Origin of the sequence: Afipia sp. OHSU_II-C1, from assembly GCF_000497575.1 — a bacterium.
GTDB lineage: Bacteria > Pseudomonadota > Alphaproteobacteria > Rhizobiales > Xanthobacteraceae > Afipia.
Map to the genome: position 1 here is coordinate 113630 of NZ_APJI01000020.1, position 49140 is coordinate 162769.

Annotated in this window: 44 protein-coding genes and 1 pseudogene (1 of these 45 running past the window's edge); 24 read left to right on the forward strand and 21 right to left on the reverse strand. The window is 62.3% G+C overall.

The window, feature by feature from the left end; all coding sequences use genetic code 11:
* Nucleotides 1-82 carry the 5' portion of a DUF2470 domain-containing protein gene (locus tag I554_RS0121340; RefSeq protein WP_024574471.1) on the reverse strand. The gene continues 653 nt to the left of window position 1, outside the view, so the window shows 82 of its 735 coding nt (coding positions 1-82); it begins with the start codon at nt 80-82; its stop codon lies off the left edge, out of view.
* Between the two features lie 244 nt (nt 83-326).
* On the opposite strand from I554_RS0121340, the gene I554_RS0121345 reads away from it, so the two are divergent.
* The 5 genes from I554_RS0121345 (at nt 327) to I554_RS0121365 (ending at nt 4344) form a co-directional block, all read left to right on the forward strand.
* Entirely contained in the window at nt 327-1028 is a 702-nt protein-coding gene (locus I554_RS0121345) for a response regulator transcription factor (RefSeq protein WP_024574472.1), read from the forward strand.
* A 122-nt stretch (nt 1029-1150) separates the two neighbouring features.
* A complete protein-coding gene (locus I554_RS0121350; protein ID WP_024574473.1) occupies nt 1151-2980 on the forward strand; it encodes a sensor histidine kinase in 1830 nt (609 codons plus the stop codon).
* The gene (locus tag I554_RS0121355) at nt 2977-3423 is read left to right on the forward strand and encodes a serine kinase (RefSeq protein ID WP_024574474.1); all 447 of its coding nucleotides are present in this window, start codon (nt 2977-2979) and stop codon (nt 3421-3423) included. Before I554_RS0121350 ends, I554_RS0121355 begins: the two co-directional genes overlap by 4 nt.
* Nucleotides 3424-3631: 208 nt before the next feature.
* Nucleotides 3632-4033, forward strand: a complete 402-nt coding sequence (locus I554_RS0121360; RefSeq protein ID WP_002713595.1) for a PTS sugar transporter subunit IIA — start codon at nt 3632-3634, stop codon at nt 4031-4033.
* The gene (locus I554_RS0121365) at nt 4030-4344 is read left to right on the forward strand and encodes an HPr family phosphocarrier protein (protein ID WP_024574475.1); all 315 of its coding nucleotides are present in this window, start codon (nt 4030-4032) and stop codon (nt 4342-4344) included. The genes I554_RS0121360 and I554_RS0121365 overlap by 4 nt, the downstream gene beginning before the upstream one ends.
* 169 nt (nt 4345-4513) lie before the next feature.
* On the opposite strand, the gene I554_RS0121370 is transcribed toward I554_RS0121365, so the two are convergent.
* Complete coding sequence (locus I554_RS0121370; protein WP_024574476.1) at nt 4514-6229, reverse strand: glycosyltransferase family 39 protein; 1716 nt, start codon at nt 6227-6229, stop codon at nt 4514-4516.
* A gap of 152 nt (nt 6230-6381) precedes the next feature.
* On the opposite strand from I554_RS0121370, the gene lepA reads away from it, so the two are divergent.
* The 3 genes and pseudogenes from lepA to I554_RS0121385 all read left to right on the forward strand — a co-directional run.
* Complete coding sequence (gene lepA / locus I554_RS0121375; protein WP_024574477.1) at nt 6382-8187, forward strand: translation elongation factor 4; 1806 nt, start codon at nt 6382-6384, stop codon at nt 8185-8187.
* Between the two features lie 82 nt (nt 8188-8269).
* Nucleotides 8270-9658, forward strand: coding sequence for a DUF4041 domain-containing protein (locus I554_RS0121380; protein WP_024574478.1), 1389 nt, complete (start codon nt 8270-8272; stop codon nt 9656-9658).
* Between the two features lie 858 nt (nt 9659-10516).
* Nucleotides 10517-10711, forward strand: a pseudogene (locus I554_RS0121385) (DUF1508 domain-containing protein); the annotation flags it as partial.
* 130 nt (nt 10712-10841) lie between these two features.
* Here I554_RS0121385 and I554_RS0121390 read toward each other — a convergent pair.
* Nucleotides 10842-13052, reverse strand: coding sequence for an EAL domain-containing protein (locus I554_RS0121390; RefSeq protein WP_024574480.1), 2211 nt, complete (start codon nt 13050-13052; stop codon nt 10842-10844).
* A 359-nt stretch (nt 13053-13411) separates the two neighbouring features.
* Here I554_RS0121390 and mepA point away from each other — a divergent pair, with 359 nt between their 5' ends.
* The 4 genes from mepA to modC all read left to right on the forward strand — a co-directional run bounded on the left by mepA (nt 13412) and on the right by modC (nt 16782).
* Nucleotides 13412-14356 (forward strand): penicillin-insensitive murein endopeptidase, encoded by a 945-nt coding sequence (gene mepA, locus I554_RS0121395; protein WP_024574481.1) that lies wholly within the window; start codon nt 13412-13414, stop codon nt 14354-14356.
* Nucleotides 14357-14548: 192 nt separating this feature from the next.
* Complete coding sequence (gene modA / locus I554_RS0121400) at nt 14549-15367, forward strand: molybdate ABC transporter substrate-binding protein (RefSeq protein WP_024574482.1); 819 nt, start codon at nt 14549-14551, stop codon at nt 15365-15367.
* A 9-nt stretch (nt 15368-15376) separates the two neighbouring features.
* Nucleotides 15377-16072, forward strand: a complete 696-nt coding sequence (gene modB / locus I554_RS0121405; protein WP_024574483.1) for a molybdate ABC transporter permease subunit — start codon at nt 15377-15379, stop codon at nt 16070-16072.
* Between the two features lie 38 nt (nt 16073-16110).
* Nucleotides 16111-16782, forward strand: coding sequence for a molybdenum ABC transporter ATP-binding protein (modC, locus tag I554_RS0121410; RefSeq protein ID WP_024574484.1), 672 nt, complete (start codon nt 16111-16113; stop codon nt 16780-16782).
* 5 nt (nt 16783-16787) lie between these two features.
* Here the strand turns inward: modC and I554_RS0121415 are convergent, their stop codons facing one another.
* Nucleotides 16788-17660, reverse strand: coding sequence for an ABC transporter substrate-binding protein (locus I554_RS0121415; RefSeq protein ID WP_024574485.1), 873 nt, complete (start codon nt 17658-17660; stop codon nt 16788-16790).
* A gap of 72 nt (nt 17661-17732) precedes the next feature.
* Here I554_RS0121415 and I554_RS0121420 point away from each other — a divergent pair, with 72 nt between their 5' ends.
* Together I554_RS0121420 and I554_RS0121425 are read left to right on the forward strand one after the other, a co-directional pair.
* Nucleotides 17733-18755 carry an iron ABC transporter permease gene (locus tag I554_RS0121420; RefSeq protein WP_024574486.1) on the forward strand — a complete coding sequence of 341 codons (1023 nt, stop codon included), beginning with the start codon at nt 17733-17735 and terminating at the stop codon, nt 18753-18755.
* Nucleotides 18752-19537, forward strand: coding sequence for an ABC transporter ATP-binding protein (locus I554_RS0121425; RefSeq protein ID WP_024574487.1), 786 nt, complete (start codon nt 18752-18754; stop codon nt 19535-19537). The genes I554_RS0121420 and I554_RS0121425 overlap by 4 nt, the downstream gene beginning before the upstream one ends.
* A gap of 5 nt (nt 19538-19542) precedes the next feature.
* Here I554_RS0121425 and I554_RS0121430 read toward each other — a convergent pair whose 3' ends face one another.
* Complete coding sequence (locus tag I554_RS0121430; protein WP_024574488.1) at nt 19543-21339, reverse strand: potassium/proton antiporter; 1797 nt, start codon at nt 21337-21339, stop codon at nt 19543-19545.
* A gap of 261 nt (nt 21340-21600) precedes the next feature.
* Here I554_RS0121430 and I554_RS0121435 point away from each other — a divergent pair, with 261 nt between their 5' ends.
* The 7 genes from I554_RS0121435 (at nt 21601) to I554_RS0121465 (ending at nt 32702) form a co-directional block, all read left to right on the forward strand.
* Nucleotides 21601-22914, forward strand: a complete 1314-nt coding sequence (locus I554_RS0121435) for a mechanosensitive ion channel domain-containing protein (RefSeq protein ID WP_024574489.1) — start codon at nt 21601-21603, stop codon at nt 22912-22914.
* On the forward strand, nt 22914-23642 hold the full coding sequence (sfsA, locus tag I554_RS0121440; RefSeq protein ID WP_024574490.1) for a DNA/RNA nuclease SfsA: 729 nt from the start codon (nt 22914-22916) through the stop codon (nt 23640-23642). Before I554_RS0121435 ends, sfsA begins: the two co-directional genes overlap by 1 nt.
* Nucleotides 23643-23771: 129 nt before the next feature.
* Entirely contained in the window at nt 23772-24596 is an 825-nt protein-coding gene (map, locus tag I554_RS0121445) for a type I methionyl aminopeptidase (RefSeq protein ID WP_024574491.1), read from the forward strand.
* Nucleotides 24597-24721: 125 nt separating this feature from the next.
* The gene (gene radC / locus I554_RS0121450) at nt 24722-25333 is read left to right on the forward strand and encodes a DNA repair protein RadC (protein ID WP_029659446.1); all 612 of its coding nucleotides are present in this window, start codon (nt 24722-24724) and stop codon (nt 25331-25333) included.
* A gap of 134 nt (nt 25334-25467) precedes the next feature.
* A complete protein-coding gene (locus I554_RS0121455; RefSeq protein ID WP_024574492.1) occupies nt 25468-26709 on the forward strand; it encodes a site-specific integrase in 1242 nt (413 codons plus the stop codon).
* Nucleotides 26710-26778: 69 nt separating this feature from the next.
* Nucleotides 26779-29406, forward strand: coding sequence for a PD-(D/E)XK nuclease family protein (locus tag I554_RS0121460; RefSeq protein WP_244432814.1), 2628 nt, complete (start codon nt 26779-26781; stop codon nt 29404-29406).
* On the forward strand, nt 29403-32702 hold the full coding sequence (locus I554_RS0121465) for a UvrD-helicase domain-containing protein (RefSeq protein WP_024574494.1): 3300 nt from the start codon (nt 29403-29405) through the stop codon (nt 32700-32702). Before I554_RS0121460 ends, I554_RS0121465 begins: the two co-directional genes overlap by 4 nt.
* A gap of 76 nt (nt 32703-32778) precedes the next feature.
* Here I554_RS0121465 and I554_RS27790 read toward each other — a convergent pair whose 3' ends face one another.
* The 4 genes from I554_RS27790 to I554_RS0121480 form a co-directional block, all read right to left on the reverse strand.
* Complete coding sequence (locus I554_RS27790) at nt 32779-32958, reverse strand: DUF6527 family protein (protein WP_244432817.1); 180 nt, start codon at nt 32956-32958, stop codon at nt 32779-32781.
* A 158-nt stretch (nt 32959-33116) separates the two neighbouring features.
* Nucleotides 33117-34532, reverse strand: coding sequence for a ThiF family adenylyltransferase (locus I554_RS0121470; RefSeq protein WP_024574495.1), 1416 nt, complete (start codon nt 34530-34532; stop codon nt 33117-33119).
* Nucleotides 34529-34930 (reverse strand): E2/UBC family protein, encoded by a 402-nt coding sequence (locus I554_RS0121475; RefSeq protein ID WP_024574496.1) that lies wholly within the window; start codon nt 34928-34930, stop codon nt 34529-34531. The genes I554_RS0121470 and I554_RS0121475 overlap by 4 nt, the downstream gene beginning before the upstream one ends.
* A gap of 3 nt (nt 34931-34933) precedes the next feature.
* A complete protein-coding gene (locus I554_RS0121480; RefSeq protein ID WP_024578234.1) occupies nt 34934-35275 on the reverse strand; it encodes a multiubiquitin domain-containing protein in 342 nt (113 codons plus the stop codon).
* 163 nt (nt 35276-35438) lie between these two features.
* Here I554_RS0121480 and I554_RS0121485 point away from each other — a divergent pair, with 163 nt between their 5' ends.
* The 3 genes from I554_RS0121485 to I554_RS0121495 all read left to right on the forward strand — a co-directional run bounded on the left by I554_RS0121485 (nt 35439) and on the right by I554_RS0121495 (nt 37995).
* On the forward strand, nt 35439-35831 hold the full coding sequence (locus tag I554_RS0121485; RefSeq protein ID WP_024574498.1) for a helix-turn-helix transcriptional regulator: 393 nt from the start codon (nt 35439-35441) through the stop codon (nt 35829-35831).
* Nucleotides 35832-35997: 166 nt separating this feature from the next.
* On the forward strand, nt 35998-36759 hold the full coding sequence (locus I554_RS0121490) for a hypothetical protein (protein WP_244432818.1): 762 nt from the start codon (nt 35998-36000) through the stop codon (nt 36757-36759).
* A gap of 3 nt (nt 36760-36762) precedes the next feature.
* Nucleotides 36763-37995, forward strand: coding sequence for an RES domain-containing protein (locus I554_RS0121495; RefSeq protein WP_024574500.1), 1233 nt, complete (start codon nt 36763-36765; stop codon nt 37993-37995).
* An 88-nt stretch (nt 37996-38083) separates the two neighbouring features.
* Here the strand turns inward: I554_RS0121495 and I554_RS0121500 are convergent, their stop codons facing one another.
* The 12 genes from I554_RS0121500 to I554_RS0121555 form a co-directional block, all read right to left on the reverse strand.
* A complete protein-coding gene (locus tag I554_RS0121500) occupies nt 38084-38311 on the reverse strand; it encodes a DUF2274 domain-containing protein (protein WP_024574501.1) in 228 nt (75 codons plus the stop codon).
* Entirely contained in the window at nt 38308-39513 is a 1206-nt protein-coding gene (locus I554_RS0121505) for a TrbI/VirB10 family protein (RefSeq protein ID WP_024574502.1), read from the reverse strand. The genes I554_RS0121500 and I554_RS0121505 overlap by 4 nt, the downstream gene beginning before the upstream one ends.
* Nucleotides 39510-40532: a P-type conjugative transfer protein TrbG gene (gene trbG / locus I554_RS0121510; RefSeq protein ID WP_024574503.1), complete on the reverse strand. Its 1023-nt coding sequence runs from the start codon at nt 40530-40532 to the stop codon at nt 39510-39512. Before trbG ends, I554_RS0121505 begins: the two co-directional genes overlap by 4 nt.
* Entirely contained in the window at nt 40529-41218 is a 690-nt protein-coding gene (gene trbF, locus I554_RS0121515; RefSeq protein ID WP_024574504.1) for a conjugal transfer protein TrbF, read from the reverse strand. Before trbF ends, trbG begins: the two co-directional genes overlap by 4 nt.
* A gap of 6 nt (nt 41219-41224) precedes the next feature.
* Nucleotides 41225-42568, reverse strand: coding sequence for a P-type conjugative transfer protein TrbL (gene trbL, locus I554_RS0121520; protein WP_024578191.1), 1344 nt, complete (start codon nt 42566-42568; stop codon nt 41225-41227).
* Nucleotides 42568-42975, reverse strand: coding sequence for a putative entry exclusion protein TrbK-alt (trbK-alt, locus tag I554_RS0121525; protein WP_024578135.1), 408 nt, complete (start codon nt 42973-42975; stop codon nt 42568-42570). The genes trbL and trbK-alt overlap by 1 nt, the downstream gene beginning before the upstream one ends.
* On the reverse strand, nt 42972-43724 hold the full coding sequence (gene trbJ, locus I554_RS0121530) for a P-type conjugative transfer protein TrbJ (RefSeq protein WP_024578136.1): 753 nt from the start codon (nt 43722-43724) through the stop codon (nt 42972-42974). The genes trbK-alt and trbJ overlap by 4 nt, the downstream gene beginning before the upstream one ends.
* Nucleotides 43721-46207: a conjugal transfer protein TrbE gene (gene trbE / locus I554_RS0121535; RefSeq protein ID WP_024578137.1), complete on the reverse strand. Its 2487-nt coding sequence runs from the start codon at nt 46205-46207 to the stop codon at nt 43721-43723. The genes trbJ and trbE overlap by 4 nt, the downstream gene beginning before the upstream one ends.
* Before the next feature lie 10 nt (nt 46208-46217).
* Nucleotides 46218-46487 carry a VirB3 family type IV secretion system protein gene (locus I554_RS0121540; RefSeq protein ID WP_024578138.1) on the reverse strand — a complete coding sequence of 90 codons (270 nt, stop codon included), beginning with the start codon at nt 46485-46487 and terminating at the stop codon, nt 46218-46220.
* On the reverse strand, nt 46487-46750 hold the full coding sequence (locus tag I554_RS0121545) for a TrbC/VirB2 family protein (protein ID WP_244432819.1): 264 nt from the start codon (nt 46748-46750) through the stop codon (nt 46487-46489). Before I554_RS0121545 ends, I554_RS0121540 begins: the two co-directional genes overlap by 1 nt.
* 65 nt (nt 46751-46815) lie before the next feature.
* Entirely contained in the window at nt 46816-47811 is a 996-nt protein-coding gene (gene trbB, locus I554_RS0121550) for a P-type conjugative transfer ATPase TrbB (protein WP_024578140.1), read from the reverse strand.
* A gap of 145 nt (nt 47812-47956) precedes the next feature.
* A complete protein-coding gene (locus I554_RS0121555) occupies nt 47957-48859 on the reverse strand; it encodes a LysR family transcriptional regulator (RefSeq protein ID WP_081710838.1) in 903 nt (300 codons plus the stop codon).
* Nucleotides 48860-49140 lie beyond the last annotated feature (281 nt).

Genomic DNA, 49140 nt, shown 5'->3' on the forward strand with positions numbered 1-49140 from the left:
GCGTCGCCAGCGCCCCCTGACGACTGCGGCCAAGCAGCGAACGGGTCAGACGGGCCGGTTTGACGTGTACGGAGGGGTCCATGGATGGCCTGAATTCATTGGTTAACGGGGCTTTTTTCCGGCGATAAGGGGTTATTTCGGTGGGTTCCAAGTTTATATAGGGGCTCACGGTTCGCAATTCGTGCGCGCTGGGAACTCGGTCACATTTCAGCCCAGCTTGCATTGCTCGTTGGCACCCAAGCGAACGCCTTATTTCACGGCATCCGGTCTTGTCCGGTCAGTAAACAGTCGCCACGCCCGAAACTATCGATTTGGAAAGCAGGTCCATGCCCACAATCGCCCTGGTCGATGACGACCGCAACATTCTCACGTCGGTCTCGATCGCGCTGGAAGCCGAAGGCTACCGGATCATGACCTATACCGATGGCGCATCGGCGCTCGACGGCTTCAAGACAAGCCCGCCGGACCTTGCCATCCTCGACATCAAGATGCCGCGCATGGACGGCATGGAAACGCTGCGCCGGCTGCGCCAGAAGTCGGACCTGCCGGTGATCTTCCTCACCTCCAAGGACGAGGAAATCGATGAGCTGTTCGGCCTCAAGATGGGCGCCGACGATTTCATCCGCAAACCGTTCTCCCAGCGCCTGCTGGTCGAGCGCGTCAAGGCGGTGCTGCGCCGCGCGGTGCCGAAAGACGCCGCCGCCGCGCCGAAGGAAATGGACGCCAAGGCGCTCGAGCGCGGGCTGCTGCGCATGGACCCCGAACGCCACACCTGCACCTGGAAGAATGAACCGGTGACGCTCACCGTCACCGAATTCCTGATTCTTCAGGCGCTGGCGACGCGGCCCGGTGTGGTGAAGAGCCGCAACGCGCTCATGGATGCGGCCTATGACGATCAGGTCTATGTCGACGACCGCACCATCGACAGCCACATCAAGCGCCTGCGCAAGAAGTTCAAGGCCGCCGACGACGACTTCGAGATGATCGAAACCCTGTACGGCGTCGGCTATCGCTTCAAGGAAACCTGATCGTTCCGGCATGCGCCACGGACGGAACTGATCCGGCGACCGCGCCGTGTGACGGGTCGCTCGCATGCCGGTTGATTGCTATAATCGGCCGATCTCGAACCGAACAATCGGGCGTCTAGCCATTGCTTGATCGAACGCAGCATGACCGCGACGACGATGACGAAGCCAGTGCTCCGCCGCTTGCTCCGGTCGTCGACGCGCCTGCCGAATCGGCGGCCGAGACGACGAGCCGCGGCTGGCGCAGCCCGCTCGATCTGATCAAGCGCGCCGGGCGCTATTTCGCGGCGCTGACCTTCTCGAGCCTCACCCGCCGCATCGTCTCGCTCAACCTAATCGGCCTGTGCGCGATGCTGGCCGGCATCCTCTATCTGTCGCAATTCCGCGCCGGCCTGATCGACGCGCGCGCGCAAAGTCTCCTTGTGCAGGCCGAAATCATCTCGGGCGCGATCGCCGCCTCGGCCACGGTCGAGACCAACGCCATCACCGTCGACCCGGAACGTCTGCTGGATCTGAAGCCCGGTGAGACCTACGGCCCGAGCGACGAAACGCTGAGCAACATCGATTTCCCGATCAACCCCGAGCGTGTTGCGCCGGTGCTGCGGCGGCTGATTTCGCCGACCAAGACCCGCGCCCGCATTTACGATCGCGACGGCGTGCTGGTGCTCGACAGCCGCAACCTTTACGGCCGGGGCGACGTCATGCGCTTCGAACTGGCGCCGCCGAATGCCGAAAAGCCGGGCTTCGCCGAAAAGACCATGATCGCGATCCGCACCTGGCTCAACCGCGGCGACCTGCCGCTGTACCGCGAACTCGGACCGGAAAACGGCAACGGCTATCAGGAAGTCCAGCAGGCGCTCGACGGCCGCAAGGGCAGCATGGTGCGAATCAACGACCGCGGCGAAGTGATCGTCTCGGTGTCGGTGCCGGTGCAGCGTTTCCGCGCGGTCCACGGCGCGCTGATGCTCTCGACCCAGGGCGACGACATCGACCAGCTCGTGACCGCAGAGCGCCTCGCCATCCTCAAGGTGTTCGGCATCGCGGCAGGTGTGATGATCCTGCTGTCGCTGCTGCTCGCCTCGACCATTGCCGGTCCGATGCGCCGTCTCGCCGACAGCGCCGAGCGCGTCCGCCGCCGCATCAAGACCCGCGTCGAGATTCCGGACTTCACCTCGCGCGGCGACGAGATCGGCCATCTGTCGCGCGCACTGCGCGACATGACCGATGCGCTCTACAACCGCATCGAGGGCATCGAGCGCTTCGCCGCTGATGTCGCGCACGAACTGAAGAACCCGCTGACATCGATGCGCTCGGCAGTCGAGACGCTGCCGCTGGCGCGATCCGACGACAGCCGTTCGCGGCTCTTGGCTGTGATCGAACACGATGTGCGCAGGCTCGACCGCCTGATCTCCGACATTTCCGACGCCAGCCGTCTCGATGCCGAGTTGCAGCGGCAGGATGTCGAGCCGGTCGATATGCGCCGTCTGCTCAACACGCTGGTCTCGGTCGCCAATGAAACCCAGCACGGCACCGAGGTCACCGTCGAAGCGCGCTTCGAGGGCAAGCCCACCGACAGCTTCTCGGTGCCGGGACACGACTCGCGGCTCGGTCAGGTGATTTCGAATCTCCTGAGCAACGCGCAATCGTTCTCGCGTCCGGGCAGCAAGGTCCGCATCGTCTGCCGCCGCCTCAAATCCGAGATCGAGATCGTGATCGACGATGACGGCACCGGCATCCGGCCAGGCGCGCTCGAGAAAATCTTCGAGCGCTTCTACACCGACCGGCCGCATCAGGGCTTCGGCCAGAACTCCGGCCTCGGGCTCTCAATCTCCAAACAGATCGTGGAAGCCCATGGCGGACGCATCTGGGCGGAAAACCGCGCCGGTCCGCTCGATGCCGAAGGCGATGCCCGCATTGCCGGCGCCCGCTTCACGGTCCGGCTGCCCGCCATATGACGACGGGCGCCGATGCAAGCATCCATGCCTCCGCGGTGCTGGTCGGCGACCGCGCCGTCCTGATTCGCGGACCCTCAGGCTCCGGCAAGTCCCGGCTGGCGTTCGATCTGATCCTCGCCGGCCGCGCGGGACAGCTGCCCCTTACCACCCTGATCGGCGACGACCGGGTTCGCCTGACGGACCGCAGCGGCCGGCTGATCGTGCGGGGGGTGCCCGAACTGGCCGGAATGATCGAAATTCGCGGGCTCGGGATTCGGACCATCGATTTTGCCGCCGAGGCCGCCGTGGGGGTGGTGGTGGACCTCGATGCTACCGACGCCGAGCGCCTGCCGCCGCCAGAAGCCCTCAAAACCCTGGTTTCCGGGCTGGAAATCGCGCGAATCCCGGTGGCACGGGGGTATGGCGCTCTGCCCCTGGTTCTGGCATTCCTTACGACAGTTTAAGGTTTCAAAAGCGAACTCGCGACCTTCTGCTGATTGCTGGCGGCCCCTTGGTCGCCATATAAGCCATACCCTCGCCACTGAAGACGGCCAGCGCGGACACCTTTTTTAAGGGGGTACGCGGCAAGATCCCCCCTTGCGCCGGGGCTCTGGATGGTCAACATGTGGCCCTTTCGTGCGGTGCATCAAAAGCGCCCGCGAGGAGTTTTGGATGATTGGTCTAGTACTGGTGACCCACGGGCGTCTTGCCGACGAGTTCAAGGCCGCGCTTGAGCACGTGATGGGTCCGCAAAAACAAATCGAAGCGATCACGATTGGCGCCGAAGACGATGCCGATCTGTGTCGCAGCGATATTATCGAAGCCGTCAAGCGCGTGGACAGCGGCGATGGCGTTGCGATTCTTACCGACATGTTCGGCGGCACGCCGTCGAACCTCGCGATCTCCTGTATGAGCCGCCCGAAGGTCGAAGTGCTGGCCGGCATCAACCTGCCGATGCTGGTCAAGCTCGCCAAGGTGCGCGACGACAAGCCGCTGCCCGACGCGATCGCCGCCGCTCAGGAAGCCGGCCGCAAGTACGTGACGATCGCCAGCAGAGTGCTCGCCGGGAAATGAGCACCGCGCCGGAGCATACGTCTTCGTCTGCCGGCGTTATCGTCCGAGAACTTCCCATCATTAACAAGCGCGGCCTTCACGCGCGCGCTTCAGCGAAATTCGTCCAGACGGCGGAAAAGTTCGACGCCGAGCTGACCGTGACGCGCAACGGCGAAAGCGTCGGCGGCACCTCGATCATGGGCCTGATGATGCTCTCGGCCGGGATCGGCACCACGATCACCGTCGCCGCCAAGGGCCGCGAAGCCGAGGCCGCGATGAACGCCATCACCGAACTGCTCGCCAACAAGTTCGGCGAGGAAGAAGCAGGCTGATTCCACTTAAAGCTGCACCATCTCAGATGTCGTCCCCGCGAAGGCGGAGACCCATAACCACTCAGTCCACGGTTCGGAACAGGTAGCTGACATCTGTTCAGATCGAAGACGCAGGGAGTCTGGGTCCCCGCCTTCGCGGGGACGACCTGTGGAATAGATCGTGCGAAGCCTACTGATCGTCCTCTTCGTCCGGCCGTTCCGGAGCCACGATCCAGATCTTCCATTTCACCGCCGGGCCCGCCTTGCCGTGGAAATAGCGCCGTGAGGTAAGATCGACGCGCTCCGCGTTCGGCGCGTTCTCGGCCATCCATGCCTCGCACTTGTGAAGCTCGAGATCCTTGGTGTCGCAGATGCCGATGAAGCCGAGCCGCTTTGCCGCGTCGAGACTGGTGAGGCCCGAGCCCCAGACCTCGCGCGGCGTCAGCGGCGCCGGATGGTCGGGGCTGTAGAATGTCAGCGGCGCGCCGATTTCAGTGGTGCCCGCGACCACGGCCCAGCGTTTGTTGAAGCGCGCGCGCCACGCCTCGGTCAGTTGCAGCGCGAACTCGGATTTCGGCGCGAACGGAACGCCAGCATCGCCATCGCGCCGCACGGTCTGCGCCGCGATGATCGGCGAGATCAGCAGCATGACGAGGGTGAACGACAGCCACATCAGCATCAGCCGGATCAGCGCCATCTGCGTGACGCGCAGCGCAGGCAGCGCGACCAGCGCCAGCGGCACCAGGAAGAACAGCGAAATCCCCCAGTCGGTCTTCATGTAGATGCCGAACACTACGGCGGCGACCGGCGGCACCAGGGCGACGATGATCTGGATGATCCAGATGTTGCGCGCCTGCGTCAGGTACACGCCGGAATTGGGCCCGCGCATCCACGGGCGAACCGCTGAATCGGCGAACTCGCGAAAGACGCCCTTGGTGCGGATCGATTTCCACCATTGCAGCTTCCACGCCAGCGCGATGGCGGCGAACGCCACCGGCAGCAGCAGCAGGCCGAGATTGTGCACCAGATAGATCGACGCCAGCCGCAGCGTGGTGCCGAACGTCCGCCCGCTATAGACATCGTCGGCGTAGATCAGCGGCGCAAAATCCACCTGCTTCAGCCACCACAGATGCGGCAGCATGCCCACGAAGCACGCGGCGAATGCCACCCACGGCGCCGGCGAGCGCAAGAAGCGCATCCGATCCGGATGAATCAGCGCCGCCAGACCGGCGGCGCCGATCATGGTCAGCACCCAGTATTTGGTCATCAGCGCCAGCGCCGCGGCAAGCCCGAGCCAGACGCCGGACATCCATGTCCGCTTCTGGAACGCGTCGAGATAGGCCAGCACGAACAATGGCAGCGTCACGAGCTGCAACAGGTCCGGATTGTACTTGAAGCCCTTGAAGGTGAGGACCGGATAGAGCGCCAGCATCGCCACCGTGAACATCGCGCGGCGATGATCGACCACGCGCACCGCGATCAGCCAGCAGAGTACAAGACCGATGCCGGTCACCGTCATCGCCAGCGCATAGGTCGCCCAGTCGGTGACGGGGAAAATCCGGAACCAGACGCCCGCGATCCATCCCGCCAGCGGCGGATGCTTGCCGTAGCCGAGCAGGAATTTCTGGCCCCAGGCATAGGCCTCGGCGACATCCATGTGGACGTCCTGCGCGGCCTTCAGTGCGGTGAGGATGATGGTCCAGAGCAGCGCATGGGCCACCGCGAAGCCGATGACGAACTTGAGCGACGTCGCCGGATCGTGGGCGGCGGCCGCGATCCAGGCCGCCACGCGGCGCGTGACCGGCACATGGCGCAACCGTGCCTTCTGGCGGGATCGCAGTCCGGTGCGCGGGCCGGGATTTTTTCCGGTTCGGCGGCCTATCTCGGTCGAAGAAGCATCGGACATTCCAGTGACCCGTGTCGGCTGTGATTGCTGGTGTTTGCTAGCAGCGCCAAGCCCGCGACGGCAACAGCAAATCATTGCGATTTCTGCGGAAGTACGCCGCGGAACAGCCCAATTTTGTTGCCGCTTTGCAGCCCGGATGCTATCCCGCGCCCATGACAACGAGCCCTATCTCCAACGTCCGCAACTTCTCCATCGTCGCCCATATCGACCATGGCAAGTCCACCCTCGCCGACCGGCTGATCCAGACCACCGGCGGACTGGAGGCGCGCGAGATGAAGGAGCAGGTGCTCGATTCCATGGACATCGAGCGCGAGCGCGGCATCACCATCAAGGCGCAGACCGTCCGCCTCAACTACAAGGCCAAGGACGGCAAGACCTACATCTTCAACCTGATGGACACGCCCGGCCACGTCGACTTCGCCTATGAGGTCTCGCGCTCGCTGGCGGCATGCGAAGGCGCGCTGCTGGTGGTCGACGCCTCACAGGGCGTCGAAGCGCAGACGCTTGCCAACGTCTATCACGCGCTCGACGCCAATCTCGAAATCGTGCCGGTGCTGAACAAGGTCGACCTTCCCGCCGCCGAACCCGAACAGGTCAAGCAGCAGATCGAGGACGTGATCGGCATCGACGCTTCCGAAGCGGTGATGATCTCGGCGAAGACCGGCCTCGGCATTCCCGACGTGCTGGAAGCCATTGTCACCCGCCTGCCGCCGCCGAAGGGCGACCGCGACGCGACGCTGAAGGCGCTGCTGGTCGACTCTTGGTACGACGTCTATCTCGGCGTCGTGGTTCTGGTCCGCGTTGTCGACGGCGTCCTGAAGAAGGGCCAGCGCGTGCGCATGATGGGCACGGGCGCCGCCTACGACGTCGAGCGCGTCGGCTACTTCACACCGAAGATGGTCAATGTCGACGAACTCGGCCCCGGCGAGATCGGTTTCATCACCGCGGCGATCAAGGAAGTTGCCGATACCCGCGTCGGCGACACCATCACCGACGACCGCAAGCCGATCACCGAAATGCTGCCGGGCTTCAAGCCCGCCGTGCCGGTGGTGTTCTGCGGCCTCTTCCCGGTGGACGCCGACGATTTCGAGACGCTGCGCGCCGCCATGGGCAAGCTGCGGCTCAATGACGCAAGCTTCTCGTTCGAGATGGAGACCAGCGCGGCGTTGGGTTTTGGCTTCCGCTGCGGCTTCCTCGGCCTGCTGCATCTGGAAATCATCCAGGAGCGCCTCTCCCGCGAGTTCAATCTCAACCTGATCGCGACGGCGCCCAGCGTCATCTACAAGATGCACCTCAACAACGGCAGCGAGATCGAGATTCACAATCCGATCGACATGCCGGATGTGACGCAGATCAAGGAAATCGAGGAGCCGTGGATCGAGGCCACTATCCTCACGCCAGACGAATATCTCGGCAGCGTGCTCAAGCTCTGTCAGGAGCGGCGGGGCAACCAGAAGGAACTGACTTACGTCGGCGCCCGCGCCATGGTGAAATACGAACTGCCGCTCAATGAAGTGGTGTTCGATTTCTACGATCGCCTGAAATCGGTCTCGAAGGGCTATGCCTCGTTCGACTATCACCTGACCGACTACAAGCCGGCGGATCTCGTGAAGATGCAGATCCTCGTCAACAACGAGCCGGTGGACGCGCTCTCCATGCTGGTCCATCGCACCCGCGCCGAAGGCCGCGGCCGCGCCATGGTCGAGAAGATGAAAGAGCTGATCCCGCCGCACATGTTCCAGATTCCGATCCAGGCGGCGATCGGCGGCAAGGTGATCGCGCGCGAGACCGTGCGCGCGCTGCGCAAGGACGTGACCGCGAAGTGCTACGGCGGCGACATCACGCGCAAGCGCAAACTTCTGGAGAAACAGAAGGAAGGCAAGAAGAAGATGCGGCAGTTCGGCAAGGTCGACATCCCGCAGGAAGCGTTCATCGCCGCGCTGAAGGTGGATAGCTGAGTTAAACTCGCTACCGTTGCACTATTGATGTTGTCGGCACCCCGTGTAGAGTTGCACTATTGCAACTCTAGGGCATTTTCATATGACTGCCGTTGAACAGCAACCTTCGTTAGTCGACATTTCAATTCCTTGGTTGTTTGCGCGCGGCCATGCAAGAAAATTGCTAAAAGCCCTGATAGAAAAGAGCGATCAGCTAGATCGCATAATGGGTATGAGCCAGCAGTTAGTGGCAGAAGTCAAAACCCTGCGTGCTCAACAAAAAATAGCTTTCCAGCAGTTAGAAGAACTTGGCGCGCTATCCGTGACGCAACTGGAAATTAAGCGCCACACTCTCGAAAACGAGATCGCCCATCGCTTGAATGAATTTGAGCTTGAAAAAGCAGACGCTGCAGAAGCACTGGATGTTTTAAAGCGCAAGATAAAAGAGGCCCATCATTCGTTGGTTTCAACCGATGACTTGGCGCTTCTGCAGGATGTTGGCGTCTATCAATATCGTCATCCGTTAAGCGATGCCGTTGCATATCAAAGCGTTCTTGAAAAGATCGACAATCAAATCAAACAAATGGTCAAGAAGGATGGTGGCGCTGTTCTGGCTACAACGAGTTGGCAGGTAAACGGCTCGGAAAAAGAAGGGCGAGCGATGGTTCGCGATTTTTCAAAGCTGATGTTGCGGGCGTTTAATGCAGAAGCGGATAACGCAGTTCGCAGCCTGAAGCCGTACAAGCTCGACAATGCGATTGATCGACTGAACAAAGTTGCGGAAACAATTGCCCGACTTGGGCAAACTATGCACATCCGGATTTCGCCAGCATATCTGAAATTGCGACTACAAGAGCTGGAAATCACCGCGGACTTTTTGCAGAAACAAGCCGAAGAAAAGGAACAAGAACGCGCTGATCGCGCAAGATTACGCGAGGAGCGTAAAGCTCAGCAAGAAATAGAGAACGAGCGCGAGCGCTTGGAGAAGGAGCGACAGCACTACTCCAATGCTCTCGACGCCCTCGTCGAGAAAGGTGATGAAGAGGCTGCCGCACGCATCCGTGAGTATTTGACTGGCATAGAAGAATCACAGCGCAAAGTAGAGGAACGAGCCGCCAATACCCGCGCGGGATACGTTTACGTCATCTCTAACGTTGGCTCCTTCGGCGACAGAGTTGTTAAGATTGGAATGACTCGACGTCTCGATCCTAGCGACCGAATCCGTGAACTTAGCGACGCTTCAGTACCTTTCAATTTCGACATTCACGCACTTTTCTTCTCGGACGATGCGGTTGGTATCGAAACCGAGATGCACAACCGCCTGGATACGACGCGCGTAAACAGTGTAAATCGGCGCCGTGAATTTTTCCGAGCGAGCCCGCTTGAAGTAAAGAAACATCTTGCCGAGCTAGCAGGCGAGTTGCTCGAATTTCAGGAAATGCCTGAAGCACTGGAGTATCGACAGTGCTTGAGTTCTCAGTCGACCCGATAGCAACCCGAGCCGCCCTTGACTTTCGTTTTCTAGGATTATATTCTTGGTGACATTCCTCTCCCGCGCTCATGACGCGGAGGGATGAGCATCGGAGCCGCCACCCCATCATGTCGGGGTGCGGATGGTGGAGCGCCGGGAGGCGCAGCGTCCGCGCGGTGGGCTTCGCAACCCCATCGATGTTGTGACGCGCGCGCCTCGCGAGACGGACTCGCAATCCGTCCTCGTCACGGCACGCGGACGAACCTCTCGCAAAGGTTCGTCATGAGGGGTCTCGCAAACCCCTGGCGCCTCCCGGCGCTCCATTCTCTCTGCAACAAGAGACGGAAAACGGGACCGGGTTGTCCGCGCCCTCAGGTGAAGCGGATGAGATTGCGCGTCTTTGCTGGCAGACAACCCGGTCGTGCCGTTAGCAAATTTCAGAGACTGCTCTCTCTTCGTCATTGCGAGCAAAGCGAAGCAATCCAGCTTTCACTTGATTCAAGGTCAAAGCGGCTGCTCGCAAGGAATGGATTGCTTCGTCGGCTTCGCCCCCTCGCAATGACGAGGTAGCATCACACGTTAACCAGGAAGCGGCTTCCTAGCCGGAGCCGCGCGCTTTTTCCAATAACAGCACAGCAGCACCTCTCAATCCGATAGCGCGTTGCAATCCTTGAGAATAATCGCGAGGGGCAGATCGCACGCGGAGCATGATGACACCGCGCAAACCCTGATTACGCCGCATCACCTCACCGTTCATCGCCCGTTCAAGTCGAATCTGTTGGGTGCGCGATGGGGAGAAAAGCGCGAGCCGCGCTTGACTCTTCGCAACCGTCCATCGACGGTGCGCATGATTCGAATTTTCAACCATCGGAGACAGTGATGGCAGCATCCTACAAGTTTGAAATCTACAAGGACAAATCCGGCGAATTCCGTTTCCGCTTCCGCGCGCCGAACGGCGAGAAGATGTTCGCCTCGGAAGGCTATTCCAACAAGGCGTCCGCCAAGAGCACTATCAAGTCGATCGTGAAGCATGTCGCCAAGGCCGAAATCGACGACGTCTCGAAGGTGAAAGCCGCGCCGAAGGCCAAGCCTGCGAAGAAAAAGAAGAAGTCCAAAAAGAAGTGATTTTTCTGCGATCGATCATCGCAAAGAAAAACCCCGGCTCAGAACCGGGGTTTTTTATTGGAAGTGCCGACAGGCTGCGTCATGCCACGCGCGCGCTGGCAGTCGCGTTGCGCTGGGCCTGCAGCAGCGCGGTGATCTCCACATTCGGCCGGGCGCGGCTGAACAGGAAGCCTTGTCCCTCGTGACAGCCTTCCGCGCGCAGGCAGGCCAATTCGCATTCGGTCTCGACGCCTTCCGCGGTGATGGTCACGCCAAGACCCATGCCGAGCGAGATGATCGAGCGGACGATGGCCTGCGCATCCTGATTGGAGCCGAGATCGCGCACGAACGAGCGGTCGATCTTGATCTTGTCGAACGGGAAGCTGCGCAGATAGCTCAGTGACGAGTATCCGGTGCCGAAATCGTCCATCGAAATCCGCACGCCGAGCGCGCGCAGCGCATGCAGCGTCGCCAGCACCTGATCGCTTTTTTCCAGCAACAGGGTTTCGGTGATTTCGAGTTCAAGCCGCTTCGGCGACAGGCCGGATGTTTTCAGCGCATCCATCACCACCGACAGAAGATTGCCGACGCGGAACTGCAGCGGCGACAGGTTGACGGCGACACGGACATCATCCGGCCAGCGCGCCGCGTCCATGCAGGCACGGCGCAGCATCAGTCCGCCGACCGCGTTGATGAGGCCGGTTTCTTCCGCGACCGGAATGAACTCCACCGGCGGAATCATGCCGCGCTCCGGATCGGGCCAGCGCACCAGCGCCTCGAAGCCGGTGATGCGCCCGGTCTTGAGATCGACCAGCGGCTGATAATGCGGCTGCAGGACGTTGTTTTCGATCGCTGCGCGCAGATCGATTTCGATGCGGCGGCGCGATTGCGCACGGGCATCCATTTCGGACTCGAAGAAGCTGAATGTGCCGTGGCCTTCGCTCTTGGCGCGCGACAGCGCCATGTCGGCGTTCTTGAGCAGCTTCTCGGCGTCGTCGCCGTCGCCGGGCGCGATCGCGATGCCGATGCAGGCGCCGCTGATGATGGTGTGGCCCTCGAACAGATAGGGCTCACTGATGGCGTCGATCAGGCGCCGCGCCAGGAATGCTACTTCCTCGGGACGGTTCACGCCGGCCTGAACGATGGCGAATTCGTCGGAGCCGAGGCGCGCAATCGCGTCTTCCTCGCGCAGCGAGGAGCGCAGGCGCTTGGTCACGCCTTTCAGCAGCTTGTCGCCGATCGCATGACCCAGCGCGTCGTTGATGGCCTTGAAGTTGTCGAGATCGAGAAACAGCACCGCGACCTTGTCGCCGCTGCGGCGGGTGTGCGCCAGCAGTTCATCCAGCCGCTGCCGCAGCAGCATGCGATTCGGCAGTCCGGTCAGGCCGTCGTGCTGCGCCATGAAGGCGAGCCGCGCCTCGGCGCGCTTGCGCTCGGTGATGTCCATCAGCGCCAGCAGCACCGCGGATTGCCCCTCGAACACCAGCGCGCGCGAATAGATCGCCACGTCGATCAGCGCCCCGTCGGCCTTCACGTGTTTCCAGGTCCGCGCCGCGCGTTCCTCGGTGGTCTGCTCGCCGGTCCAGGGTGAGGCCTGATCGAAGGCCTGAATGTCCGAGACCTTTAGCTTCTCGAAGTCTTCGCGCGCGTAGCCGTAATGCGCGACCGCGGCGTCATTGACGCTGATGATGCGCTCGCTGTCCTGCGCGCAAACGATCATCGGCACGGGATTGCCGTCGAACAGCAGACGGAACGAGGCTTCGCGCTGTTTCAGTTCGGTGATGTCGACGCGCAGCCCGATCACGCCGCCGTCGCCGGTGAGGCGCTCCTCGATCAGGATGCAGCGGCCGTCGGACAGGGTTTGTTCGTGGCGATGACCGGGATGATAAAGCTTCTCGAGCCGCTCGTTGATCCATTCATCCTCGCGCCCGATCGCGTCCGGATAGTCGCCGCGCGCCACGCCCTCCTTCAGGGTGTCACGCAACATCGCGCCCTCTTCAAACAGATCGGCGCTCTTGTTGTAGATCTCGGCGTACTTCTTGTTCCAGAGGATGTAACGCCCCTCGGCATCGAGAAACACGATGCCTTGCGGAAGGATATCGATCGCCTCGCGCAGACGCGCGTTGGAGCGCGCCGCATCAGCGATCGCCGCCTCGGCCTCCGCGCGCTTGCGTACGATCTCGCCGATCTCGGAGATCTTGCGACCCTTGGGCGACAGCTTCGGCGCGGCCTTGGGCCGGCGGACCGATAATCCCCTTGTGAGCGCTGACTTGCCGGTCCTGTTTTTTGGTTTTGGCCGATTGATCGGCATTGCCCCGCATCCCTTGCATTCTGCGGGCAGCAGTTTTGCTATAAGTGTCTGAAAAATTGGTATCCTTTGGCGGGCTGGCCGACTTTCGGTGGACGCCGCGTCTGCACCGGTCTGCAAGGGTGCTCAATTGCGAGGCGTGATCCAGGTTTAAACGACAGGACAGAACGCCCATTACAGCGGGTGCAATCGCTTTTCGCCCGCGATCACGATGATACCTCGGCTCCAATGCGCCATCTGCCCAACGAATATCCGCGCGGGTGGCATTGCGCATCAATTTGCGTCAGTCTCCGTCATGGCTAACACCCGGTTAAAAATCGCGCCGCCTCGTCGCCATGCCAGCCTTCCGCTATAAGAGTGCCATGATGCGATTCCGTCTGATTCCCGTATTCGCCCTGATGTCGGCTGCTCTGGCGGCAGTCCCGGCTCAGGCGCAGGACAAGGGCAGCGTTAATCCGAAGCCGCTTCCGCCGCTTGCCAATCCCAGCGATCCCAACATCGCCGCAAAGGAATTGTTTGGCCGCAAGCTGGCGCCGGCTGCGCTCGCGCCGCAAGCCATCGGCTTTTACGCCAAAGGATGTGTCGCGGGCGCGGTCGCGTTGCCGATCAACGGATCGGCGTGGCAAGTCATGCGGCTGTCGCGCAATCGAAACTGGGGGCATCCCGATCTCATCGCCCTGCTCGAGCGCGTGGCGATCAAAGTACAGAAGACGGCCGGCTGGCCGGGGCTTCTGGTCGGCGACATGTCCCAGCCGCGCGGCGGGCCGATGTTCACCGGGCACGCAAGCCACCAGATCGGACTCGATGCCGACATCTGGCTGACGCCGATGCCGAACCGTCAGCTCTCCCGCGAGGAGCGCGAAGAAACATCCGCCGTCATGATGGTGCGGAAAGATCGACTCGATATCGATCCCAGCACCTGGACGCCGACACATCTTCCGGTCATTCGCGCCGCTGCGCAGGAGCCGCAGGTCGAGCGCATCTTTGTCAACGCCGCGATCAAGAAAGCGCTGTGCCGGGAGGCGAAAGGCGACCGGAGCTGGCTGTCCAAAGTGCGCCCGATGTACGGGCACGACTACCATTTTCATATCCGTATGAAATGCCCTCCGGGCAGCGCCAACTGCGAGGCGCAGACGCCGCCGGCCGACGGCGAGGGTTGCAGCACAGGCGACCTCGCCTACTGGTTCAGCGACGCGGTGCTGCATCCCAAGCCGCCGCCGGTGCCGCCTAAGCCGAAGCCCCCGCTCACGCTCGCAAACCTGCCGTCCGAATGCCGGCAGGTTCTTCAGGCTCCGGACGCAAAATAGCCCGGGCCCGTAACCGGGTAGCGATCCGGGACTTTACGCAGCGACCACGCCTGATATTGTCCGGGCGAACGATGCTCCAGCATGCTGCGCGCTGCCGGGGTTGCCGGAACGGCGCTTCCGCTTGTCGTCAGATGATTTGATCAAAGCCGGCTTGCGCGCGCTATTGCGCGCGCCCCGCTATGGAGCGCCCCAATGACCTTTATGCCCCGTTTTCTCGTTGTCACCGCGCTTGTCTGCGCACCGTTTTTTGCGCACGCGCAGGATGCGAAGCCAACAGGTACGCCGCCGGTGGCCGCGCAGGACAAGACCCTCACCGTATTCGCAGCCGCGTCGATGAAGAACGCGCTGGACGAAGCCAATGCCGCTTACACCGCCAAGACCGGCGTGAAGGTGGTCTCGAGCTATGCCGCAAGCTCCGCGCTCGCCAAGCAGCTCGAACAGGGCGCTCCGGCGGACATCTTCATTTCGGCCGATACCGACTGGATGGATTATTCGGCCGGCAAGAAAACCATCAGCGACACCTCGCGCGTCAACCTGCTCGGCAACAAGATCGTGCTGATCGCACCAAAGGACTCCAAGGCTGCGAACGTCACGATCGGACAGGGCTTCGATCTCGTCAAGCTCGCGGGCGACGGCAAGATCGCCACCGGCGACGTCAAGGCCGTGCCGGTCGGCAAATACGCCAAGGCCGCGCTGGAGAAACTCGGCGCATGGCAGGCGGCCGAACCGAAATTCGCCATGGCGGAAAGCGTGCGCGCGGCGCTCGCATTGGTGGCGCGCGGCGAAGCTAATCTCGGCATCGTGTACGAGACCGACGCCAAGGTCGAACCCGGCGTGAAGATCATCGGCACCTTCCCGGCGGATTCGCATCCGGCGATCATCTATCCGGTCGCTGCGACTGCGAGTGCAAAACCTGACGCAACGCCCTATCTCGCGTTCCTTCGTTCGGCCGCGGCGAAGTCGATCTTCGAGAAGTACGGCTTCACTTTCCTGATCAAGCCGACGTCGTAACAACCCGCCGTGTCCGAGCTCTCCGCTGAAGAATGGACGGCGATCCTGCTCTCATTGCGGGTCGCCGCCGTCGCCACACTTGTCGCCACGCCACTCGGCATCGCCGTGGCGTGGCTTCTGGCGCGGCGGAACTTCTGGGGCAAGGCGGCGCTTGATGCGCTGATCTATCTGCCGCTGGTGCTGCCGCCGGTCGTGACCGGCTATCTGCTGCTGCTGACCTTCGGGCGTAAGGGCCTGGTCGGCGCGTGGCTTGCCGACACACTCGGTATCGTGTTCGCATTCCGCTGGACCGGCGCGGCGCTTGCCTGCGGCGTGATGTCGTTTCCCCTGCTGGTACGGCCCATCCGGCTGTCCATCGAGGCGGTGGACCGCAGGCTCGAACAGGCGGCCAGCACGCTCGGCGCCGCGCCCTGGCGCGTGTTCCTGACTGTCACACTGCCGCTTGCATTGCCGGGAATCCTGGCCGGCATGGTGCTCGGCTTCGCCAAAGCCATCGGCGAATTCGGCGCGACGATTACATTCGTCTCCAACATTCCCGGCGAAACGCAAACCATCTCGGCGGCGATCTATTCGCTGACCCAGACGCCGGACGGCGATACGGCTGCGCTGCGGCTTGTGATCGTGTCGATCGGCATTGCCATGGCCGCGCTGATCGCATCCGAGATTCTGGCGCGGCGCGCGACGGCGCGACTGCACGGGTACTAGTGTGGTGGTCAGGCGAACTTCGGATTCGGGACACCAGCATGCTGTCAGTCGATATTGAAAAGCAGCTTGGCGATTTCAGGCTTGAAACATCCTTCACAAGCGATGGGCTGGTGACCGGGCTGTTCGGCAATTCCGGCGCCGGCAAGACATCGATCATCAACATGATTGCCGGACTGATTGCGCCCGATCGCGGCCGGATATCGCTCGATGGCGAGGTTCTGGATGATACTGTGAGGAAGCTGCACATCCCTCCGCACCGGCGGCGGATCGGTTACGTCTTTCAGGATGCAAGGCTGTTTCCGCATCTCAGCGTCCGGCAGAATCTCGATTACGGGCGGCGCATGAACCGGCTCGATTCGGATGCCGCCGCCGAAAAGCATACCGTTGACCTTCTCGACATCGGAGATTTGCTCGATCGACGGCCTGCGCAACTCTCCGGCGGCGAGAAGCAGCGCGTCGCGCTCGGCCGCGCGTTGCTGGCGAAGCCAAAGCTGCTGTTGCTCGACGAGCCGCTTGGGGCGCTCGATGACGAGCGGAAGGCGGAGATTCTTCCCTACTTCATCCGGCTGCGCGACGAAGCCAGCGTGCCGATGGTGTTTGTCAGCCACGATGCCGGCGAGATGCGGCGGCTGGCGACCAATGTGGTCATCCTGAAGCGCGGCAAGGTCGCCGCGAGCGGCGGTATCGAGGTTCTGCCAGCGGCGGTCTGAGGTCGTTACTTCAGCGTCGTGATCGCCGTCGCCAGATAGTCGAGCCCTTGCAATAGCGGCGGTCCGCCGCACAGCGTATAGCGCTCGGGGAGATCGATCCGCCGGTTCGCGCCATATCGCGCCAGCAGCGCCGGATGGGTGATGAACAGCGCGCCCTGATCCTGCGCCTCGCGCGGCGGGTCCTGCAAAACCAGCACGTCGGGTCCGTCAGTGAGCAGGTGCTCAAGTGATACGAAGCCGCCCTGCTGCGCCGACATGAAACCGCCCGCTCCTGCCGATTCGCGTTGCGGTGGCCGCAATCCGGCGATCGACAGCATGCCCGATGCCAGACTGGCCGGACCTTCCCGGTATCCTTCGCGCTGAATCACCAGCGCCGTCAGCGGCGGCTTCAACGCGACTGCCGACAGCCTCGCTTCGGCCTGCTCGATCTGGCGCGCCAATGCCTCGCCGCGTTCGGGATGACCGACAAGCTTTCCCACCTCGATGGCCTGACGGCGCGCATCGGCGAGATTGCGGATCAGTTCGACGTCCACGACGCGAATGCCCATCGCGCTCAGCATGGCATGGATCGGGCGATGGCTGGGCCCGCCGAGCACCAGATCGGGCGCGAGATTCACGACCGATTCCGCGTCCCAATCCAGACGGGGAAACGCCGCGGCCTTGTCCGTCATGACAGACAGAAGCGGATTGACCGCATAGGGCGACAACCCGGCAATCTGGGCGGGGTCGGCCAGCGCGAGCAGCAACTGATCGGCACAGAGGTTGAAGGACACGATGCGCCGCGGCGGCCCGTCTGCACGCACGTCCTGCGCGGTACTGCACAACGCCGCGAACATGGCCGAAACAAGTATGGTCGCAAAGATGGTTCTCTTGATCATGACAGCCTGTTATGCCACGCCAATTGCATTGCGTCAGCGGCCCTTCCTGCTGCGGAGATATGCCGGAACAAGATGAAGAGCGATCCCCAAAGCGATACTCAGGGCTCCCTGCTGACCGCGACGCTCGCCGTTCTGGTGGCGGTGCTGTTCGTGCTGTCGCTGATGACCGGACCTGCATCCTTTTCGCCGCGCACGGTCATTGCAGCATTGTTTTCCGATCAGGGTGTGGCGTCGATTATCGTCCGCGACATTCGTTTGCCGAGAACCCTCCTGGCCATGCTGATCGGCGCCACGTTCGGGCTGGCCGGCGCATCGTTGCAGGGCCTGCTGCGCAATCCGCTCGCCGAACCGTCGCTGTTCGGCGCACCGCAGGCGGCAGCGGCTGCGGCGGCGGCGATCATGGCGTTTGGTCTCGCCAATGCGCTGTCGCTGGCGGTGCCGCTCGCCGGCATCGCGGGTGCGCTGCTCTCGGTCGGCGCACTGGTCGCCATTGCCGGACGCCGCGCCTCGCTGACAGTGACTCTGCTGGCGGGCCTCGCGCTCGCCAGTCTCGCGGGGGCAGCTATCGCCCTCATTCTCAATCTTGCGCCCAATCCGTACATCGCACTGGAGATCGCATTCTGGCTGCTCGGCTCGCTGCGCGATCGCAGCATGGAGCACGTCTGGCTTGCCGCACCCTTCATGATCGTGAGCTGGTTCGTGCTGGCGTATAACGCGACAGCCTTTCGCGCACTCACGCTGGGCGAAGACGCCGCGGCCTCGCTCGGCGTCAATGTCGAGCGCACGCGCGTGCTGGTGGTGATCGGCGTGGCGATCGGCGTCGGCGCTGCCGTCTCGGTCGCGGGCGCCATCTCGTTCGTGGGACTGGTCGCGCCGCATCTGGTGCGGCGATTCTATGGATCGGACCCTGCGCGCGTGCTGCTGCCGGCATCACTGGCGGGCGCGGCGCTGCTGATGGCGGCGGATATCGCGGTGCGCCTGATCCCCGCCGTGATCGAGATCAAGATCGGCGTGGTCACGGCGCTGATCGGCGTGCCGTTCTTCCTGGCGATGATCTTCCATGAGCGCCGCGCATTGGAGGACAGCACGCAATGAAACCGAACAATGCGCCGCGCCTCGTCGCTTCCGGCATCACGGCCACCCGTGGGTCACGCCGGATCGTGGACAATGCCGATCTGACTTTGAATGCCGGTGAACTCACAATTCTCGCCGGACCCAACGGCGCCGGCAAAACCACACTGGCGCGCGCCATGGCCGGTGTGATGAGAACGGAGGGTTCAATCGCCTTCGATGGCGTCGCCTTGCGGAACATGCCACCCCGCGCACGCGCGCAGGCCATTTCCTATCTGCCGCAGGGACATGAATTTCACTGGCCGATGCGGGTGGACAGCATCGTTGCGCTCGGACGCGAACCTCATGCCGATCCGTTCTCGCAGACGTCGGTGAAAGACCGCATCGCCATCGAGCGCGCCATCGAGGCAACCGCTGTCGGCGAGTTTTCTTCGCGGCTGATTACGACACTGTCAGGCGGGGAACGGGCGCGCGTCGCCATCGCGCGGGCCCTCGCCACCGAAGCGTCGGTCTTGATCGCAGATGAGCCGACGACCTCGCTGGATGAGCGCCACCAATTGATTGTCATGGATCTGCTTCAGCGGATCGCCCATGGCGGCACCGCCGTGCTTGCGATCATTCACGATCTCGCTTTGGCAATGCGGTTCGCCGATCGCGTGGTCATCATGAACGAGGGCCGTATCGTCGCCAACGATACCCCGCAGCTTGCTCTGACGCCCGACCGGATTGCGGAGATCTTCGGCATCTCGGTGAACCGCGTCGAGACGCCGGACGGGCCGCTGCTGCTGCCGTCGCGCGCGCTGTAACCAGCTCAGCTCCCGAGCAGCCGGGTCCCGATCCGCGACAGCTTCCGTCTGGCGGCGGCGGTGCGGCTCAGTTCAGGGGCCGGCGGCTCCTCGTCCTCCGGCAGCCGCAGACCGACCACATTCACCCGGTTGCCGCCGATGCTCCGCGCCACCAGTACAATGGAATCGAGCGGCAAGGTCGCGCCGACGCGGGGCGCATGATCGAGATGAATGTCGAAATAATCCGCCAGTGTCAGATGCGCGTCGCTGGAGGCGATGGTGACGCCGTAAATATCGGCAACATCCTTGAGGGTCACGTCGCCAGGCATCATGAAGTCGCCGAGCAGATGCGGGTCCGGCGCCGGCACCACCGGCATGTCGACAAAGAAGCGATCCAGCGCCTCGGCTTTCTCCGGCGGCGCGAGCAGATAGAGGTAATCGCCCTTGACCACCGGCTCGGCTTCGACCGGCGACAGAATCTTCTCGTCGCGGATCACCAGCGTCGGCTTCGACCATGACGGGATCAGCCCGCGCTTCAGGAACAGGCTGTTGGCGCGGACCGGATAACCCACAAGCTGCTGTTCGAGCTGTCCCGGCAGATCGAGCTCGACGCGCCGGGGCCCGCGATCAGCCCGCGGCAACGCCACATGCAGGCGACGCGCCGCAGCAGCGAGGGTCCAGCCTTGCAGCAGCAGCGAAATAATGACAACCACGAAGGCGACGTCGAAATACACCTGCGCGTTTGGCAGCCCGACCAGCATCGGGATCGAGGCCAGAAAGATCGCGACCGCGCCGCGCAGGCCGACCCAGGCGATGAAAGTCCTTTCGCGCCAGTTGAACGGGAACGGCGCGAGGCAAAGAAACACCGCGACCGGCCGCGCCACCAGCATCAGCACCAGCGCCACCGCAACGGCCGGCAGCACCGTCGACAAGGTTCGTTCGGGTGAGACCAGCAAGCCGAGCAACACGAACATCACGATCTGCGCCAGCCATGTCGCGGCATCGAGGAACGCGACAACGGAATTGTGCGCGCGGGTCGGACGGTTTCCGATGATCATGCCGGCGAGATAAACAGCGAGAAATCCCGACGCGTGCGAGATCTGGGATACGCCGAAAATCACCAGTGCTGCGGTTGTCACAAAGGGCGCATGCAGTCCCTGCGGCAGGGAGATGCGATTCAGGGCGAATACGACAAGCCAGCCGCCGATGGCTCCGAAAAGCACACCGAGCACGCTCTCGCGTGCGAGTTGAAGCACGATATGTCCCGCCGAGCTTTGGCCGACCGACAGGAATTCCACCAGCATCAAGGTGAGGAAGATCGCAAACGGATCGTTGGTCCCGGATTCCACCTCAAGGGTCGCGCCGACGCGAGGACGCAGACGAAGACCCTGGCTGTGCACCAGAAGGAACACGGCAGCCGCGTCGGTAGAGCCCACGACAGCGCCGACCAGCAGCGCCTCGGGCCAGCCGATCCCGAGCGCGTATTTGGCGACGGGTGCTGTAATCAGCGCAGAGAGAAGCACGCCGATGGTGGCCAGCGCCGCCGATGGCGCCAGCACGGCGCGGATGCTCTGGAAGCGGGTCTTCAGGCCGCCGTCGAACAGGATCAGCGCCAGCGCCACCGAGCCGACCAGATAGGTCGATTGCACGTCATCGAAGCGGATGCCGCCGGGACCGCTGTCGCCTGCTAGGATACCGACAAAAAGGAAGACCAGCAGCAATGGGGCGCCGAAGCGCAGCGCCAGGAGGCTCGAGAGGATGCCCGCCATCACGAGGACCGAGCCGAGCAGAATGGCAATACTGACCGAGTCGAGGGATGCCATTAGCCGTGTGTCTCTCCGTGCATCGGTACGAGCCCCGAAATGCCTGCAAATTCATGAATATCGTCGCCGCCGCCCGCCGCCAACCGATTTGTCGTTCTCATCCCTGTTGTGCCGGATTTGCTGGTGTTAAGTCGGCCCCACGCCGGATTCTCACACGCCCATAGCGGCGGAATGTGGGAATCTGGCGCAGTGATCGAATCGAACCCAGGTCGAAGCCAAGGCAGCCGAAACCGGCCTGCCTCCTTTTGAGGTGAGTTGCCCATGGAATGGGATGATATCCAGCAGGCGCTGCAGGCGAGCATCAAATCCGCCGAGGCCTATCTCGTATCGCCCTGGTTCTACATGCAGGCGGGCATCGTCCTGGCCGCCGCGGGCCTGTCACTGGCCCTGGCGAGCTTTCTGCGCGCGCGGGTGAACCCGACATCGCTGGCGATGGGGCTTCCGGCGCCGCTGCGCGCGCTGATCCGTGTCCTGATGAGCCGCGCAGGCACGATCATCTTCGCGCTGCTGATCAGCATCTCCCGCGCCATCATCGTGAAAGCCGAGGTAATGCGGCACGGCTACCTGCTGTCCACCGCAGCCAGTCTGGCGACCGCGTGGGTCATCATCCGGCTGGCGACGGGGCTGATCCGGAATGAACTCGTGGTCCGTGCGGTCTCGGTGGCAGCGTGGATCGTGGCCGCCCTGAGCATTATCGGCAAGCTGGACGATGTGGCGGCCGCGCTGGACTCCGTCGCGATCCCGCTCGGCGCACTGCGTGTCACCCCTCTGCTGGTCCTGAAGGTCGCAGTGTCACTCGGCATCGCGCTCTGGCTGGTCAACATCCTCGGCAACTTCCTCGAAGCCCGCATTTCGCGCTCCCGCGATCTTACACCATCGGTTCAGGTGCTGCTGATCAAGATGGTCCGCCTGGCGCTGATGGTTGCCGCATTCGCAGTGGTCATGAGCGCCGCGGGCATCGATCTGTCCGCCTTCGCGCTGTTTTCCGGCGCCATCGGCGTCGGTCTCGGCTTCGGCCTGCAGAAGATCGTCGCCAATTTCATCAGCGGCGTGATCCTGCTGGCGGACAAATCGGTGAAGCCCGGCGACCTCATCACCATCGGCGACAGTTCGGGAAAGATCAGCGCGATGAACACGCGCTATATTTCCGTCGCGGCGGGTGACGGCCGCGAAATCCTGATTCCGAATGAAGATCTGGTGACCCAGCGGGTGGTCAACTGGACCTATACCAACAGGAACATGCTGGTGAAGGTCAACTTCGCGACCAACTACGATGCCGACCCGAATGTGGTGTGCAAGCTCGCGATTGACATCGCAACCCAGACCGCGAACGTCGCGACCTTCAAGGCGCCGAACTGCCTGCTCACGGAGTTCGCCGAAACCGGCATGAAGTTCTCGCTGACCTTCTGGGTGGCTGACCTCGATGTCGGCGCCGACAACATTCGCAGCGAGGTGATGCTGAAGCTGTGGAACGCCTTCAAGAGCGAGAACATCCGCGTGCCGTATCCGGTGCGCGAAATCCGCGTGCGCGGCGGCGCGCTACCGGTCGAAACCGTTGTCGACGTGCAAAGCTGATGCGCTTTGCCAGCGAACTGATGCCGGCGACCCTGATCCGCCGCTACAAGCGTTTTCTCGCCGACGTCGAACTCGCCGACGGCAGCGTCATCACCGCGCATGTCGCCAATCCCGGCGCCATGACCGGCCTGCAGGCCGAAGGGGCGCGGGTCTGGCTGTCGAAGTCGCCGAGCCTTGCGCGCAAGCTGCCCTACTCCTGGGAACTGATCGAGGTGGACTTCGGCAGCGGTGTTGAGCTGACCGGCGTCAACACCATGCATCCCAATCCGGTGGTCGCCGAAGCACTCGCAGCCGGCGCGATTCCGGAATTGACGGGCTATGCAAGCATTCGCCGCGAGGTGAAGTACGGCCGCACCATCAACGGCAAGGGCTCACGCGTCGACTTTCTGCTGGAAGATCCTTCGCGGCCACCCTGTTATGTCGAAGTCAAGAACGTGCACCTCATGAGGCGCCAAGGCGTCGCCGAGTTCCCGGATTCGGTCACCGCGCGCGGCGCCAAGCATCTCGACGAGTTGGCGGAGATGGTCGCCTCGGGCGCCCGCGCGGTGATGCTGTTCGTCATCCAGATCGGCTCGGCCCAATCGTTTGCACTGGCGCGCGACATCGATCCGGCCTATGCGCGGGCCTTCGACAGGGCCCGGCTGGCCGGCGTCGAGGCTCTTGCGTGGACATGCGATGTCACCCGCCGCGATATCAGGCTGGGGCGTTTCATTCCGATCGAGACCTAAACAGGGCAGAAATGCCCTGAAAACAGGGCTGGGCAGCCCGGCGGATGCTGCGGCTTGCACTGGGGGCTGCATCCATTAAATTGGGCGGATGCACCCTCAAATTTCCTCGATTTCAAGCCAGATTCGCTCATGAACTACGTCGAAGCCACCGAAACCTCGCTGCGAAAGACCGGGCAGATCAAGCTGCACGGCCCCCAGGCGTTTGCCGGCATGCGCAAGGCCGGAGCCCTGGTCGCGCGATGTCTCGATGAACTGGCCGCCATCGTCCGCCCCGGGATCTTCACCTCGCAGATCGACGATTTCGTTCGCAAGTTCGCCTTCGACCACAAGGCCTATCCCGCGACGCTGATGTATCGCGGCTATCGCTATTCGACCTGCACCTCGATCAACCATGTCGTCTGCCACGGTATGCCCGGCGACCGGCCCCTCAAGGAAGGCGATATCGTCAACGTGGACGTGACGATGATTGTCGACGGCTGGTATGGCGACTCGAGCCGCATGTATGCCGTCGGCGAAATTTCGCGCCGTGCGGAGCGGCTGATCGACGTGACCTATGAGGCGATGATGCGCGGCATTGCCGCCGTGAAGCCTGGCGCCACCACCGGCGACATCGGCCATGCCATCCAGAGCTTCGTCGAGCCGCAGCAGATGAGCGTGGTGCGCGATTTCTGCGGGCATGGCCTCGGCCGCATGTTCCATGACGAACCGAACATCATTCACGTCGGCCGCCCCGGCGAAGGCGTCGAATTGAAGCCCGGCATGTTCTTCACCATCGAGCCGATGATCAATCTCGGCAAGCCGCATGTGAAGGTGCTGTCCGACGGATGGACCGCGGTGACCCGCGACCGTTCGCTGTCGGCCCAGTTCGAACATTCGGTCGGCGTGACCCAGGACGGCGTGGAAATCTTCACGCTCTCCCCCGGCAAGCTGGACAAGCCGCCTTACAAGGTCTGACGCTCTGGCTTCGCGCGGATGGACATATCCGCATTCAGCAAGGATTCTTGATACTGGAATAAACCCGGTTGCAAATGCAGCCGGGCGCGGCGATGCTTGCAGCATACTTGAGCACGCATTCCGTCATGCCCGCAAAATCCGACGATCCGTCCGCGTCATCCGGCTTCTCCGAAGCGCCGCACTATCATGGTCATCGCGAACGGCTGCGGGATCGCTTCCGCGAGGCGGGCGCTGATGCGCTGAGCGATTACGAACTGCTCGAAATGGTGCTGTTCCGCGCGCTGCCGCGCCGTGACGTCAAGCCGCTGGCGAAGGCGCTGATCGCGAAATTCGGATCGTTCGCCGAAGTGGTTCACGCGCCGGAATTGCGCCTGAAGGAAGTCAGCGGCCTCGGGGATTCCGCGATCACCGAAATCAAGCTGATCGCGGCGACCGCAAGCCGCGTCGCGAAGGGGCAGATCAGCAAAGAAAAGACCGTGCTGTCGTCGTGGTCAAACGTGATCGAGTATTGCCGCGCCGCCATGGCCTTTGCCGACAAGGAGCAGTTCCGCATCCTGTTTCTCGACAAGCGCAATCAGTTGATCGCGGACGAATTGCAGCAGGTCGGCACCGTCGATCACACGCCGGTCTATCCGCGCGAAGTGGTCAAGCGCGCGCTGGAGCTGTCCGCCACCGCGATCATTCTGGTGCACAACCATCCCACTCAGGGTCAAAAACTCACGCTCAATCACGCATAAGCACTATCAATCACTGTCATTTCGATCATTCTTGACTGGGGACGGTTTCGGCCCAAAAGTGGGCTCACGGGGCTCTTACCGCCCCCAGTTACAGCCCCCTATTTTGGGCCGCGGCTGCAGATCGGAGAGACGCAATGCCCAGTCTGACAGACAGTGCGATCCGCCATGCTTTGAAGCGCGTCGCCAAATCTCGGAAGCAAGAGTCTCTCGCCGATGGTGAAGGACGTGGCACGGGGCGATTGGTTCTGATTGTCAAACCGATGCCAACCCGGGTTACGGCCGAGTGGATGGCACAGCAATGGCGCGACGGGAAACGTACAAAGTCCAAGATCGGTGACTACCCGGCGATGCCCCTGACAGAAGCAAGAGAGACGTTCAGGCGCGATTTTGCTGAAGTGATCCAGAAAGGCAGTAGCATCAAGATCGCCGGTGACGCCCGGCCTGGCACCGTCGCTGACCTGTTCGATGCCTACGTCAAAAACCTCAAGGCGGCCGGCAAGTCATCTTGGTCGGAGGCCGAAGCGGGTCTGAACAAAATCGCAAACGTGCTGGGACGTAATCGGCTCGCGCGCGACATTACCCCGGAGGATGTACTTGGCGTACTCCGCCCGATCTACGAGCGCGGGAAGCGCGCAATGGCAGATCACGTGCGCAGCTACATTCGATCCGCCTACTCATGGGGCATTAAATCCGAGCATGACTATCGTAGCACGTCGCCTCGACGATTTAAGCTCGTCAACAACCCGGCAGGTGGCATCCCCACCGAGCCGAAGGTCGTCGGTACGCGTTGGCTCGATGAGGACGAGTTTGTCAGACTCTATCGTTGGCTGGAGTGTCCCGATGCGCCTGTGCACCCGCCGTACACCCGTGCCGTTCGCATATTGATGCTTACGGGGCAGCGGGTCGAAGAGATTGCCATGCTGCATGTTGACCAGTGGGACGCCCGGGAGAGGATCATCGACTGGTCGAAGACGAAGAACGGAAAACCTCATTCGATTCCCGTGCCGCCCATCGCCGCTGAGCTGATCGAGTCAATCATCCCGAACGAGTTCGGTTGGTTCTTTCCTTCTGCGAAAGATCCTTCCAAGCCAGTGAGGGCGTCGACGCTATATAGCTTCATGTGGCGCCAGCGCGACCGGGGCGTCATTCCGGTGGTGACCAACCGTGATCTTCGGCGGACTTGGAAAACTTTGGCCGGAAAGGCTGGTGTAACGAAGGAGATTCGGGACCGCCTACAAAACCATACGCTGCAGGACGTCAGCTCTAAGAGTTATGATCGATGGAATTACATGCCCGAAAAGCGCGACGGTATGAAGAAGTGGGATACATTTGTTGCGGCCATGTTACGCAAGAAGTCTCTGCGCAAAGCAGCATAGAAGAAGCTTGTCGCGAAAGGCGAGGCCTGTGCTGATCACGTACAAGGGGGACGCATGAGACGTCGCGTCATGATTGTCGACGGTCCGTTGGCGTTTCGGATGCGCCGGGTCGACGCAGCGCGCGCAGGCGATATTGGGCTCGAGATTCTGACGATGCCTCTGCTCGCCGCGCGGCTAGCCGGCGGGTTTTGCAGGCTAGCAGACCGTGAGTTGCTGGCCCCCGCGATCGCCGCTGCCCTCAAGAGCGGGGGTTTCAAAGAAATCAGTGAGGTTCGAAGTCTGCCAGGAATGGTTCGGGCGGTCATTCAGACGTTGGATCGCGTATGGGCTTCCGATCTTGACCTCGACACGCTGGCAAAGACCTCATCCCGACTCTGGGATCTCGCACTTATTCAGGAGCGCATTCGAGCGAGTTTGCCGGCCGGAGCGATGCTGCCGCGAGACGCACGAGACGCCGCGCTCGCGCGCATCGAGTTTGCGCCTGCAGTTCTCGGCAGCGTAACACTGGAGCGGCTTATTGACGTCGATGCAGTGTGGCGGCCGCTGCTGATCGCTCTGGCTGCTCGAGTTGACGTCGCGTGGGCAGCCGTCGGTGCCGCCGACCGGAGCTGGTTTCCCGGCACCGTGACCTTGAGCGAGGAAGCAACTCCACGAACGCTCGCGGGTGATCTTTGTGCTGATCCCCGCGCCGAAACGGTGGAGGCGTTGCGTTGGGCGCGAGACCTTCTGAGCCGCGGAAGCATTGCGGCCGCGGACATCGCTATCGTGGCCGCCTCACCCGCGACGTGGGATGAGCACATGCTTGTGCTCTCGCGCGATGCAGATCTACCGGTCCACTTCTCACATGGGCTTCCGGCGCTTAGCACGTGGGAAGGTCAAGGCTGCGCGGCGCTGGCGGATATCTTGGTCAACGGGCTCAGTCAGGACCGGGTTCGACGGTTGTTGCGCCGCTCCTCCTCACGAGCTTCGGACTCCCTTCCATCGGATTGGTCGGCGGGCTTGCCACGACGGGCTGGTCTTTTCACTGTCGAACAATGGCGGCAATCGCTTGCTGCTGCGCGTGCCAGACGCCAAGAGCCCGAGGCGGCTGAGCGTGTTTTGTTGCCGATCTTGGATCTGCTGGCCCATGGAACGCCACGCGCGGATGAAGCCGGACGACTGTTGTTAAGCGCTGCCAGTCTCGGGCTGTGGCAAGAAGCGTTGCGGAATGCGCCTGCGGCCGCCATCGTGCTGTCTCTGCAGGGCTTGCGTGTTCGTGACAAGCGTGATCCAGGCAACAGCCTGGTTTGGGGTCCGGCATCGCATCTCGCTGGAGCTCCGCGTCACTGGGTGCGCCTTCTCGGACTTGACGGAAGGGCTTGGCCCAGGCCCGAGAGCGAAGACGCCTTAGTTCCGAATCACGTTTTAGCGCGCCGCCGCCTCGTACCGGTATCGATCACGGAGCGGGACCGCACCGCGTTCACGACGCTACTCGGACACTCCTCGCAGGCGATCGTACTTTCGCGGGGCCAACGGTCGGCCGAGGGTGGTCTGCAGTGTGCGAGCGCCCTTTGGCCGGCATCGGTCGTGCCTCAAGCAAAAACACGCAGCCGGACGCCCCAGCACGCCTTCAGTGAGGCTGATCGGCTTCTCGCGCGGCCTTCCGAAGCCGGGAAATCGCCTCGTATCAAGGCGACGCGGACCTGTTGGTCGAATTGGCATCGCGCCGAAGTGACGCCTCACGATGGCGCCATCCGGGCTAACCACCCGGCTGTCGAGCGCGCGTTGGGACGAGTTCACTCGGCGACATCACTGAAGCGGCTAGCACGCGATCCTCTCGGCTTCGTCTGGCGTTACGCGCTCGGCATGCGATCGGTTCCGTTGGCGCAGCAGCCTCTTGCGCTTGATGCTCTGATGTACGGTGAGTTGGTCCACGAATTGCTCAGACGAACCGTCGACGCGCTCGAACCCGATCCTGGCTTCGTTCGTGCTTCGCGCGATGAGATTGAAATTGCGCTTTCGGCAGCCGCTGACCAGGTGCGTGTGGAATGGCCACTCGAACGTCCCGTCCCCCCGCGACTGTTATGGGGTCACACCCTCGACGAGGCGGTAAAGCGCGGTTTGCGTGGATTGACAGTCGACGAGTCTTTTCAATCTGGCACGCGAAGTTGGACCGAACTTGCCTTTGGCGACGGATTGACCGATGGCGACGCACCTTGGCAAGGAAAGAAGGACGTTGTTATCGGCCAAGCCCAGCTTCGTCTTGGGGGTCGGATCGACCGTCTGGATCTTGGCATGACCGGCGATCGGGTCCGAATATCGGACTACAAAACCGGAGCGACGCCAGCGAACGCCACGGCCATTGTCATCGATCGCGGCAGGGAACTTCAGCGAGTTCTCTACGCGATCGCGGTACGACAACTTCTTCCGGATGCAACCATCGTGGTTTCACGACTTGTATTCCTCGATGGCAGCTCGAAGCCCTATCAATTGAACGGGCCCTTACTTGATGCGGCTGCACAGGATGTCACGCAATTTCTAGACATCGCGTGCTCGCTCGTCCGGCGCGGCGGAGCGCATCCCGGGCCCGACGCCCAGGATCGCTACAATGACCTCCGGCTAGCGCTTCCAATTGATCTCGAGGCGTATTTCCAACGCAAGGGCACGGCCTTCAGAGAGCTCGGTCGCGAACTGTCCCCGTTGTGGAGCAAGCCATGAAGCTCGCCGACGAAAAGCAGCGACGGCGTGTCCTGACCGACCTAGATGCCATCCTGCTCGTCGAAGCTGCGGCAGGCACGGGCAAGACGTCTCTGATCGCGGGTCGCGTCGCAATGCTTCTCGCAAACGGGCGCCCGCCGCAGCACATCGCGGCTATTACGTTCACTGAACTCGCGGCCAGTGAATTATCACTGCGCATTCGCAGCTATGTAGCGACCTTATTGACAGGCGAAATTCCGAAAGTCCTCACGCTCGCACTACCCCGGGGGTTAACTGCGGAGCAACGCACCAATCTCGTATCTGCACAACAACGTCTCGACGAGATTACTACCTCAACAATACACGGCTTCTGCCAGGAGATGATCCGAAGCTATGCTATTGAGACCGGACTCGACCCGGGCTCGCGGGTGATCGACGGGTCTAGCGCTGATGCTATGTTCGAAAGCGTATTCTCTGCCTGGATGATTGATCGACTGTCCAGCGGGATACATGCGGACGATCCGGTCGCGGTCCTATCTCAGGACGCACCGCTTAAAGTCGTCGAACTCATCAAAAAACTGGCCGATCTAAAGCGGACCCATCCGACAGCGCGTACTATGCCGGTTCGCCTTGAACATCGAGGTGACATCGACTTCGTTGAGGCCGTCGATGGATTTGCGCGCTGGTTTACCACCAGCCCCGGCGAGCCCCGCACTGCTGTTGTTTTGGACGATCTGCAGGTGCTGAGCTCTTTCTATACGGACTGCTTCAAGGCAAAGCCGAGCTTCCGCGATTTATGGCGTCTAGCACATCCCCCACAGCTAGGTTCGATGGCGGCGGGCAGTTCGAACCTGTCTGCCTACCGTTGCAAGACGGGCTGGAAGAACAAGTGTGGTGCGGAGGCCGGGGAGCGGTTCAATGCCGAGGCCGAGCGCCACGTCACCAACATTGATCGTCTCTATCGCTACCTGCTCGGGCAAGTCGCCGACGGCCTGGTCGGCATGCTGTCGGAAGCGCTAGACGATGTCATAGGCGCGTACACGCGGCGCAATCGCGAGGCGGCGGCACTCGACTTTGACGATCTTCTGTTGCGCGCGCACGACCTCGTCTCGAAGCACGAGGCCGTGCGGGTCGCGCTCGGCGAGCGATATCAGCACATCTTTGTTGACGAATTCCAGGACACTGATCGCATCCAAGCGGCGATCATATTTCTGATCGCCGCGGAAAAGCGCCCAAAACGCTGGCAGGAAGCGCAGTTGCGTCCCGGCGCGCTATTTCTGGTAGGCGATCCAAAGCAGGCGATCTATCGCTTCAGAGGGGCAGACATCGACGCCTACAACGAAGCGCGTGCAACGATTGCCTCACAGGCGCGCGACAGCGTGGTCGAGATCACCGCAAATTTCCGCTCCCAGCAGGCGATCATCGAGCATGTGAACAAGTGTTTTCAGTCGGTTCTTCAAGCGGACGGGCAGCCTGGCTATGTGCAGTTGTCGCCGACACTAGAAGCCGCAGAACATGGCCTTCCGTGTGCAGCGACGGTAAGTGTAGACCTGCCGCCAGGACCCTCTGCTGCGGTTCAAAGGGATGAGGAGGCCGCGATTGTTGCGCAGATCTGTCGTCGCCTGATTGGTACAATTCACATCAAGCGCGCTGATGGATCGAAGTCTCTGCTCATGCCTGGTGATATCGCGCTGCTTGCACCGACAGGCACAGAACTCTGGCGTTACGAGCGGGCGCTAGAGAGCGTCGGGCTGTCGGTGGCATCGCAGGCGGGTAAGACACTCCTGCGGCAGCAAGAAGCGCAAGATGTACTGGCGCTACTCCGCGTTCTGGCGGACCCCGCTGATACCCTGGCGTTCGGCGCCTTCATGCGCGGTCCGATGGTCGGTGTCACGGACGAGGAACTACTCGATATCGCCGAGGCCGTGCATCAGCCATCTGGCGGGACGGAGCCGTATCGCGTGTTCGATGTTCGCACACAGCCGGACTTGGTATCACACCCAGTGGTGCGGTCGATGCTGATAACGCTGCAGCACCTTCGCGCCCGTGCCGGCGCAACGACGCCCCGTATCTTGCTTTCTGAGGCGATCGAGAAGCTTCATCTCCGCGTTGTCCTGGCAGCTCGACACGGGAATCGAAGCGCCCGCGCGCTCGCCAATCTTGATGCGTTGATTGAGATGGCGCGGCCGTATGATGTGTCTGGCCTTAGCGCCTTTGTGCGCGATCTACAGTCGGACTGGGAACTTCGAACACAGCGATCCGAAGGTCGGATCGACGCATCAACGGACGCAGTCGAGATCGTTACGATCCATAGTTCTAAGGGCTTGGAGTGGCCGGTGGTGATTCCCATCAATACATCAACGACCTTCAGGCCACCGCCGCAGTTCGTTCATCGCCGGTCGGACAATACGCTGCATTGGATTATTGGCGGTGTGACACCACCCGTGCTGGAGGCGGCCCGTGAAGAGGAAGCTCACCAAGAATCTCTCGAACGCGAGCGTATGTGGTACGTCACCTGCACCCGAGCGCGCGATCTTCTGATCATTCCTGAGCTTCCGGCGGCCTCGCCGCAATCCTGGTTCAGAATTCTTGATCTCGGCGTTCAAGGATTGCCAAAACTTGACCTGGGTCAATTGCCACAGCCTGCACCGCTCCAGCGGGCGGCCGCGGTGAACCAGCAAACGACCGAGCAATTTGAGCAGGAAGCGGAAGCTGTGGCGATAGCGGCACCGTCGCTGACCTGGATTCGTCCAAGCGATCATGATCACGATCGAGCCGAAGCTCTCGACCCTGTTGCGAAGACGGTCGACGAAGCTTTCGATTTCGTCCAACCAATTGGTCCCGGCCGGGTCCGAGGCGTCCTGCTGCACAAGCTGATGGAAGAGTTCCTGACAGGAGAGCTTCTCGACACCGATCCTGTGGTGGTGGAGCAGCGTGCCGCACAGTTGTTGGAAGAGTTGCTCGGGGATGAAGCGCCCGACGCGAGGCCTGATCCAAAAGAAATGGCACGCACGGCGCTCAAGACGATCCGCTTCGCGGATGTCGCCGCGCTGCGGCGTCATCTCATTCCGGAGGTCCCGATATGGTCGAGTTTGGCTGACGGGACTTTGCTAGCCGGGCGCGCGGACGCATTGGCTGTCGAGGGCGGTAACATTGTCGCGGCTCTAGATTGGAAAAGCGATGTCGCACCAAGCCATCAAGAACGATCGGACTATGTTGGACAGATGCGCGCCTATCTAACCGCTAGCGGAGCGCGGCGCGGGGCATTGGTCTATATGACGCTCGGCGAAATTGTCTGGGTCGAAGCGAACACGTGAGATTAGGGCGACGACGCGCGCGCCTTTACCAAAACGAACTTTTTGGGCTTGTGGCGAGTCGTCCGGCATCGTTCTGCTAACACCACAATACGCGGCCATTCCGAAACCAGAAATGCGATCCGCATTCCTTCTTCCTCCACACCGAAGGATTGAGAGTGGCGGTGCCATCGTCATGCCGTGTCACGCGCCAGCAAGGACGTTCGTCCGGAAGAAGGTTCATGTGTAAAATGGAACGGCAGCCGCACGGGCAGATCATTGCGGCCTGCTCCTCGAAGCCGTCCTCCTGGACTACGTAAAGAGCCCGGCGCTTCAGTTTCTTCGGAAGCGCTTCCTCAACGACCAGAGTCGCATACGGCGGTACGATCCAATTGTAGATACGCCGGTATGCACTTCGGAAAAATTGACTGAGCCCGTTCACGCCGTTCGCCTTTCCGCGAGCTCCATAAGCCCCAGCAGCGGGGTGGTATCGCCGAAGCCCACCTTACCGCCGAGGATGTCGCAGATACCGTCTTCCGGATCGTAGATGAGCTCCATGCTGGCAAGGCTGAACGTGACCGCGGCGTAGGCGGCGTTCGGCTCCTCGCGGTAAGGATGAAGGCGCGCGAGCAGTTCATTCACGGCGAGCGCCGAGGCGAACATGTTGACGCTGATGACGGCGGGCCGGTGCCCGACCACGCCCCTGATATAGCCATCCTCCACCTGACGGTCATGAGCCGTGGGATCGTTGCGGCGAAGACCGGCGGCGGAGACATCGCTCATCGTGAACAGGCCCCGGCTCACAAGGCTGGACCGGCCAGGGCGCAGGTAGTTCACCGTGCCGCATACTTCCCGGATGTGAGCCACGCCGTCGAAATCTTTGGTCGCGTCAAGGCGCACCCCGATGTCGAAGTAGGGAATCGAGTAGTAGGAGGCAATGGCGTTGAGAAGATAACGTCCATCCACCGTGTCCATGCAGCCAAAGATGATGTCGCACTGAGCGACTTCGCGGATGACCTCGGGGTCCCACAGGTTCTTCTTCACGCGAGTGATGCGGGTGCCAAGGCCGGTACGCTCGACAGCATCGGCGAGAACATCGACCTTTGGACGCTTTTGCTTCACGTCGTCCATGGTGGAGTTCAGGATGCGATTGACGTTGCGCTCCTCGATGTGATCGTCGTCAACGATAACGATCACGGCGGCACCGAGCCTCATGAGCTGTTCAACGGATGGGCTGCCGGTCCCGGACGCGCCAATGACCGCAAAGGACAGGCGGCGAAATCGTTCGATCGTGCCCTTGTCGAACGCTTGCGCGTGAGAGGCAACAAAGTTGGGCAGTTCGATATTGCCTGCGTCCGCATACCAAAAATGAAGATCGTCTCCCGCGACGCTAATGCAATAAATCGGATCGAATCCGCCGGCTGCGTTCAAGACGCGCCCGAACATCTGGCCGTTCGGCAGCATCACGGCGCTGCCGTGCGGCACGTCCGCCTCGACCCATCCGCGGATCATGGGCAACAGCCGTTCGTCGCCCTTATCGTCCGTCATCGAAAACGCGGCGTAGCCGCCGGGATGACTGTGAACCTTGACGACCGTGAGCCCTTCGGCGGCAGCTCGGTCTAGCATCGGTGCGATGTAGTCCGGCGGCCAGGTCACGCGCATCGGCGTCCGTTCGGAACAGTCTTCATAGGGAATGCCATGAATCTCGCGCACGACGAGCCTGTGGCTGTGGTCGCCCGCGCGGCTGCCGCACAGTAGAATCGCGACGGCTTCGTTCCCGTCGCCGGGGAAGAGGAAGCTCTTCAAGTGCTCGTGTTGGTCGCCTGAGAAGGCCAGGGTGACGGGGGCGCTCATTTCTCAAACTCCCGGTCAAGCCAGTCTTCGATCAGGATGACATGCGTCCCGATGTGATCACGCCCGATCTTCCACGGGTTCGCGCCGGTGCGGTGGCGGGACCAGCGCTGGTAGGTTTTTCCGTCGAGTTGCTGCTGCGCCTCGGTCGCCCCGATCTTCTTTCCGTCCGCGCGCGCGAGCGCGGGAAAGAAATACACCATGTTGAGTTCGGTGTTGGGGTAGCCGGTCTCGATGCGAATGGCCGCCGCCGCGGTGGCGTGGTTGTATCCACGCGGCGCCGGGAAATCGTGGATGAGCACCCACTGGGAGCCATCCACGATCGTTTCCCACGGCAGGCCGTATTCGTCGAGAAATTCCCGGTCGATGGGCAGCAAGTCAAACTGACGACGGAGGGTCATCGCTTAGCCCTCCGTCTGGTCGCGCGGTAGCGCCTTGAACTTCTCCACACCGGCGTGGCGGAGATCGACCTTTTCGTCGAGCCCGACCTTCTTGGGCTTCTCGCCCGCGAGCTTGACGCGGAGCGTATAGTTCTCGGGGGGCAGCAGACCCGCGAGGGTCAGGATGGCACGGCCCGTCGGGTTCGGATCGTGCACCACGAACGGATCGCCGTTCACGCGGATGCGGTAGCCTTTCGAGAGTGGGGGCCGCTTGCCCAGCTTGGCGTACTCTTCGAGATCGATGATCTCGTCGAGGACCTCTTCCACGCCGGGGTCGGCCCTCCTGTCTTCAAGGTTGTCAGTCATGTGCTGTTCTCCATATTGGACGTATCCGGGCACCCCGCCCTTCCACAGTTCCAATATGACATAGCGCGCTAAGAATATCAAGCATCTTCTTTGCGCGCTTGACGCCTGACAAAGGCTGCGCTAGAATCATAACAGAAACAACAACTTGCAGGAGCAAGCCGCCATGCTGGCCCCAACCGATGAGAGGAACACATCGAAAAGGACACTCGGTCAGTATCTCGCGTCGATTCGCGTGGACCGGAAAATGAGCCTGCGCGACGTCGAGGAAGCCACGAGCAAGCAGGTCTCAAACGCGTATTTGTCCCAGATCGAAAACGACAAGATCAAAAAGCCGTCGCCGAACATTCTGCATGCGCTCGCCGAACTCTACGCCATCAGCTTCGAGAATCTGATGGATATGGCCGGGTACATATCCGGCACCAAGCGCGCCGATACCGAGCGGCACGGACGTGTCGCGACATTCGCCGAGCATAATTTGTCGGCTGAGGAAGAGACCGAGATGCTCCGATACCTACAATTCATGCGCACGAGGAAAAAGCCGGGTGACAAAAGCTGACGATAGCAGCCTCGATCCCGAAGATCTTCGCGCGGTCGAGGAGCGAGCACGGCAGCTCCTCGACCGCGCAAGCGCATGGGACAGATTCCCCGTGCCACTCGAAGATATCCTCGCCGCCGCAAATGTGCGTGTCGCGCAGACCAGCCTGTTCGATCCCGTTGCCGTCATGGAATACTTGGCGGGCAAGGCGATCCAAACGGCAACCATCGTTAAATCGGCGCTTGGCAAGCTGTTCGGCCTCTACGACTCTGCTGAAACGCTCATCCACATCGATGACAGCGCCATCAAGTCGAAATCCAAGAAGACCTTCCTGACGCTCCACGAAACCGCGCATCACGATCTTCCCGTGCATAAGCGCATGTTTCGGTTTTTCCAGGACAGCGAACAACATCTCGACCCTGAAATCGCCGACCAGTTTGAACGCGAGGCAAATAATTTCGCGCGCTTCGCGTTATTCAAGGGCGACACATATGCGCAGTACGCCGCCGATTGTAAGTTCGACATCAAGACACCGATCACGCTCGCGAAAAAGTTCGGCGCATCCAACTATGCTTCGGCGCGCGAATTCGCGCGCACAAACCACCGAGCCTGTGTCGTCTATATCCTAGAGCCGATTAAATTCGTTCAAGGACACGGTGCGCAGGCTGCCGTGCGCCGTATCGAGCCGTCGCCCTCGTTCATCACTCAGTTCGGTAAGCCTGCGGACACCTTTATCACGCCGGAGCATTTTCTCGGACGTATCCTCCCCATTGGCCGGAAGATGACAAGGCCGACGACGCTTTCGCTCACGGACCGAAACGGCGCTCCGCATGAATGCGTGGCCGAAGCGTTCGACACCACGCACAACGTCATCATCCTGCTTTATCCCGTCAAAGCTCTCGGCAAGCCGACTATCATCCTGCCGCCGGAATTTAAGAAAGTCGTTTGAGATATGGCGGTGCGGTTTCATTCTTCCGTTGACACCGGTGAATTGCGGTTATGCGCACACTGCGTCGGCAACGCACATTTTTCATCATGGATCGAGCAAAACGGCTCGAAAGGGAAATGCGACTTTGACAAATCCCACGGACGTTCCGCAGCCGCAGTCACGGTGAAAGCGTTCGCGGAACAGGTCGATCGATACTTTCGCGAGAATTACCAGCGCGGAGCAGAATACGCATACGCGACACCCGAGTCCGACAACCCGTCGTACGATACGTACGGCGAGCCCTACAAAGACATTCTAGGAAATGATCTGGAGTGCGACGGTGACCTTGTAGATGCGATAGCGGAGAGCCTGCCGGATTGCACCCACTCTCAGATCGCCGACGGCGACGAGCCCTTCTACGATGACACCGCAAACTACGAGTCAACTGCCAAGGCGAGCGGCCGCGAACGAGCGGATGAAGAGGAATATTGGTACCAAAATCGATTTACGTTGCAGTGGCAGGATTTTTGCGAGGTAGTGCAGTTTCAACGGCGCTTCTTCAAAACCAAGGAGTTGCTCGACGAGCTGTTCGGAAAGCCAGAAGAGTACAACGAGGGGACCATACGGCCCGTCTATTCGCTGAAAGGGGGAGTTAAAATCTTCCGGGCGCGTCTCCTGGACGATACCTTCGACGAAAGCGGTCTGACAAAAAATCCGGAAGTTGAATTAAGCGCTCCGCCCAAGACCAAAGCGCGCGCGGGACGCATGAATGTTGAATATATCCCCGCATTTTACGGCGCGTTCAGCGAGGAAACGGCCATCGCCGAATTGCGTCCCAGCATCGGCGACCAACTCGCAGTTGGAGAGTTCGAGACTCAGATCGACCTTCAGGTCTTCGACTTCACGGTCTTTTCCAAGGTGGATAACGAAAAATGGCACGAGGCCGCCGCTCATACGCGCTATGACTTCATCAAGCAGATGGAGGATGAAATCAGCAAGCCGATACTGCCCTTCGAAAAGCAGCGTGAATACATCGCGACCCAGATCGTTGCAGAATATCTGCGCGAGTATTTTGGCTGCAACGCCGTCATCTATCGCTCCTCACTGCACAACAGTGAGAAGGCCGACAACCGAAACATAGTAATCTTCTACCGCGACAAGGATTTTGTCGGAAAGGATGCCGCGTTATCGCTTAAGCGGCACTGCATCACCAACGTATCCAACGTCGTCTATACAACCTATCAAATGTCCTTCTAACGCCGCTGTTGGCGCACGAACGATTACAAACTCCGCCGAACCTGGAATGGTGCTCAAAAGGGGGCGGCCGGCGCGGCTGACCGCAAGCTTATGAAGTCGCTCTATTTTTGCGCGCCTTTGCAAAGGCCCGGTCGGTCGCCATGAAGCGCTCGATCATGGGCGCTACGATCTTGGCGGGGTCGGGAGCGGGTTGCCCGGTTTCTCGTCCAATTGCCTCCGCATAGGCGACGAGGTTGCGATGCAGGGGAGCCGGAAGCTCGATAGCGAGCTTCACCGGCTTGTCGTCCTCGATCCCGCCGAGCTTAAGCTTCGTCATCGGCTTGCCTCCTGGCCGTAGGGCGCCATCACGAGGTCGCGGTTGACGATGACGCGCACCGGGAAGCCCTGGCGGATGGTGAGCGTCGGCTGGATGTTGAGCTGGCGCCGCACGAGCTGCTGTCCGGTGTTGTTGACCGAGTCCTGCGAACCGCGTCGCAATGCGCGCACAAGATCGCTCTCATCGCTGCTGGAGCCCATCTCGGCGCCGATGCTGAGCAAGGTGGAAAGAGCGGCCGCTTTTGCGAGGTCCCACCAATGATAGTCGACCTCGTCCTCGAGCCCTGAGAAGCCCTGCGCATCCGCGCCTTGCTGACGCTCCAGCACGATGGACTTGCCATCCGGCAGCATGATCCGATTCCAGACCAGAAGAACGCGCTTCTGTCCGAAGGCGACCTGGCTGTCGTACTGGCCGATCAGGCGCGAGCCCTGCGGGATCAGCAGGAACTTGCCGGTCGGGGTGTCGTAGACATGCTCGGTCACCTGAGCCGTGACTTGACCGGGCAGATCGGAATGGATGCCGGTGATGAGCGCGGCCGGAATGATAGTGCCGGCCTGCACGACATAGGGCGACGCGGGATTCGCCAAACGGTCTGCGCTGACGGTGCGGCGATCGACCGGGCCGTTGATGAACGCGAGCTTGCGGTCCTGCATATTCTGCATGGCGTTGGGATCGAGCGGCGGCGCCTCCGCCGGCACAGCGAGCGTCGTCCCCGGCATCGCAGTTGGTGGGATCGACTGCAACGGCGCGACGCTGCGGCTATCCGTGGCGGCGAAGAGCTTGCTAAGCCGGGCGGCTTCGATCTCCTGCAATCGCCGCTGCTCTTCCGGCGTCACGCCCGGCTGCGGCATCGTCCCGGTCGGCGGCACCGGCATGCCCTGATTCTGGGCGCTGAGGATCGGACGGCCGAGATCCCCCGGCAACGGAGGCCCGAGCTTCGGAATGCCGGTGTAGTCGCGTGGCAGTCCGGTAAGCCCGTCGGCTGTCGTGCGGTTCTCGGTCGAATAGAGCTCCTTGCCGGCCTGATCGGCATGACGGGTCTGAAGCGCGTAGATCAGCGCGGTCGCGATTGCGAGGCCGGACACCCCGCCGAGACCGATCAGCACCTTGCGCGACAACCGCGTGACTTGCGGACGCTCTGCGCGCAGCCGCAGGTCAGGCTGAATATCGGGTGCCCTCGCCGTGCCGGAGGTTTCGGTCATAGCCGCGGCCTTCCGTCGGTGCGCACGATGCGAACGCGGCGCTCGCTGCTTTTGTCGCCGAGACGAAGCTCGGCGGCGGCGAACATCCGATCGACAACGTAGTAGTTCTGTCGCGCACGATAATTGACCAATTCGGAATCGCCGCCCGGCCCGATGATAAAGAGCGGCGGCATCTCGCCCTGGCGGATGCCGGACGGGAATTCGATGTAAACCTTGGTGCCGTCGTCGAAGGCACGCAGCGGGCGCCAGGCCGGCGTGTCGCCTTCGATCTCGTAGCGGAAGTTCAGCGCCGAGATATCGATGCCGGCGGCGACGGGCTGCGCCGCGACCGCCGCCGCATTCTGGCGGCGGAGCGCGATGAGCTGGTCCTGCGGGTACTGCCAGGACACGGAGGCCATGTAGGTCTTCTCGGTCGAGTTCAGTTCGAGCAGGTAGGTGCGCCGATCAGTATTGATCACCAGGTTGGTCTGGAGCTCCGGCCGGGTCGGCTTCACCAGAATATGGATTTGCTTGGCGGCGCCAGTGCCGCTCTCCGTGTCGCCGATGATCCAGCGTACGGTGTCGCCGGCGGCGACCGGGCCAGAGCCGACGAGTTGCTCGCCCGGCTGCAAGGCGACGTCGGTCACCTGCCCCGGCGCGGCATAGACCTGATAGAGCGCACCGGACGAGAACGGGTAAACCTGGACGGCATTGATGAAGCCGTTGCGCACCGGTTGTACGCGGGCGGCGGCGTTGGCCTGGGTGATGCGCTGCTTGGGATCCTTCGGCTCCGGCGGCGACTTGCTGCCGGGCACCGGCTTCAACTGGCCCGGCAGCGGCAACAGCTTCGGCAGTTCGACGACGGTGACGGGCGCCGGCGGATCGGCCGAGACCAGTGCGGGCATGAACTCATCATAAGAAATGTCCGGCGGAATCAGCTTCTGCGCACAGCCGCCGAGCGCGGCCGCTCCGATCAGGAGGACCGGAATTGCAGAGATGCCCAGAGCCGGCGGACCAGGTTTGCGAAACGGCGGCTTCATTGTCCAAGCTCCTTCGACCAGTTGATGGCGTTAACGTAGATGCCCAGCGGGTTCTGCTTCAGGCGCTCGGCGTCGCGCGGCTGTTGCAGGGCGATGGTGAGGATTGCGGTCCAGCGTTCCGTGGCGGCGAGTTGGCCGTTCTCGTAGCCCCGCTCGATCCAGGCGACCCGGAAGCTTTCCGGTGAGGCACGGATGACGCTGGAGACCTCGATGGCGATCTGGCGCTTGCCGACTTTCGCGAACGGATCGTTCGCACGCGCATAGTCGTTCAGCGCGAGCGCGCCGCGATCAGTCGTGAACTCGTAGGCGCGCAGCCAGTTCTGCCGCACGACAACGGCGTCCGCGGGAATCGAACGGACCTGCTCGATGAAGCGTGCGAGATGCCAGGCGATCTGGGGATCGGCCGGCCGATAATCCGCGGCGGCGGGACCGATGGCCTGGGCTTCGCCGAGCCGGTCGATCTGCACCACCCACGGCACGATCGTGCCGGTCGCCGACTGCCAGACCAGGCCGAACGCTAGCCCAGCCGACAGGAACAGCGAACCGAACGCCATCAGGCGCCAGTTCTTTGCCTGCACGCGGGCGGAGCCGATGCGCTCATCCCAAACTTGCGCGGCCTTCTGATAGGGAGTTTCGGGTTCGGGCGTGCGACCGAAATGCACGGATGCTCTGCGGAAGGGGTTCATCATCGATCATTCCTGACGGAGGGAAACGGAGGCGCCGCCGCCGTGGCTGTCGCCGGATTTGACGGCGTGGGCGGCGGCGGTGGCGCCGTGACTCATCGTTTGATGGCGCCTCATGCGCTGCGCCCAGGCGGGGGGTGAGGATGCGGCTTGCGTACTGTCGCCCGCCGTTCCGCCACCGATCGTGCCCATGGTGGACGAGCCGCCCGTTGATTCCACGGCGGCCTTCGCGCCACCGCGATAACTCGACGCCAGCGTCTCGGCGGCTTTGCCGGCCGCGCGCTTCGTCGGCTGCGTGGCGGCTGCCGCGCCGGCTCGCGCGACGCCGCCCAGCCCAGACGCGACGCTTGCGGCACCATTCTGTCCGGCCGACGCGAGGCTGTAGGATGTTGCGGCACCACCCGCGAGCGCCGCGCCGCCGCGTGCGGCCGCCGCGGTTGCACCCATCGCTGCCCCTGCTCCCCTCACGGCCATGCCTGCGGCAGCACCGCCTGCCACGATCGCTCCGCCGGCGGCGATGCCTGTTCCGATCGCCGATCCGGCGCCGAGTTGGGGGCCGCCGGATATGAGGCCGTTGGCGATGCCCGGCCCGAAGATGCCGAGACCGAGCAGCGAGAGCGCGGCGAGCACGATCGCCATCGCGTCCTCGACCGTCGGCTGGTTGCCGCCGAAGCCGGCGGTGAACTCGGAGAATAAAGTCGAGCCGATGCCGACGACGACGGCGAGCACCAGCACCTTGACGCCGGAGGAGACGACGTTGCCGAGGACACGCTCGGCGAGGAACGCGGTCTGCCCGAACAGGCCGAAGGGGATGAGGATAAAGCCGGCCAAGGTGGTCAGCTTGAACTCAATCAGCGTGACGAAGAGCTGGATGGCGAGAATGAAGAAGGCCAGCAGCACCATGACCCAGGCGAACAGCAGCACAACGATCTGGATGAAGTTCTCGAAGAAAGCGATGTAGCCCATCAACCCGGAGATCGACTCCAGAATGGGCCGCCCGGCGTCGAGACCGACCTGGGCGACGCGACCGGGCCGAAGAAGATCGGCGGCGGAAAAGCCTGTGCCGGACGCCTTGAGCCCGAGGCCGGCGAAGCTCTCGAAGACGATCTTTGCGAGCGCATTCCAGTTGCCGATGATGTAGGCGAAGATGCCGACGAACAGCGTCTTCTTCACCAGTCGCGCGATGATGTCCTCGTCCGCCCCCCACGACCAGAACAGAGCGGCAAGCGTCATGTCGATGACAATCAGCGTCGTGGCGATGAACGCCACCTCGCCACTCAGCAGGCCGAACCCGCTGTCGATGTAGCGGGTGAAGACCTCAAGGAACCGATCGATGACGCCGGTGCCGCCCATCAGCGTACCCCGTCGCGGTCAGACTGGACGCCAACGGCCGGAAGCCTGTCCTGGCCCTTGCCGGGCGTGGCGGGTGCGGACGCGACAGGATCATGGATCTTGGTGTCCGGGCGTGAAGACGACGGCGCGAAGAAGCGTCGGCGGTTTTCAGCCCAGACACGCCGGCAGGTATCGTCGATCGCGAATTGCTCCGGCGTGATGGCGCGACAGCGGATGAGATCGGCTGCCAACGGATCGGCAGCAATCGCCATCGGCGGCGGAGCGTCGATTTCGGAACGGCGTAGCTGCATCACGGCAACGACGAGCGCGGCCGCGACGAAGGCGAGCGCGCCGACGCGCAGGAGCACACTCAAGCCGGCAGGACGCTCCTGCGGAACGAACCGTCTCAATCGCAGCCGCGCCCTCATTGCTGGAACATCCGGGCGTTGCCTGGCTGATACCCCTGGCCGGGCACAAGGAAGCGACGGCGCTGCTCGCGGGCCTGTTCCTGCGCGGAGGTGCGTTGCGCTGCTTCGATATTCTGCGCGCGTCCCTGCGCCGCGACGGCAGCGGTGAGATCGGCAAGCTGCTGCGCTTGCAACGCAAGGAGCTGGTTGCCGGCCTGCATCGCCTGGAGCGCCCCGGTCGCCGACTGGCTCGACGTCACCAGCGCGGACATCTCGGCGCGGTTGGTGTCGATATTGCCGACGACGCCGGCCTGCACCTTGAGCGCATCCTGGAGCGCTGCCACCGAGTTCCGCCAGCGCTCGCGTGCGCCGTCGATGAGGGATTGATCGCTCGCGGTGCTCGACGCGGCGCCATAGGTGGTCGAGAAGGCCCGATCGATCTCACCCGCGTCGTAGGCGATCCGCTGTGCCTGGCCGAGAAGCTGCTGCGTGCGTTGGATCGATTGCTGGATCTGCTGGAGTGAGGACTGCGGCAGGCTCGCAAGATTGCGCGCCTGGTTGATCAGCATCTGCGTTTGATTCTGAAGCGAAGTGATCTGTTGCTTGATCTGCTCCAACGCGCGGGCCGCCTGCAGCACGTTTTGCGCATAGTTGTTGGGGTCAAAGACGATCTGCGCCGATGCGGGCGGGATCGTCGGCAGCGGCAACAGTATGCTGGCGATCGTTGCGGCGAGCAGCGCCGCGCGAACATGCGAATGCCTGGTGGTCATGGTGCCTCCACGTTTGTCAGGTCAGGGATCAGGTCGGCGGCCCAAAGCAGCTCACGCTCGGCGAGCCAGGCTTCGACGAACCGGTCGGAGCCGTATTCCGAGAGCACACGATCAATCGCCGTGTGATCGGCCTTGGACGACGCCGCGCAGAAGGCGAGCGCGATCGGACCGAGTCCGAGCTCGAACAAGCGATTGCCGCGACGAGACTGGCAGTAATAGTCGCGCTTGGGGGTGGCGCGCGCGATGATTTCGATCTGGCGATCGTTGAGACCGAAACGCCGATAGATGGCGGTGATCTGCGGCTCGATCGCACGCTCGTTGGGAAGGAAGATACGTGTCGGGCAGCTCTCGACGATGGCGGGCGCGATGGCACTGCCATCGATGTCAGAGAGCGACTGCGTGGCGAAGATGACGGAGGCGTTTTTCTTGCGCAGCGTCTTCAGCCATTCGCGTAGTTGCGAGGCGAAACCGCCGTCGTCGAGCGCGAGCCATCCCTCGTCGATGATGAGAAGCGTCGGTCGACCATCAAGGCGGCCCTCGATGCGGTGAAAGAGATAGGCAAGCACGGCTCCCGCCGCCGCGGTGCCGATCAGGCCCTCGGTTTCGAAAGCCTGGACAGAGGCCTCGCCCAGCCGCTCGCTTTCGGCATCAAGCAGGCGGCCGTAGGGACCCCCGATGCAGTATGGGCGGAGCGCCTGCTTCAGCTTCGCGGACTGCAACAGCACGGCGAGGCCGGTCAGCGTCCGCTCCCCGACGGGGGCACTAGCGAGCGACGTCAGCGCCGACCAGAGATGCTCCTTCACCTCCGGCGTGACCGCGACACCCTCCCTGGTCAGGATGTCAACGATCCAGTCCGCCGCCCAGGCACGTTCCGGCGTGTGGTGGATGCCGGCGAGCGGCTGGAGTGAGACGGCCCCGGCATCGAACGTTTCGCTTACGGTCGATGAAACGAGCACACCGTCCGGATCGTCCGGCCGGCGGGCGGCGTTGCCGCCGAGATCATGCCAGTCGCCGCGCACGGCGAGCGCGGCCGCCCGGATGCTTCCGCCAAAGTCGAAGGCGAAGACCTGCGAGCGTGGATACCGCCGGAACTGCAAGGCCATCAGCGCCAGCAGTACAGACTTGCCGGCGCCGGTCGGGCCGACAACCAGCGTATGCCCGACATCGCCGACATGGAGCGAGAGGCGGAACGGCGTCGAGCCTTCGGTCTTGCCGAAGAACAATGGCGGTGCGCCAAAATGCTCATCGGTCTGCGGGCCAGCCCAGACGGCCGAGAGTGGAATCATATGAGCGAGGTTCAGCGTCGAGACCGGCGGCTGGCGTACATTGGCGTAGACGTGGCCCGGCAACGATCCGAGCCAAGCCTCGATCGCGTTGACGCCCTCGCCGATGCAGGTGAAATCGCGACCCTGGATGATTTTCTCGACCAGCCGCAGTTTCTCGGTTGCGACGCCGGCGTCCGTATCCCAGACCGTTACCGTCGCGGTGACATACGCCTGTCCGACGTCATCGCTGCCGAGCTCCTGCAGCGCCATGTCGGCATCGGCGGCCTTGTTGGCGGCATCGCTGTCGACGAGGACGGACGCCTCGTTGGTCATCACCTCCTTGAGGATCGCGGCGATACTTTTCCGCTTGGCGAACCACTGCCGCCGGATCTTCGTCAGCAGCTTCACGGCTTGCGTCTTGTCGAGCAGGATCGCGCGGGTCGACCACCGGTACGGGAAAGCGAGCCGGTTCAATTCGTCGAGGATGCCGGGGTGGGTCGCGGTCGGGAATCCAACAACCGAGAGCGTGCGCAGATGGGCGTCGCCGAGGCGCGGCTCCAGACCGCCCGCGAGCGGCTGGTCGGCCAGCAGCGCATCGAGATGCATCGGCGTCTCGGGGACGCGCACACGCTGGGCTCTCGTGGAGACCGTCGAATGGAGATAGGTGAGCGTCGCCGGGTCTTCGAGCCAATCGGATTCAGGGACGAAGCCTTCGAAGAGCTGCAGCAGGCGGTCGGTGCGATCGATGAAGCCACGCAGCAGCTCGTGAACATCGACGCCGTCGTGCGCCCGTCCCTCATAGAGCCAGTTCTCCGCTCGTGACGCGTCTTCGGCAGGCGGCATCCAAAGAAAGGTCAGGAAATAGCCGCTCTCGAAATGGACGCCCTTCTCCTCGAACTGCTCGCGGCGTTCAAGATCGACGAGTGCGGATGCCGCCTCCGGAAATAGACTATTCGGATAGTCGGTTGCCGGACTGCGCTGCGCCTCGACGAAGATCGCCCATCCGGAGCCGAGACGACGCAACGCACTATTGAGCCGCGCGGTCGTTCCGATCAGTTCGGCGGGCGTTGCGCTGTCGAGATCCGGGCCACGGAAGCGCGCCGTCCTCTGGAACGATCCGTCTTTGTTGAGGACGACGCCGGGCGCAACCAACGCGGCCCATGGCAGATAATCAGAGAGGCCGGCGGAGCGGTTGCGATACTCGGCGAGGTTCATCATCGGCAAAGCCTCACGCGCTGAAAAAGGACGGGTAACGGAGATGACGGCGTACGACGTCGATGAACTGCGCGTCGCGCTTCGCCGCCCACACCGCCGCGAGATGTCCGACCGCCCACATCGCGAGACCGACCAGCCACAGGCGCAGGCCGAGACTGACAGCGGCGGCCAGCGTGCCATTGGCGATGGCGACCGCGCGCGGCGCGCCGCCGAGCAGGATCGGCTCGGTCAATGCGCGATGGACCGGCGCATGGAATCCGGCGATGGGCTTGGCTGCCTGCATCACAGCAGCGCCCCGCCGCCGAACGAGAAGAACGACAGGAAGAAGCTCGATGCGGCGAAAGCGATCGAGAGTCCGAACACGATCTGGATCAGGCGGCGGAAGCCGCCCGACGAGTCTCCGAAGGCGAGCGTGAGACCGGTCACGATGATGATGATGACGGCGATGATCTTGGCGACCGGCCCCTCGACCGAATCCAGAACCTTCTGGAGCGGTGCTTCCCAAGGCATCGAAGAGCCGGCAGCGTGCGCCGTGGATGCGGTCATCGCGGCGATTGCGGTTGCCGCAACGAGCGTTGCAGCACGGGTTTGCAGGCGACGTAGAATTCTGGTCATGCGGGGTCTCCGTTGGACGTGTGATCGGCGGCATCGGGCGGAACGACGAGGTAGTCGCCGCTTGCCGGATCGAGGCCGGCGACGAAGGCGAGCTCAGCAAGCCGACGCTGTGCGCCGCGCCTGGCGAGAACGGCGACGATGTCGATCGTCTCGGCGATCAGTGCGCGCGGCACGGTGACGACGGCTTCCTGGATAAGCTGTTCGAGGCGTCGCAGCGCGCCGAGCGCGGTGCCGGCATGGATGGTGCCGATGCCACCTGGATGCCCGGTGCCCCACGCTTTCAAGAGATCAAGCGCCTCGGCGCCGCGCACCTCGCCAATCGGAATGCGGTCTGGCCGCAGGCGCAACGATGAGCGCACGAGATCGGAGAGCGTGGCGACGCCGTCCTTTGTGCGCAGGGCAACCAGATTCGGTGCGGCGCATTGCAGTTCGCGGGTATCCTCGATTAGCACGACCCGATCATCGGATTTGGCGACTTCTGCCAGAAGCGCGTTGGTCAGCGTGGTCTTGCCGGTCGAGGTGCCGCCGGCGACGAGGATGTTGCGGCGCTCGGTGACGGCCTTGCGCAGCAAGACGGCCTGCCCCGCAGTCATGATTCCGGCGCGGGCATAATCGTCGAGCGTGAAGACGGCGACGGCGGGCTTGCGGATCGCGAAGGCAGGAGCCGCGACGACCGGCGGCAACAACCCTTCGAACCGCTCTCCCGTTCCGGGCAACTCGGCTGAGACGCGCGGACTGTCGGGATGAACCTCGGCACCGACGTGATGTGCGACAAGGCGGATGATGCGCTCGCCATCGACGGGCATGAGCACCGCGCCGGTGTCCGACAACCCTTCAGACAGGCGGTCAATCCAGAGCCGTCCGTCCGGGTTGAGCATCACCTCGACGACGGCGGGGTCTTCCAGGAACGCAGCGATGTCCGGCCCGAGCGCCGTGCGCAGCATGCGGGCACCGCGCGTGACCGCTTCCGCTCTGTTGGATGCTTTCCCCATCTTGCCCCCGGGCATTGCGCCGGCGCCTGAAGATGGGCCGGACATCGGGGTCGAATAGAAGAGGCAGAAAATCGGACGACGCAACAGGTTCAAGGGGGATGTCGTAGAGGGGCGAAAAAATACAGGCGAACGGCGGATTAGACCGTCAGGTCAACGATCCGTTGCTTGCGAGCGGCACCGCGGGGTGAGCCTGCAAGAGGCTTAAGAACTGCTTGAGCGCAGGGTTATCGTTGTTTCGCCGCCAATAGGCTACATAACCGACGCGGGTCGGTCCATTGCCGTCACGAACCTCTCGGAAAAGAACACCCGGCATGATATTGCCGGTCGCCGACTCACAAATCAGGGTAATGCCACGATTGCCGTCCACGACGCTCAGGATGCTTTCACGATTGGCATTGACTGACTTGATAAGAGGACGATCTCCAGGCGAGGTCAGCTTGTTGATGAGTAGGTCTTGAATCTCTGGACCCGGATCGCGGCTACTCATCAGAAAGCGTTCGCTCTTGAGGTCCGTCCAGTAGATAAAATCCCGCACGGCGAGCGGATGGTTCTTTGGGAGCGCGACCATGATCCGATCTGACCATAGGCTCATGTGCGCGTAGTCAGAGTAGGTTGGCTCGCCCAGCACTACAACGATGTCGATTGCGCCGCGATCGAGAAGCGGGATCAACGACACACGTGCGCTTTCGACGACGTTGATCTCCACATCGGGATGTTGTTTGACGAATGTCAACAGTGTGTCGCGCAGCGCCCCTGCGGAAAGCGAGGTGTAGAATCCGATCTCCAGCCGACCGGCGTCGCCGCATTTGCCGGCCTTTGCACGGGCTTCCATCGCTTCCAGCTCTGCTAACACCCGACGAGCAGATACTACGAACTCTTCGCCTATGGGCGTCAGTCCAGCGCCGCCCGTCGAACGTTCGAACAAGAGAATGCCTAGCTTGTCTTCAAGCTCGCGGATGCGCTTACTCAGCGTCGGCTGCGTGATGTTGAGCGCTGATGCGGCGCGTCGAAAGCTACTATGCTCCGCAGCCGCGACGACATAGCGCAAATGCGGAACCTCAATACACATTAATATGCCAACCGCAATCTATCGTGGGCGGCAACATTCTCCGTGTTGAGACACCTTGGTTGCATCGCGATCAAATCGTTCCTAATCAATTGATCAAATGCTTATTAAAACGCGGCCATTCTCATTTCGATAACGACCAGCACGGCGCCTCCCGCCTAGCTTTCTGGCGGGCATCGTCATGCATGGACACCATCACTACTTCGTCGACCGATTGAGAAAGGTTACAGTCGTTGACCTGCACCCCTGAAACGCCCCCGATT

Excerpts from the sequence above, each read along its gene's own strand:
- I554_RS0121430 (WP_024574488.1), bottom strand. The coding sequence starts at position 21,339 with ATGGCATCCCTCGACTCGGTCAGTATTGCCATTCTGCTCGGCTCGGTC.
- I554_RS0121480 (WP_024578234.1), bottom strand. The coding sequence starts at position 35,275 with ATGACTGACAACCTTGAAGACAGGAGGGCCGACCCCGGCGTGGAAGAG.
- I554_RS0121425 (WP_024574487.1), top strand. The coding sequence starts at position 18,752 with ATGAAACCGAACAATGCGCCGCGCCTCGTCGCTTCCGGCATCACGGCC.
- I554_RS0121415 (WP_024574485.1), bottom strand. The coding sequence starts at position 17,660 with ATGATCAAGAGAACCATCTTTGCGACCATACTTGTTTCGGCCATGTTC.
- I554_RS0121390 (WP_024574480.1), bottom strand. The coding sequence starts at position 13,052 with ATGCCGATCAATCGGCCAAAACCAAAAAACAGGACCGGCAAGTCAGCG.
- trbB (WP_024578140.1), bottom strand. The coding sequence starts at position 47,811 with ATGGGGAAAGCATCCAACAGAGCGGAAGCGGTCACGCGCGGTGCCCGC.
- I554_RS27790 (WP_244432817.1), bottom strand. The coding sequence starts at position 32,958 with ATGATCTGCCCGTGCGGCTGCCGTTCCATTTTACACATGAACCTTCTT.
- I554_RS0121500 (WP_024574501.1), bottom strand. The coding sequence starts at position 38,311 with ATGACGAAGCTTAAGCTCGGCGGGATCGAGGACGACAAGCCGGTGAAG.
- trbG (WP_024574503.1), bottom strand. The coding sequence starts at position 40,532 with ATGAAGCCGCCGTTTCGCAAACCTGGTCCGCCGGCTCTGGGCATCTCT.
- I554_RS0121465 (WP_024574494.1), top strand. The coding sequence starts at position 29,403 with ATGAAGCTCGCCGACGAAAAGCAGCGACGGCGTGTCCTGACCGACCTA.
- I554_RS0121365 (WP_024574475.1), top strand. The coding sequence starts at position 4,030 with ATGAGCACCGCGCCGGAGCATACGTCTTCGTCTGCCGGCGTTATCGTC.
- I554_RS0121475 (WP_024574496.1), bottom strand. The coding sequence starts at position 34,930 with ATGACCCTCCGTCGTCAGTTTGACTTGCTGCCCATCGACCGGGAATTT.
- modA (WP_024574482.1), top strand. The coding sequence starts at position 14,549 with ATGACCTTTATGCCCCGTTTTCTCGTTGTCACCGCGCTTGTCTGCGCA.
- I554_RS0121420 (WP_024574486.1), top strand. The coding sequence starts at position 17,733 with ATGAAGAGCGATCCCCAAAGCGATACTCAGGGCTCCCTGCTGACCGCG.
- I554_RS0121540 (WP_024578138.1), bottom strand. The coding sequence starts at position 46,487 with ATGCAGGCAGCCAAGCCCATCGCCGGATTCCATGCGCCGGTCCATCGC.
- I554_RS0121455 (WP_024574492.1), top strand. The coding sequence starts at position 25,468 with ATGCCCAGTCTGACAGACAGTGCGATCCGCCATGCTTTGAAGCGCGTC.
- I554_RS0121460 (WP_244432814.1), top strand. The coding sequence starts at position 26,779 with ATGATTGTCGACGGTCCGTTGGCGTTTCGGATGCGCCGGGTCGACGCA.
- trbL (WP_024578191.1), bottom strand. The coding sequence starts at position 42,568 with ATGGGCGGCACCGGCGTCATCGATCGGTTCCTTGAGGTCTTCACCCGC.
- trbE (WP_024578137.1), bottom strand. The coding sequence starts at position 46,207 with ATGATGAACCTCGCCGAGTATCGCAACCGCTCCGCCGGCCTCTCTGAT.
- trbJ (WP_024578136.1), bottom strand. The coding sequence starts at position 43,724 with ATGACCACCAGGCATTCGCATGTTCGCGCGGCGCTGCTCGCCGCAACG.
- mepA (WP_024574481.1), top strand. The coding sequence starts at position 13,412 with ATGATGCGATTCCGTCTGATTCCCGTATTCGCCCTGATGTCGGCTGCT.
- I554_RS0121355 (WP_024574474.1), top strand. The coding sequence starts at position 2,977 with ATGACGACGGGCGCCGATGCAAGCATCCATGCCTCCGCGGTGCTGGTC.
- I554_RS0121495 (WP_024574500.1), top strand. The coding sequence starts at position 36,763 with ATGGCGGTGCGGTTTCATTCTTCCGTTGACACCGGTGAATTGCGGTTA.
- modC (WP_024574484.1), top strand. The coding sequence starts at position 16,111 with ATGCTGTCAGTCGATATTGAAAAGCAGCTTGGCGATTTCAGGCTTGAA.
- I554_RS0121470 (WP_024574495.1), bottom strand. The coding sequence starts at position 34,532 with ATGAGCGCCCCCGTCACCCTGGCCTTCTCAGGCGACCAACACGAGCAC.
- I554_RS0121505 (WP_024574502.1), bottom strand. The coding sequence starts at position 39,513 with ATGACCGAAACCTCCGGCACGGCGAGGGCACCCGATATTCAGCCTGAC.
- sfsA (WP_024574490.1), top strand. The coding sequence starts at position 22,914 with ATGCGCTTTGCCAGCGAACTGATGCCGGCGACCCTGATCCGCCGCTAC.
- I554_RS0121545 (WP_244432819.1), bottom strand. The coding sequence starts at position 46,750 with ATGACCGCATCCACGGCGCACGCTGCCGGCTCTTCGATGCCTTGGGAA.
- I554_RS0121380 (WP_024574478.1), top strand. The coding sequence starts at position 8,270 with ATGACTGCCGTTGAACAGCAACCTTCGTTAGTCGACATTTCAATTCCT.
- I554_RS0121490 (WP_244432818.1), top strand. The coding sequence starts at position 35,998 with ATGGAATACTTGGCGGGCAAGGCGATCCAAACGGCAACCATCGTTAAA.
- radC (WP_029659446.1), top strand. The coding sequence starts at position 24,722 with ATGCCCGCAAAATCCGACGATCCGTCCGCGTCATCCGGCTTCTCCGAA.
- lepA (WP_024574477.1), top strand. The coding sequence starts at position 6,382 with ATGACAACGAGCCCTATCTCCAACGTCCGCAACTTCTCCATCGTCGCC.
- trbF (WP_024574504.1), bottom strand. The coding sequence starts at position 41,218 with ATGAACCCCTTCCGCAGAGCATCCGTGCATTTCGGTCGCACGCCCGAA.
- I554_RS0121435 (WP_024574489.1), top strand. The coding sequence starts at position 21,601 with ATGGAATGGGATGATATCCAGCAGGCGCTGCAGGCGAGCATCAAATCC.
- map (WP_024574491.1), top strand. The coding sequence starts at position 23,772 with ATGAACTACGTCGAAGCCACCGAAACCTCGCTGCGAAAGACCGGGCAG.
- I554_RS0121360 (WP_002713595.1), top strand. The coding sequence starts at position 3,632 with ATGATTGGTCTAGTACTGGTGACCCACGGGCGTCTTGCCGACGAGTTC.
- trbK-alt (WP_024578135.1), bottom strand. The coding sequence starts at position 42,975 with ATGAGGGCGCGGCTGCGATTGAGACGGTTCGTTCCGCAGGAGCGTCCT.
- I554_RS0121485 (WP_024574498.1), top strand. The coding sequence starts at position 35,439 with ATGCTGGCCCCAACCGATGAGAGGAACACATCGAAAAGGACACTCGGT.
- I554_RS0121370 (WP_024574476.1), bottom strand. The coding sequence starts at position 6,229 with ATGTCCGATGCTTCTTCGACCGAGATAGGCCGCCGAACCGGAAAAAAT.
- I554_RS0121345 (WP_024574472.1), top strand. The coding sequence starts at position 327 with ATGCCCACAATCGCCCTGGTCGATGACGACCGCAACATTCTCACGTCG.